Source organism: Candidatus Marimicrobium litorale (assembly GCF_026262645.1).
Classification (GTDB): Bacteria; Pseudomonadota; Gammaproteobacteria; order Pseudomonadales; family Halieaceae; genus Marimicrobium; species Marimicrobium litorale.
Genome location: NZ_SHNO01000001.1, coordinates 3,569,292 through 3,626,962 on the forward strand (window position 1 = coordinate 3,569,292; position 57,671 = coordinate 3,626,962).

General features: G+C 51.4%; 45 protein-coding genes and 9 pseudogenes (2 of these 54 cut by a window edge). 26 read left to right on the forward strand and 28 right to left on the reverse strand.

Going from position 1 to position 57,671, the window contains the following annotated elements:
* A protein-coding gene (locus EYC82_RS15945) for a PAS domain S-box protein (protein ID WP_279250539.1) crosses the window boundary here: on the forward strand, positions 1 to 2,276 show its 3' portion. 364 nt of this gene lie to the left of the window's left edge; 2,276 of the gene's 2,640 nt are visible here — the last part of the coding sequence; its start codon lies off the left edge, out of view; its stop codon occupies positions 2,274 to 2,276.
* A 422-nt stretch (positions 2,277 to 2,698) separates the two neighbouring features.
* Here the strand turns inward: EYC82_RS15945 and EYC82_RS15950 are convergent, their stop codons facing one another.
* From EYC82_RS15950 to EYC82_RS15960, 3 genes are all read right to left on the reverse strand, one after another.
* Positions 2,699 to 4,558, reverse strand: a complete 1,860-nt coding sequence (locus EYC82_RS15950) for a hypothetical protein (RefSeq protein ID WP_279250540.1) — start codon at positions 4,556 to 4,558, stop codon at positions 2,699 to 2,701.
* A gap of 377 nt (positions 4,559 to 4,935) precedes the next feature.
* Positions 4,936 to 8,034 (reverse strand): efflux RND transporter permease subunit, encoded by a 3,099-nt coding sequence (locus EYC82_RS15955; RefSeq protein ID WP_279250541.1) that lies wholly within the window; start codon positions 8,032 to 8,034, stop codon positions 4,936 to 4,938.
* A gap of 4 nt (positions 8,035 to 8,038) precedes the next feature.
* On the reverse strand, positions 8,039 to 9,118 hold the full coding sequence (locus EYC82_RS15960; protein ID WP_279250542.1) for an efflux RND transporter periplasmic adaptor subunit: 1,080 nt from the start codon (positions 9,116 to 9,118) through the stop codon (positions 8,039 to 8,041).
* A gap of 88 nt (positions 9,119 to 9,206) precedes the next feature.
* Here EYC82_RS15960 and EYC82_RS15965 point away from each other — a divergent pair, with 88 nt between their 5' ends.
* Positions 9,207 to 9,824, forward strand: a complete 618-nt coding sequence (locus EYC82_RS15965; RefSeq protein WP_279250543.1) for a TetR/AcrR family transcriptional regulator — start codon at positions 9,207 to 9,209, stop codon at positions 9,822 to 9,824.
* A gap of 19 nt (positions 9,825 to 9,843) precedes the next feature.
* Positions 9,844 to 10,137, forward strand: a pseudogene (locus EYC82_RS15970) (DDE-type integrase/transposase/recombinase); the annotation flags it as partial.
* 530 nt (positions 10,138 to 10,667) lie between these two features.
* On the opposite strand, the gene EYC82_RS15975 reads toward EYC82_RS15970, so the two are convergent.
* Complete coding sequence (locus EYC82_RS15975; RefSeq protein WP_279250544.1) at positions 10,668 to 12,566, reverse strand: LBP/BPI/CETP family protein; 1,899 nt, start codon at positions 12,564 to 12,566, stop codon at positions 10,668 to 10,670.
* A gap of 366 nt (positions 12,567 to 12,932) precedes the next feature.
* Here EYC82_RS15975 and EYC82_RS15980 point away from each other — a divergent pair, with 366 nt between their 5' ends.
* Positions 12,933 to 13,217: a hypothetical protein gene (locus EYC82_RS15980; protein ID WP_279250545.1), complete on the forward strand. Its 285-nt coding sequence runs from the start codon at positions 12,933 to 12,935 to the stop codon at positions 13,215 to 13,217.
* Positions 13,218 to 13,347: 130 nt separating this feature from the next.
* Here EYC82_RS15980 and EYC82_RS15985 read toward each other — a convergent pair whose 3' ends face one another.
* Entirely contained in the window at positions 13,348 to 14,244 is an 897-nt protein-coding gene (locus EYC82_RS15985) for a hypothetical protein (protein ID WP_279250546.1), read from the reverse strand.
* 54 nt (positions 14,245 to 14,298) lie between these two features.
* On the opposite strand from EYC82_RS15985, the pseudogene EYC82_RS18195 reads away from it, so the two are divergent.
* Positions 14,299 to 14,578, forward strand: a pseudogene (locus tag EYC82_RS18195) (IS6 family transposase); the annotation flags it as partial.
* Between the two features lie 441 nt (positions 14,579 to 15,019).
* On the opposite strand, the pseudogene EYC82_RS15990 reads toward EYC82_RS18195, so the two are convergent.
* A pseudogene (locus tag EYC82_RS15990) lies at positions 15,020 to 15,364 on the reverse strand (IS6 family transposase); the annotation flags it as partial.
* A gap of 313 nt (positions 15,365 to 15,677) precedes the next feature.
* On the opposite strand from EYC82_RS15990, the gene EYC82_RS15995 reads away from it, so the two are divergent.
* The 4 genes and pseudogenes from EYC82_RS15995 (at position 15,678) to EYC82_RS16010 (ending at position 19,663) form a co-directional block, all read left to right on the forward strand.
* A complete protein-coding gene (locus EYC82_RS15995) occupies positions 15,678 to 16,418 on the forward strand; it encodes a hypothetical protein (RefSeq protein WP_279250548.1) in 741 nt (246 codons plus the stop codon).
* A gap of 326 nt (positions 16,419 to 16,744) precedes the next feature.
* Positions 16,745 to 17,269 (forward strand): glycosyltransferase domain-containing protein, encoded by a 525-nt coding sequence (locus EYC82_RS16000; RefSeq protein ID WP_279250549.1) that lies wholly within the window; start codon positions 16,745 to 16,747, stop codon positions 17,267 to 17,269.
* A 226-nt stretch (positions 17,270 to 17,495) separates the two neighbouring features.
* Positions 17,496 to 17,896 (forward strand): annotated as a pseudogene (locus EYC82_RS18200) (RNA-binding protein).
* Between the two features lie 294 nt (positions 17,897 to 18,190).
* Positions 18,191 to 19,663, forward strand: coding sequence for an AMP-binding protein (locus EYC82_RS16010; RefSeq protein ID WP_279250550.1), 1,473 nt, complete (start codon positions 18,191 to 18,193; stop codon positions 19,661 to 19,663).
* 3 nt (positions 19,664 to 19,666) lie between these two features.
* Here EYC82_RS16010 and EYC82_RS16015 read toward each other — a convergent pair whose 3' ends face one another.
* The gene (locus EYC82_RS16015; RefSeq protein WP_279250551.1) at positions 19,667 to 20,989 is read right to left on the reverse strand and encodes a carotenoid oxygenase family protein; all 1,323 of its coding nucleotides are present in this window, start codon (positions 20,987 to 20,989) and stop codon (positions 19,667 to 19,669) included.
* A 380-nt stretch (positions 20,990 to 21,369) separates the two neighbouring features.
* Between EYC82_RS16015 and EYC82_RS18205 the strand changes: the two are divergent.
* The 4 genes and pseudogenes from EYC82_RS18205 (at position 21,370) to EYC82_RS16035 (ending at position 24,799) form a co-directional block, all read left to right on the forward strand.
* Positions 21,370 to 22,094: pseudogene (locus EYC82_RS18205) on the forward strand (IS6 family transposase).
* A gap of 331 nt (positions 22,095 to 22,425) precedes the next feature.
* A complete protein-coding gene (locus EYC82_RS16025) occupies positions 22,426 to 22,770 on the forward strand; it encodes an acyl carrier protein (RefSeq protein ID WP_279250553.1) in 345 nt (114 codons plus the stop codon).
* A complete protein-coding gene (locus tag EYC82_RS16030; protein WP_279250554.1) occupies positions 22,767 to 23,684 on the forward strand; it encodes a hypothetical protein in 918 nt (305 codons plus the stop codon). The genes EYC82_RS16025 and EYC82_RS16030 overlap by 4 nt, the downstream gene beginning before the upstream one ends.
* Positions 23,685 to 23,719: 35 nt before the next feature.
* Positions 23,720 to 24,799: a cytochrome P450 family protein gene (locus tag EYC82_RS16035; RefSeq protein ID WP_279250555.1), complete on the forward strand. Its 1,080-nt coding sequence runs from the start codon at positions 23,720 to 23,722 to the stop codon at positions 24,797 to 24,799.
* A gap of 65 nt (positions 24,800 to 24,864) precedes the next feature.
* Here the strand turns inward: EYC82_RS16035 and EYC82_RS16040 are convergent, their stop codons facing one another.
* From EYC82_RS16040 to EYC82_RS16085, 10 genes are all read right to left on the reverse strand, one after another.
* On the reverse strand, positions 24,865 to 25,437 hold the full coding sequence (locus tag EYC82_RS16040) for an arylesterase (RefSeq protein WP_279250556.1): 573 nt from the start codon (positions 25,435 to 25,437) through the stop codon (positions 24,865 to 24,867).
* A gap of 751 nt (positions 25,438 to 26,188) precedes the next feature.
* Positions 26,189 to 26,953, reverse strand: coding sequence for an SDR family NAD(P)-dependent oxidoreductase (locus tag EYC82_RS16045; protein WP_279250557.1), 765 nt, complete (start codon positions 26,951 to 26,953; stop codon positions 26,189 to 26,191).
* A 16-nt stretch (positions 26,954 to 26,969) separates the two neighbouring features.
* A complete protein-coding gene (locus EYC82_RS16050) occupies positions 26,970 to 27,719 on the reverse strand; it encodes an acetoacetate decarboxylase family protein (protein ID WP_279250558.1) in 750 nt (249 codons plus the stop codon).
* 66 nt (positions 27,720 to 27,785) lie between these two features.
* Positions 27,786 to 28,151 carry a nuclear transport factor 2 family protein gene (locus tag EYC82_RS16055; RefSeq protein ID WP_279250559.1) on the reverse strand — a complete coding sequence of 122 codons (366 nt, stop codon included), beginning with the start codon at positions 28,149 to 28,151 and terminating at the stop codon, positions 27,786 to 27,788.
* An 82-nt stretch (positions 28,152 to 28,233) separates the two neighbouring features.
* Positions 28,234 to 29,031 carry an SDR family NAD(P)-dependent oxidoreductase gene (locus EYC82_RS16060; RefSeq protein WP_279250560.1) on the reverse strand — a complete coding sequence of 266 codons (798 nt, stop codon included), beginning with the start codon at positions 29,029 to 29,031 and terminating at the stop codon, positions 28,234 to 28,236.
* Positions 29,032 to 29,062: 31 nt separating this feature from the next.
* Positions 29,063 to 29,731, reverse strand: a complete 669-nt coding sequence (locus EYC82_RS16065) for an HAD family hydrolase (protein ID WP_279250561.1) — start codon at positions 29,729 to 29,731, stop codon at positions 29,063 to 29,065.
* A gap of 8 nt (positions 29,732 to 29,739) precedes the next feature.
* The gene (locus EYC82_RS16070; RefSeq protein WP_279250562.1) at positions 29,740 to 30,582 is read right to left on the reverse strand and encodes a flavin-containing monooxygenase; all 843 of its coding nucleotides are present in this window, start codon (positions 30,580 to 30,582) and stop codon (positions 29,740 to 29,742) included.
* A 46-nt stretch (positions 30,583 to 30,628) separates the two neighbouring features.
* The gene (locus tag EYC82_RS16075; RefSeq protein ID WP_279250563.1) at positions 30,629 to 31,420 is read right to left on the reverse strand and encodes an SDR family NAD(P)-dependent oxidoreductase; all 792 of its coding nucleotides are present in this window, start codon (positions 31,418 to 31,420) and stop codon (positions 30,629 to 30,631) included.
* A gap of 48 nt (positions 31,421 to 31,468) precedes the next feature.
* Positions 31,469 to 32,395 carry an alpha/beta hydrolase gene (locus tag EYC82_RS16080; RefSeq protein ID WP_279250564.1) on the reverse strand — a complete coding sequence of 309 codons (927 nt, stop codon included), beginning with the start codon at positions 32,393 to 32,395 and terminating at the stop codon, positions 31,469 to 31,471.
* A gap of 39 nt (positions 32,396 to 32,434) precedes the next feature.
* On the reverse strand, positions 32,435 to 33,283 hold the full coding sequence (locus tag EYC82_RS16085; protein WP_279250565.1) for an SDR family NAD(P)-dependent oxidoreductase: 849 nt from the start codon (positions 33,281 to 33,283) through the stop codon (positions 32,435 to 32,437).
* Between the two features lie 247 nt (positions 33,284 to 33,530).
* Here EYC82_RS16085 and EYC82_RS16090 point away from each other — a divergent pair, with 247 nt between their 5' ends.
* From EYC82_RS16090 to EYC82_RS16105, 4 genes and pseudogenes are all read left to right on the forward strand, one after another.
* Entirely contained in the window at positions 33,531 to 34,112 is a 582-nt protein-coding gene (locus EYC82_RS16090; protein WP_279250566.1) for a TetR/AcrR family transcriptional regulator, read from the forward strand.
* A gap of 141 nt (positions 34,113 to 34,253) precedes the next feature.
* Positions 34,254 to 34,388 (forward strand): annotated as a pseudogene (locus EYC82_RS16095) (IS6 family transposase); the annotation flags it as partial.
* Between the two features lie 108 nt (positions 34,389 to 34,496).
* Positions 34,497 to 34,901 (forward strand): YchJ family protein, encoded by a 405-nt coding sequence (locus tag EYC82_RS16100; RefSeq protein WP_279250567.1) that lies wholly within the window; start codon positions 34,497 to 34,499, stop codon positions 34,899 to 34,901.
* A gap of 485 nt (positions 34,902 to 35,386) precedes the next feature.
* Positions 35,387 to 36,382, forward strand: a complete 996-nt coding sequence (locus tag EYC82_RS16105) for a nucleoside hydrolase (RefSeq protein WP_279250568.1) — start codon at positions 35,387 to 35,389, stop codon at positions 36,380 to 36,382.
* 259 nt (positions 36,383 to 36,641) lie between these two features.
* Here EYC82_RS16105 and EYC82_RS16110 read toward each other — a convergent pair whose 3' ends face one another.
* The gene (locus EYC82_RS16110; protein WP_279250569.1) at positions 36,642 to 37,328 is read right to left on the reverse strand and encodes a pseudouridine synthase; all 687 of its coding nucleotides are present in this window, start codon (positions 37,326 to 37,328) and stop codon (positions 36,642 to 36,644) included.
* Between the two features lie 493 nt (positions 37,329 to 37,821).
* Here EYC82_RS16110 and msrA point away from each other — a divergent pair, with 493 nt between their 5' ends.
* The 4 genes and pseudogenes from msrA (at position 37,822) to EYC82_RS16125 (ending at position 40,553) form a co-directional block, all read left to right on the forward strand.
* On the forward strand, positions 37,822 to 38,421 hold the full coding sequence (gene msrA, locus EYC82_RS16115; RefSeq protein ID WP_279250570.1) for a peptide-methionine (S)-S-oxide reductase MsrA: 600 nt from the start codon (positions 37,822 to 37,824) through the stop codon (positions 38,419 to 38,421).
* Between the two features lie 119 nt (positions 38,422 to 38,540).
* Positions 38,541 to 38,711: pseudogene (locus tag EYC82_RS18265) on the forward strand (IS6 family transposase); the annotation flags it as partial.
* A gap of 22 nt (positions 38,712 to 38,733) precedes the next feature.
* Complete coding sequence (locus EYC82_RS18270; protein ID WP_479723001.1) at positions 38,734 to 39,024, forward strand: DDE-type integrase/transposase/recombinase; 291 nt, start codon at positions 38,734 to 38,736, stop codon at positions 39,022 to 39,024.
* 548 nt (positions 39,025 to 39,572) lie between these two features.
* Complete coding sequence (locus EYC82_RS16125; RefSeq protein ID WP_279250571.1) at positions 39,573 to 40,553, forward strand: hypothetical protein; 981 nt, start codon at positions 39,573 to 39,575, stop codon at positions 40,551 to 40,553.
* A 239-nt stretch (positions 40,554 to 40,792) separates the two neighbouring features.
* Here the strand turns inward: EYC82_RS16125 and EYC82_RS16130 are convergent, their stop codons facing one another.
* The 4 genes from EYC82_RS16130 to EYC82_RS16145 are packed head-to-tail and all read right to left on the reverse strand — an operon-like array spanning position 40,793 to position 44,444.
* Positions 40,793 to 41,173 (reverse strand): sulfotransferase family 2 domain-containing protein, encoded by a 381-nt coding sequence (locus EYC82_RS16130; protein WP_279250572.1) that lies wholly within the window; start codon positions 41,171 to 41,173, stop codon positions 40,793 to 40,795.
* Positions 41,136 to 41,300, reverse strand: coding sequence for a hypothetical protein (locus tag EYC82_RS16135; RefSeq protein ID WP_279250573.1), 165 nt, complete (start codon positions 41,298 to 41,300; stop codon positions 41,136 to 41,138). The genes EYC82_RS16130 and EYC82_RS16135 overlap by 38 nt, the downstream gene beginning before the upstream one ends.
* Positions 41,301 to 41,352: 52 nt before the next feature.
* Positions 41,353 to 43,287, reverse strand: coding sequence for a sulfotransferase family protein (locus EYC82_RS16140; protein ID WP_279250574.1), 1,935 nt, complete (start codon positions 43,285 to 43,287; stop codon positions 41,353 to 41,355).
* A gap of 2 nt (positions 43,288 to 43,289) precedes the next feature.
* The gene (locus EYC82_RS16145) at positions 43,290 to 44,444 is read right to left on the reverse strand and encodes a hypothetical protein (RefSeq protein ID WP_279250575.1); all 1,155 of its coding nucleotides are present in this window, start codon (positions 44,442 to 44,444) and stop codon (positions 43,290 to 43,292) included.
* 101 nt (positions 44,445 to 44,545) lie between these two features.
* Here EYC82_RS16145 and EYC82_RS18210 point away from each other — a divergent pair.
* From EYC82_RS18210 to EYC82_RS16170, 5 genes and pseudogenes are all read left to right on the forward strand, one after another.
* A pseudogene (locus EYC82_RS18210) lies at positions 44,546 to 45,231 on the forward strand (IS6 family transposase).
* Positions 45,232 to 45,269: 38 nt separating this feature from the next.
* Positions 45,270 to 45,425: a hypothetical protein gene (locus EYC82_RS16155; protein WP_279250577.1), complete on the forward strand. Its 156-nt coding sequence runs from the start codon at positions 45,270 to 45,272 to the stop codon at positions 45,423 to 45,425.
* Between the two features lie 294 nt (positions 45,426 to 45,719).
* On the forward strand, positions 45,720 to 46,409 hold the full coding sequence (locus EYC82_RS16160; protein WP_279250578.1) for a sulfotransferase family 2 domain-containing protein: 690 nt from the start codon (positions 45,720 to 45,722) through the stop codon (positions 46,407 to 46,409).
* Between the two features lie 174 nt (positions 46,410 to 46,583).
* Positions 46,584 to 47,296 (forward strand): annotated as a pseudogene (locus EYC82_RS16165) (IS6 family transposase).
* Positions 47,297 to 47,734: 438 nt separating this feature from the next.
* Positions 47,735 to 49,312, forward strand: a complete 1,578-nt coding sequence (locus EYC82_RS16170) for a hypothetical protein (protein ID WP_279250579.1) — start codon at positions 47,735 to 47,737, stop codon at positions 49,310 to 49,312.
* A 357-nt stretch (positions 49,313 to 49,669) separates the two neighbouring features.
* Here the strand turns inward: EYC82_RS16170 and EYC82_RS16175 are convergent, their stop codons facing one another.
* From EYC82_RS16175 to EYC82_RS16200, 6 genes are all read right to left on the reverse strand, one after another.
* Complete coding sequence (locus tag EYC82_RS16175) at positions 49,670 to 49,879, reverse strand: hypothetical protein (protein ID WP_279250580.1); 210 nt, start codon at positions 49,877 to 49,879, stop codon at positions 49,670 to 49,672.
* A 30-nt stretch (positions 49,880 to 49,909) separates the two neighbouring features.
* Positions 49,910 to 50,650 carry a DUF2092 domain-containing protein gene (locus EYC82_RS16180; protein WP_279250581.1) on the reverse strand — a complete coding sequence of 247 codons (741 nt, stop codon included), beginning with the start codon at positions 50,648 to 50,650 and terminating at the stop codon, positions 49,910 to 49,912.
* 301 nt (positions 50,651 to 50,951) lie between these two features.
* A complete protein-coding gene (locus EYC82_RS16185) occupies positions 50,952 to 52,508 on the reverse strand; it encodes a phospholipase D family protein (RefSeq protein ID WP_279250582.1) in 1,557 nt (518 codons plus the stop codon).
* A gap of 46 nt (positions 52,509 to 52,554) precedes the next feature.
* Positions 52,555 to 54,465: a hypothetical protein gene (locus EYC82_RS16190; RefSeq protein WP_279250583.1), complete on the reverse strand. Its 1,911-nt coding sequence runs from the start codon at positions 54,463 to 54,465 to the stop codon at positions 52,555 to 52,557.
* A gap of 913 nt (positions 54,466 to 55,378) precedes the next feature.
* Positions 55,379 to 56,260 (reverse strand): LysR family transcriptional regulator, encoded by an 882-nt coding sequence (locus EYC82_RS16195; RefSeq protein WP_279250584.1) that lies wholly within the window; start codon positions 56,258 to 56,260, stop codon positions 55,379 to 55,381.
* A 397-nt stretch (positions 56,261 to 56,657) separates the two neighbouring features.
* Positions 56,658 to 57,671: the 3' portion of an alpha/beta hydrolase gene (locus EYC82_RS16200; RefSeq protein ID WP_341475065.1), read on the reverse strand. It continues 57 nt past the right edge of the window; 1,014 of the gene's 1,071 nt are visible here — the last part of the coding sequence; its start codon lies beyond the right edge, outside the window; it ends in the stop codon at positions 56,658 to 56,660.

A 57,671-nucleotide genomic window follows, 5' to 3' on the forward strand; every position in this document is an offset into this window, starting at 1 on the left:
AGTTAGGGACGTTGATAATAGATATGGACGTTTCTGAGCTGAATTCCGAATTATTCCGTCAAATGTGGATTGCTCTTACAGTGGTATTGATATCAGTGCTTGCCGCCGGGCTAGGCGTGTACTTTATGGTTCACGGAGCGACAAACGCTTTTCGAGATTTAAGTGGCGTTGCCGAAAATATTGTTAGTGAAAGCGATTACAGCCTGCGTGCAGCTAGTCTCAGCACAGGCGATGAGGTCGGCAGTTTGACGAGTGCTTTCAATGCCATGTTAGATCACATAGAAATCCAAAATTCTTCTCTGCGAGAGTCGCAGATAAGTTTACGTAATAAAGAGCAACGGCTCGTTATGGCGACGTCCGCTGCTGGGCTTGGTATATGGGATTATGATCTCATTGAAAATACGCTATTGGGTGATAAAAGGATGTCTGATATTTATGGCGTCGAGCACAACCCTGGCGGGCATAATGCAAGCGTATGGATTGATTGTATTCATCCAGATGATCGTGACAGAGTTGTTAATAGTTACCGCCGCGTCGTAGATGATAATGAGGATTTTTTTAGCGCCTTTCGCTTGTTGTGTCCCTCTGGCGCGATCAAATACGTGACGTGGAATGCGAAATTAGTGCGCGATGCTGATGATTTTGTGGTGCGTATGATAGGTGTTTGCCACGATGACACAAGACGCGAGCTCGCGCAGGTAGCATTGAAGAAAGCCGAGAGGCTGTCTCAGGAAAGATTAAATCAGGCCAATTTGGCAAACACGGAATTATCATTCCAGAAATATGCCCTTGACGAACATGCGATCGTCATTATTGCAAACGCGAATGGTGAAATCTCATACGTTAACGATAAGTTTTGTGACAGTAGTGGCTATTCGCAGGGTGAGTTGATTGGTGAAAACACTCGAGTGGTTGTAAGTGATGAATATTCATCGGAACATCTTAATGAGATACGGCTAGCAACCTTGGAGGGTAAAACCTGGTCGGGGGATATGGAAAATGTGAAAAAGAATGGGGATAGTTACTGGGTATCGGCCACCGTGGTCCCCTCGCTTAATCACGCCGGAGAGATGGAAAGTTACATTGTCATTGCCACTGATATCACTGCGGTTAGGACCGCTGAGGCCATGCTGCGTCGATCACAAAAGATGGAGTCTGTCGGTGAGTTAGCGGGTGGATTGGCGCATGATTTTAATAATCTTCTGGGTATTATCATCGGAAATCTTGATTTAATGAGCGCTCATGATGATCTCAACGAAGTACTGCGGCAGCAGCTTGGTGTCGCACAGACCGCAGCTCTGAGGGGTTCGATACTGACGCGCAGTCTCCTTGATTTTTCACGCCGCTCAGAGGGGGACTATAGTCCAGTAGATGTTGGCAAGGTGATTAGCGGGTTTGAGGAGTTAATACGAAAATCCATCACCGCGAGTATTTCACTCGAAACATGTTTTCCGGAGGGGCTTTTTCGTGTGGAGTTGAGTCCTGATGATTTGGAAGATGCTCTAATTAACTTGAGCCTCAACGCGCGCGATGCTATGCCAAACGGCGGCAGCCTAAAAATAAAAATACAGGAATCAGTAATAGGAAAAGCTGATGAAAATGTAGAGGTCGAGATGAAGCCAGGCGAATACCTGGAATTGTCGATTAGTGACACAGGGGGCGGTATTAGCAGCGAGGTTTGTGAAAGGATTTTTGATCCGTTTTTTACGACTAAAGGAAAAGCGGATGGCACTGGTCTGGGTTTGACCATGGTCTACGGCTTCGCCAAGCGCTGTAATGGCTATATATTTGTTCTCTCAGAATTAGGACAAGGCACTACATTCAAAATGTACTTCCCCCGTTCAAGGCAAGCAGTCAAGCCGCTAGAACCCTCTGCTGTCAGTGCGCCCATGACGCCCTCTGGCTTTGAGACTATTCTTATTGTTGATGATGAGGTAGAGCTTGCTGCCATTGCACAGACTATTTTAGAGAAACTTGGATATACGGTCGTTTGTGCCGATACTGGACCGGCTGCTCTGCAGGTGCTTGAAGAAAATATGAATATTGATCTTGTATTTTCCGACGTTGTTATGCCGGGAGGAATGAGTGGTCTAGAACTGGCTACTACGATCACCCGTGAGTATCCGCACGTCAAAATACTGCTTACGACCGGTTTTTCGGTTGAAGCTGACCATTCAATGGCCGCAACTGACTCGGAATATGAGGTGCTGCGGAAGCCTTACAGGCGCATGGATCTGGCCAAGCGGATACGAATGGTGCTGGATGATGCTACTTGAAGCGTAAGCACCTCGGCTCTGGCGACAGGTTCTATATCGATGAAATATTTGCCGGTGTGCCGAACCATTCAGATTAATGGCAAGCCGCATTAACTGTGGCGGGCTATATTTGATACCTCGGTCCCGGCAAGGAATTCGCCGTCAGAGACCGTAGGTCTCTTCTGCACTGCTGCGTGGAACCGCCTCATAAACGCCTGCCGTTGCATTTTTGGGGAAAGTTCTTTGACAATCTGCATCATGCCTATTTCTCTTGTAGCCCGATACCGGGCTTATGCCGAACCTGAGTGGGTGCGGGTGCGGGTGCGGAGGCGGAGGCGGTTGGAGTAAGTTGAGGAATCGTAAGCGGTTCCCCGGACCCAACTTCCGAACCAGGGCCGAATTGCTGCCACCGCGTATTCTTCACATGAACCAGCATCTGTCATTTATCGCTTCTCCCAAGTCGAAAATGGGATACTGCCCCGAAAGACAAGCACTGATGCTACGCCGGTTGAGTCCAGCACCAGTTCGCGCTCCAGAATGCGGGTGGAGTAGCTCCAGTTTGTTGGTCTAGGATAGTCATTCAGGAGGTCTGCATGACTAAAGTCAGAGATATCGACATCCATAGAATCTACGCCATAGGCGAACATCACATACACATCTCCGTCGGGACTGGTCAGTTCGTGTATTCGGCGTCCAGCTGGGAAACGGAGCTCAGTATCGCGCTCGACATTCGTTATTGCTATTAGACCCTGTGGTGTGAACTCCACTAGTCTGCCACTTTGGGGTCGGGCAATAATCTGGTATTCGTTGCCTGGCACCTCGGGCAAAAAATCTACGGTGCTGGGAATGGCACATGGCGTGCTGCGAAGCTCACCTCCTTCGGCGAAGATGATTTGAGTGGGCCCCTTTACCCAACCCATAGGTGAATTTATAGACGCCAATTGCTCAAATGTGCAATGAGGGCACTCATATGCCCTCTGGGAAAAGGGGTTTTCGCCAGTAGGCATGATCATTTTATGTGTGAAAATTTGAGCGGGTGTTGGTGGCGTTATTTCACCCGGGAGCAATACAGGCCCCTGATAGTATTGTGAGCCATCAACGATTTCGACGGTTTTAATGACATTTTCAAATACCACCCGCCAGTCATCAGACAACTGCACTTCTCCATGGCGCCACCCCGGTGGCAGATTATTGTGAAAGTCTTCGCCGCCGGGGGCGTGAGATACAAGCACAAATCGCTCCTCCAGATGGTTCACGATGTACGGAACAGTGCGTCCCGTCCTGAAGGTAAGTTCCTGAAACCGGCGACTTTGATTGGTATTGATCAGGCCCGAGGAGTGTAGCTCTGGCGCGCATAGATTGGTTGCACTGTGATAGAAGACACTGTTGCCCAGTGTCATTTCTTCAAAACGGCCATTGAGCTCGGCGTCCGGCGATTGCGCGTACACACTTTTGTCAGCGACTGCGATGTGATCACTAATTCGCCACGGTGGGTTCACTTCCAGTAGGCGGGCTTCCTGCTTGCTCATTTGCGCAGTCCAGTACTCCATCGTACTGTTGTTATACAGTCCAACGACAACCTGGTTCTCAGTGAGGTACTCCAGTATTTCAGCGCGCTGATAAGTATTTTCGAGTGGATCACGTAGGACTGTCGCCAAACCTTGAAAGTCTTCAACTTCAAGGTCTTCAGCTAGTGCGCGCGCGCGGTATTGCCATCCAACAGGCAGTGAAATGCGCGGCCCAAGCGAATCAAGAGCCGCCATGGACAATTCTGGATCGACATATTGCGCGTAGGATTGCATAACGTAGCGCTTGCCGAGTGGGGCTACCAATTCGTAACTAGGTGCGTCTTCATAGAATAGAAGAAACGAGTCTCGTTTGACCTTTGCTTCTACGAAGTGCTCTCCCGGCGTCGGCGTTGAGGGCCCCAACTGTATATTTGCGACGACCCTGAACTCCAGGTTGCCAAAAAAACGTCGTTCCGCTTGTTCGCTGCCTTCCAGCTGTGCTGCATCCATGACCCAGCGTCGCGGTCCGTTTGGCCTTACGAAGACCGCGCCAAGTTCCTGCGCTACTGCACTGAAGTCGATGGACTCCCAGTCTTGCTGGGGACAATCATTGATTCTGAAACTGTTGAATGTTTCCGATGTAATGCCATCGAGACTCAAATAAAAAAAGGCGATCTCACAGTAGCGCAAGTCGCGTATGGACTCGCGCGATTCAACTGAAGTGCCGGTGCTATCACTGCAGCCTGCGGTCAGCAGCGCGTATAGCAGTAAGCCGATGATTCCAGCGCGTTGCACTTTTACTCCCAATGCCACTAGGTGCTTCGAACAGTTAGCTTATACATGTTTGCTCAGAGCGACCACTCTATCAGGGCTGGCCATCGATTTCCTCGGACTGAACCGGTGACTTGAATCGGACGCTCTTTTCTCAGCATTGCCAAGCGAGATGGACTAGCAGCAAATCGCTTCTTTAGGCGTTTACTACGCTGCCATGGCGGTAAACCTATGGATAGCGTAACCGATGAGCTACGTAGGTACTTGGTTGCCCACCGGGAAGTGATGCCTGATGCACTCTGCAGTACCCAACAGTGTGAGAATAATCAGTGAGAGCAGTCGCAGGGTATGGCCAGAGTCAGGGGGGGAGGGATGAGACGATCCAAATCGATGACGCGGGCTCAAAGATTCGCGAAGCCGGACGAAGGCATAGATACCTCAAAGGGCTTCTTTTCCACCATAAGCAGAAATACACACGGTACAAATATCAATGACAACAGCGTTACCAACACAGTTCCTCCGACGATGGCCGTGGCAAAAGGAGGCCAAAATAAACCGCCACCGAGCAACAGGGGGAGAAAACCTGCAACAGTAGTGATCGTTGTCGAGGTGATATGTCGAGTGCAGTGCAGGATGGCGTCTACAATCCCGTCGTAGTCTCCGGAAAGCGCTGTCGGAGAGGCGCGAAGCTCAGCCAGAATTACGATTGCCCCGTTGATGGCAAGCCCCATTAAGCCCAATAGACCGACAATCACCTGAAAGCCAAACGCCTGCCGAGAAAGCGCAAGGCTGAGCATGCCAAGTCCTACTGCTAAAAAAGCCACGCTGAGAATTAAAAAGCATAAACGCCAGGAATTGAAAGATACGACCAGCACAACAATCAACATGACAAAAATAAGCGGTACCTGCGCGGCGAGACCGGCGACAGACTCACTGCGTTTGGCGAGTTCACCGCCAAATTCCATCCGATAGCCGGGCGGCAGTCGGTAGTCATTGTCCTCGATCAGGGCCTGCAGGTCGTTGGCAACCTCGTCGGGCAGAACGCCAGAGCGAAGATAGGCGCCCACCGTATTGATACGCTGACCATCACGGTGGGCGATACTAATGATCCGTGGCTCAATCGACATCTCGGCGACACTTTGCAGCGAGGTCGCATTGAATCTGGAACTATCAGGGGCGAATACAACGTTGAGATTCTGTAAATCTCGCGCAGTGCGTCGCTCGTCGGCTGCCAATCTCACCCGCACAGGGACCTCTTCGGTGCCTTCAAGCAGTGCGCCCACCACAATTCCGTCGAGATTTTCACGCAGCACGTCAGCGGAGGCGAGCGGATTCAGCGGTGTCCCGGCTAAAATTTCCTCTTTCAACTGCAGATTGATCGTCGGGATGGTCTCGCCTAGAGAAGCCACCGTGTTTGTAACGCTCGGCAGATTACTGAGCATCAGCCGAATATCATTGCCGATGTCTTCCAGAACTGCCAGGTCTGGCCCGAAAACGCGCAGCTCCACGGGCGTATCCACCGGTGGTCCCTGCTCAAGCTTGCGGGTGACTATGCGTGCCTCAGTCACCAGCGAAGGCAGGCGCTGTTGTAAATCAGCAACAAGTTGTTCGCTGCGCTGGGCACTGGACGCCAGCACCATTGCCTGGGCGTAGTTCTGCGCACCGAATCTGTTTTCAATCAGATTGTAATAGAACGGCGCGGCACTTTTTCCGATAAACCAGTCAACCGCCTCAATGCCATCAGTGACCGCCAGAATGGCGTCAATTTCGCGCACTACCGCTTCCGTATTGTCGAAACTGGCGCGAGTGGGCAGCATGACTTCAATGGTGAACATGTCGCGATCTACCGGCGGGAAAAAGCGCTCGGGCAAGGTCGAGACGCCGTAAAAACCGAGTCCCGGCAGAATCATAATCAGCGCTATCGCACTTTTCGGGCGGCTAAGAGCGACGCGCAAAATGGACTCAAAGCGGTCCGAAAATCCAGGCAGGACTATTCCCTGTTGCCACCACCCCCCCAAGTGTTGACGGGGAACAATCTTGCCAGCGGTGATTGCGACGAGAGTGAACGAGATCAGGTATGAGCCCACCAGCGAGAAAACAACGCAGAGCGCGAGTGCACCGACGAATTCGCCGGCAGCACCGGGTTGTAAAATAATCGGCATGAACGCAAGTATTGTGGTCGCTGTCGAGCCTAAAAGCGGTAGCCACAAATGCGCGACAGCCGCCTGTACGGCGGCGAGTCTGCTAATGTTCTGGCGAAGGCGCTGAGCAATGTCATCGACAACGACAATGGCGTTATCAACAGTAATGCCCAGTGCGACCACAAGCCCGGTCACAGACATTTGGTTAATGGGCACGCCGGTCACGTTCATCAAAAAGAAGGTAAATAACATCATCAGCGGCAGTGCCGCAGCGACCAGCAGCGCTGAACGCCAACCCAGTGTGACCAGAAGAATTAACAGGATTAGCAAAAAGCCAATGGCGATATTTCCAGTCAGGTGGAACATACGATCGTTGGTATAGTTCAGCTGATCGAAAATTACATCGAGCTCGATGTTGGAGGGTAGGGCTGTATCGAAATCCTCAACGTCACGCATCAGTCTCTCGTGCCAGCGCCCGATTCGCTCCGTATGGAGCATTCGCACGGCTACAACAAGCTGCTCTTGTCCACCGCGCAGAACTTTCTCTTCTTCGGGCTGACGGATCACGCGCTGTACATCGGCGATATCTCCAACTCGCAGCATGTGCGCAGGGTCTCCGACATCAAGTGGCACTCGCGCAACGCGCTCGACGCTATCGAGGTCCCCGGTAATCTCAACTTGCATGCGACCGAGATTACTCTCCAGAAGTCCTGCAGAAGATTTTGTATCGTAACGACCCAATACGGAGGCGATGCTGCGGACGGTCTGTCCGGCTGCGGCGGCACGCGCCGAGCTCACACGAACCTCGACTTCCTCCGAGACAACTCCGTCAATATTTACAACATCGGTGCCCGGCACTGCCCGCAAGCGACTCTGTAGTTCACGCGCATAGCGCTGCAGTACTTGGCGAGGCACTGTGAAGCCGTCTGCTGCGCGCAGGGCAATCATTAAGGTGAATGCATAGCCTCGCTTGTCCAATAGCTGCGAAGGTCGGGCGCCAGCGGGCAAATCCGGTTGAACGTCAGCAATGAAGTCACGAGCGCGGCTCCACACCGGGTCAGGGTCCGTAATGCTGTCGATAAGCGACAGGGTTATACTAGACATCCCATTGCCCGAACGCGAAGAGATCTCCTTGATTTCGGGCATCTCACGCAGTGTCTGCTCAAGCTTTTCTGTCACTAGGGCTTCGACCCGGGTAGCGCTCGCACCTGGAAAAGGAGTCAGGATCAGCGCAAAACGGTTTGCCATGCGCGGATCTTCAGCAATAGGAAGGGTGTAGAGTGCACCGAGTCCTGCAACAATCAGCAACGCCGTGAGCAACCCCAAAAGCCGGCGGTTTTGAAACAGTAGTTGAATCACCGCGCTAACCTGCCTCTACTGGGCGCACTCGCTGCCCTGGTACTACTTTATGTAAACCGTCGGCGACAATCTTTTCGCCATCGTGCAAGCCGCCGGTAACGAACGCACGCGACTCACCGCTATAGCGCAGTTGCAGGTCACGAGCCTCAATCCGGAAAAAACCATCCCCGTCTGGCTGCAACACATAAACTCGCCAAAGGCCGCGCATACTGGCGGTCAGTGACGATGTGGGAATCACAAAACCAGGCTCGTGAATCAGGTCAGCAAGCTGCAATTCAACGACAGCGCCCGCCAAAACATTGATGTCGGCAAGTGCAACACGAATTACAACGGCATGGGACCTGGCTTTCAATTCGGCGCCAACAGCTAGCACCTCGCCTGAAGTCTCAGTTCCCGCTACAGTGAGCGCTACGAGATCACCTGGAGAGAGTGAAGCGGATAGCTCTCCGGGCACCCCGATGTGTGCTTCCATTCGTCCGATTCCCAGCAGTTTCAATACGGGCACACCCGGCGCTGCGGCGCTGCCTACCTCCATGAATCGTTCAGAAACCACACCGTCAAACGTGGCAATGAGGGTTGCCTTTTGCATACGCACGTCATTGCCGTCCAAGGCCGCCTCGAGCCTTCGCAGCTCGGCTTCTGTTGCATCGCGACTCGCGACTAGTTCATCACGCCGCTGCCGCGACGCGTAGCCCTCACTTTCCAGTGAGGCCTGCCGCTCCAGATTAGCCAGGATGAGTCGTCGTGTCGCTGTTGCCTCGACAACCTGTGCCTCCAGTTGCCGTCGTTCAACCTTGAGAAGTGACTTATCCAGGCTCGCCAGATGATCGCCCGCGGTCACACGGTCGCCCTCGTCAACCGGAAACACCTTTATAGTGCCACCCAGTTCGAATCCGACCTCGGCGGACTGGGCAGGCTGAACGACGCCGGTAAAGCTGCGCAGGATTTCAAAGCTGGGTTGTTCCAGTACTTGCTGCGCTGTAACAGGTTGATAAACAACCGTCCGATCTGCTGTGCTGTCGTTGAAGCACGCTGTTTGAATGAGGACAAGCGCCGTCGCGAAGGCGCAGTAAATCGTTCGCATGGCGCGGACCACCCAGGTATGTGGACTTACGAGAAAACTAGACAGATGATATACTAGACTTATGAGTCCAGAATATCAATAAGGTCCAATGAAAACACGTGGCAGACCCAAATCAGATCAGAAACGGCGACAGATACTGGGGGCCGCAGTAGAGCACTTTCTCACTGAGGGTTACGGAGCAACGAGCCTGGACGCAATAGCGAAAACCGCGGGTGTCTCCAAACAGACGATCTACAGCCACTTCGAAGGAAAGTCGGCCTTGCTGGAGGAATGCATTCAAGATCGCTGCCGCAAGGGTATTCTCGCCGCTGAGGCACTCGATTTTAATGAGTCGCCCGAGCAGTTTCTGCATAGCTTTGCTGCGCGCTTTATCGAGATTCTTTGCGACAGCGACCCTATTAATTTGTGGCGCCTTTGCGCTGCAGAGTGCGAGCGCAATAGGGAGATCGGTGAGGCCTACTTCAATTCAGGGCCTCGCGTTGTGATGGAAGCGGTGGCACATTATCTTACGTTGGCTGATGAACGTGGCGAGCTTGTGGTACCCGACCCGACACTGGCGGCAGCGCAGTTTCTCTTTATCGTAAAGGGTTTGCCGGTGGACACTCAGATGCTCAATTTGAAACGATGGCCCTACAGCTTTTCAGCTCAGGAATATACAGAGGCTTCGGTAAAGCTTTTTTTAAACGCACATCGGGTCTGTGGCTAAACGGGGTCAAGATAGCGTTAGCCACGCGCAGCCACCACGCGTGACAGACAAGTTACGCAGCTATAGCGTTACACACAGAGATCTGATTGCTGGGGCAATCCACAGTACAAAGCAGTATGAAAATAATGGGGCCGAACAATCACATGAGGCGACGAGGGTGAGAGAGCGGGGGATGTGGCGATTCAAATCGATAAGGCAGGCTCAGGGGTTTGTCACTGCGCATGCGGCCGTGGTCAATCTATTCATTCTTGGAAGATATTTGGTCGGGGCAGAGCATTATTATGATCTTAGGGTGAGTGCGTTCAATGAGTGATGAAATCCACCGGGCGATCACGCTATCGTGTAACGGCCAACTAAAGTTAACAATCAGGCTGAAGCTCAGGCAGGAGTTGGTACGTTCAGAAAGCAATGCCGAACGCTGTAAACCCGGTTATTTTCACAGGCCCCTGAAATGAACCCTCACTGTTTGTGCGGATAACCACGTTACCATTAAACAACTGGAGAATCACAGGCTCCTCGGTGGTGTACTCCAAGATCAATATTGGCTTAATGAGTGACGCATTTCTACCTTCCACTACACGATAGTGTAGGTTTGCCCAGCGACGCCAGTCCAGCCGGGGCTCGATTCAAACGTGCTTTTTCACTGTTGCAGTCGTTGTTACACACACAACGCTATTCCCGCACTGCAACGCTCAGCGTACGCAATGGCCTGTACACTGCCTTTTGTGGAGAGCTACCTTGTTCAGCGGTACCAAACAGACCACCAGCGGTTCACCGTTGAGTTTGACTGACGCCGCGGCTGTATGGGAAGCCTCACCATCACCCGCAGGATTCACAGAGGACTCAGGGAGCACCCGCCTGGAGGTTTGCGTATACAGTGAGCATCTCACCGTTGCGGGACACCTCCACCACATCCAGAGTCAATCCAAGGAAGGAAGGAATCGGGAAGCTGCCCAGGCCCCCGGCCAGATCTGGCAAGAAGGAGCCTACAACCGACGGAAGCAGCGCTTCTACCGAGGACAGATCCGCGCCCAAGGGACTCTCTACCGCCTTCACCGAGATATCGAGAGGATCCGGCTCTGCCAAAGCGAATACGAGAGAACCTGTATTCGCGTCTACCGTTAAGTCAATGCCCACATCTGCGTCCAGCATCATCTCGGCTGCCGGGTAATCGACGCTACCGCCCTCTCCGTCATCCAGTTCGATCATCACGCCCATGTGCACCTGCGCTATCTTGAGCAGCGCCAGTTCACCGCCCGGCCCGGGAGCGCCGGTGATAAGCGGCCCGATGGTGGGCTTGATATCGATACGGGCGGGCGAAGTCGCAGGCAGACCGCCCAGCCCCGGTACAAACGCACTGAGCAGTCCAGCGGTTAGCGGTATGGGCGTACCGGTACCGAGTATATCCAGCTCAGTGATGCTGGTTACCAGCAGCCCACACTCGATCATGGAGCGCAGTAGTTGATTGAAGCCCGAGCTGGATATGCCCATGGCGATCTCATAGGGAAAACCACCCGGCGTAGTGCTGCCGAACGTGGGGAAGGGCTGGGCCATGTGGTAGGAAGCGGTCAGATCGGGCGCACCCTCAGGCGGGCTGCACTCTCCGGGATTGGTACCGAAGTTGGTCAGGAAGCGCGCGTTGGAACCCAGGGTGATGCCGCCGGCGGTTTCCTGTACCTGAAAAAACGGCGCGTCCAGCTCCGCGTTCAGAGCCTGACCCACAGGTCCGGAGATGTCCACGCCTGCCAAGGCGCTCTCGATGGCGGCGGCGATGGGTGTGTTGTTATTGCCGTCGGCGCCGTTCAGGAAACCTTCAAGGCCCGCGATGACCAGGGGCTCCACATCGCCGACAATCAGTTGGATGATATCGCCAATCAGGAAGTCATCGCAGGCACCACTGGTAAAGGTCTGGTCGAAGTTCGCTACAGTGGTTGAGACGCTGCCGATCTGGGCGACATCCACCCTGGTGGGCGTGAGGCCGTCGGGCTCGAGCCCGAAGTTGCCGGTCAGCGTGACCGAGCTGGCCATCAGGTTGAGGTCACAGTTGGGCACCAGTATCCAGGCACCGCCGTCGATGTACACGTTGAGGTCGAAGTGGTTCAGGATGATGTTCGTGTTAACGCTGTTCTGCTGTGAATCAAAGTTCACATCAAAGCTGGAGATAGTCGGCTGTGGATTTGCCACCGTTATGGTCGCCCGGCCCAGGCAACCGAACAGGCCGTCGATCACACAGATATTGTTCGCCACGACCGTGCTCACCGGAAGCAGGCTAGGCAGATCCAGATCCACCAGGCCGGCCACCACTGGTTCGAGTGAATTCAGGCCCGAGTCGTTGATCTGCAGTGCAATGGCTTCGGGAGAGAAGTCTCCATCGAGAATCGAATCACCGACGATCACCACCACCCGATCGCTGTCGACAAAGCCTTTTGAAACTTCAAGGACTTCCGCCTCGATCGCGTTGAACACTTGCAGCGGGTCCAGGAGTATCTCGGTGCTGTAGCTGCCGTCCGGTGCAATCGCAACGGGAGCGCCGTTGATTTTCAGCACCATATCGTCGACGTCTAGCGGGAAATCTTCAGGGGTAGTACTGAACAGGTTGCCGCTGACGGTCACGGTGGTCTGCTCAATGAACTCGCCATTCTCGGGGTTCTCAACATCGACTCGCATACATCCGGTGGTGAGTGCGATTGCGAAAAAAGCGGCAGGCGCGAGTAATTTTATAAGGCTGTTCATTGCTATCATTATTGTTCTCCTGCACCGGGCAAGTGTAACTGAAGCATTTTTATAGATCTAAGATTGGTCAGACTGGCGCAAAAGTCAACATGGTTAACTTTGATTTTCGACGTAAGATAGCAATCGCTCGCTTCCTGCGGTGCGCGCCAGTAGCCTCAGCATACCTCTATTGTTTGTAGACCAAAGGTTAAAGTCTAGGACAAACAATGGGTTGGGATTACATTTATTAGATAGGACTTTAATCGTAAGCCTATCTGTAGGCTACTAGGAATACGCGTCCGACTTTATAGGATCTGCAGGATCGAGCTTAAGTCCATTATTGGCACAAAGCGGCCGCTCATAAACGGTGATGAAGTCGGTATTCGTGCAAATATCATGAGAAATTTCTGGAGTTTGCATCTCAGTCCTATTTGTAACAGGCGTAAAAGAAACAAGAGTTTAGAATTTTCCTATGTTTCATTTAGCGTGAGATTCAACAGCGATACCATCAAGGTCGAAATATATGATGATGGTGCAGATGGCTGGGTATTAGAAGTTGTAGATAAACAACGAACCTCAACTGTTTGGGATGATCCGTTTCCTGCGGATGCAGTCGCACTGGCTGAGGATAAAAAGACCCTGATGAAAAAGAGTGTCCAGTCGTTGATCGGCGAAAAGTAACGCTACCTCACACCGCAGCCCCCCCCCCCGCCACACGATACTAGAGTAATTACGAGAATGAGGGCAGCGGATCGACTGACTGTCTGAGAGATGAGCTTTCGAAAATGTATAAGAATCAACTACATCTACATCAGCTGCTTTCCGTATCTTTTTTTTCTGCTTCAATCAAACAAGCGGGACATATGCCGTGGGTTATATCTGTTTTGCTGTGTTCGGATAAGTACCGTTCGAAGCTTGCCCAGGACCCATCGTCATTTTTGATTTGTTTGCACCAGGCACAAATGGGCAATAGCGATTTCAGTTGATTAGTTTCCAATAATGCCGCGTCAAGGAGGCTTTCCTTTTTAAGCTTCTCAATCTCAAGGGCGAGTGTCAGGTCTCGTTCCTGCCGATACGCATAGGTAACAAAAAGGGTCAGCGAAAAGCAGATAATAGTCGATAGAAAGAGGACGGCGCTGGTATCGAATAACTGCGCTTCTGAAGATCCGTAAACTACCATCCCTTGCGGTAAGCGCCATTCCAGGAAGATAGATATCACGATCATCAAGGTTAGGTAGGTTCCCACGATTGCTAATAAACGGCCCCGTAACATGGCGGCGGTGATAATAAACAAGGGTGCAAACCAGAGCGGCAGGCTACCTTGGCTTCCCTGGTTAGTCAGCCAATTCAGACCTATAAGCGCTGCCACGCAAGTGATAAGCACAGCGCCTGCTTTCTCTGGATGCTTGTAGCGACTACCAACATAGTGAAAGGCCACTCCTGTCACGATTAAGAATATGCAGGAGAAAATTGCTTTTATGTCATGTACGTTTAGAAAATAATATTGATAAAGGTTGATGGCGAGAGAAACCAGGCCTGCGATAACGATCATACTGCAGGAGAAAAAGTATATTTGGAATTCTAACCTGTCGTTATGACTTCTACCGATTAACGGGCTTAACCAGGTCGATACTGATATGGCTTTGAAGTGATCGAGCATACAAATTATGCCGATGGAGACGAAAGAAAGACTTAACCACATTTTCATAGGGTCTGCTAGGGTGCCGCCACGTTAAGTCACCGAAATTGCTGGAATCGGCCGATGAACAAATACAAACGGCATCGATTCCGGCTAGGCGCCCCTACCTGATATCATCTTCTACGCCGTCTGGCTCTACTACCGATTCAACCTAAGCCATCGTGACATCGAAAATCTCCTAGCTGAGCGAGGCATCATCGTCACGCGAGAAGCAGTCTGTCTCTGGTGCATCAAGTTCGGAGCCATTTATACACGTCCTTTGAAATGAAAGCACCGAGGCTACAGAGATACCTTTTATATTGATGAAGTCTTCGTCAAGATCAACGCCAGGCGGCACTATCTTTGAAGAGCCGTCGACCAAAATGGAAAGGTGGTAGCTAATCGCGAGATACCAATTCGATATTGGCCACTGAGATACGCAGGTTGAATGCAGGTATCGACTACGACGTGCTCACGGTGGCTGGCTTAGTGGCGCTGGATGGGATGCTGGATATTTATTTGGATTACGCCGATCTCGCGTAGGGCGATAGTTTCAATATCCTCGTCGCTGATACCATAATCGATACATTTTCAAGCATCGAAAATCTACGAATTAGTGAGGGGTCGATGTGAAAGATTGACTACAGTACAAACGACTCTGGCAAAGATATTGTGACAGCGAGTGTTTTGCCTGCTCTATCCTTTCCCGGACGACGCCTGAAACGTGCCCAGGAAAACGGTTTGAAGCTTGTCGTCGTCGATCCGCGGCGCACCGAGACTGCCAGGCAGGCTGCGCGGCATATCCAGCCGCGTCACGCTTAGCGTGTAAATACACATCAACCCCCTCGCCATCGGATCGACAGCAAGCCAAAGGTTATGTGGCTTGCCGCTGATCTGAATGCTCCGGCACACCGGCGAACACTTCCTCGATGTAGAAGGTCTCGCCGTAGCCGCGGTGCTTTCGCTTTAATCTGCGTGAGTAAATGGTTCCGAACTTGATGCACCATAGGCGGATCGACTCACGAGTAACGATGACCCGTTCGGCAAGTAGATCTTCAATATCACGATGGCGCAAGTTAAGGGGGTAGTAGAGCCACACAGCGTAACTGATGATGTCAGGTGGGAATCGGTGACGCTTGTAAGTATTCATCCGCCGATTCTATCAATTCCGGATAGTTAAGTTGGCGATACCGTTTCTGATAATTCGAGTGAGAAAGCGATTGGGGATCCGATCAACCGTGCTTGTTTGAACAGGTCTAATTCTCCCTGTCACGTTTTTGGGTGGAAAGTTACAAAAACCACATGATCATCGGTACAATACTCGCAGGCTCTCAAGTTCTGTTACTCCCGTTGAGATGTGACTTTGGGCCTCTGAGTGGATCTCAATGTAAATAATATGTAAGAGCACTCATATTGGATTTGCAGGCTAGAGGAATATACCAACGACTCCGGTATTGACTTTAATGAATACAAAAAATGACACTGACCACTCGTTTTCCCAGAAAGCGATGCGATTGATAGCCAAGACTGGGTTTTCTCGACTAGCGCGGCTGATGCGCAGGTCGCACCCTGAATGGAACCCCAGGCGATGGTCGAACCAGGAGTTACGACGTTTTGGCGCTCTCTTCTGTGGAGATTTGATCAACGTCTCTGGCTGGAACGATGAAGATAAGCAAGGGGATGTCTATGCGAACTACTTTCCCAATAAGGGAAGTTATTCGATATCAAATTTCGGCGGCGTACGTGGAGCATCGGATGGTGGTCGGGAAGTCAGCCTTGACCTTTCCTTGCCTCCTGACGGGGAGTTCTCAAGCAGATATGACGTCGTTTTCAATCACACCACATTAGAACACGTGTTTGATGTAAGCACAGCGTTCGATGTCCTGTGCGATCTAACCAGAGATATTGTGATTCTGGTCGTACCTTTTATGCAGATCGAGCACTGGGCGAAGGATTCATATCGGGACTATCACAGGTTCACCGAGTTCGGAATTATTTCATACTTTGAGGAGCGGGGGTTCAGGGTGCTGTATATCAGCAGCAACCATAACCCTGTGTTCCCTATTTACTTTTTTTGTGTTGCCAGCAGGCAGCCAGAAAGATGGGGCGGAAAATTTCCTACCGGCGAACTGGTGTGGCAGAAATACAGTGACAATGGTGACTATAAGAGATCTACTGGTCAGCACTATAAAATTATGGAGTGAAAGCGATCGATGGTCTGGCGTCCGATTGTGTTTTCACAGGCGACAGACACTGTGGCGCTAGGTATGGCTGTGGTCAAACCTTGGTCGGGAAATAGACATTGAGTGTAATTGAACCTATACAATCCTCGGCAATGACTTCGGATCAGGTGGTGGTGTACACAGCTGTTACTGCTGGATACGACGTCGTTCTCAGGCCTGCTAAGCAGACAATTCCCATGCGTTTCGTCTTGTTCACCGATAGGGGGGAGTGCGTATCGGGATGGGAGAGTATGCCGTTGAGGGAGTCATTTCCCTGCAGTGTTTCGATCAACCGGTATCATAAGTTCATGGCACATCAGATCTTCCCGGAATTTGAATACTCCATATATGTCGATGGAAATATCGGTCTCATTGGTGATCTGGCAACCTTGTTTGAAGAGTTCGTGGCAAGCGGTGCGGCGATCGGGCTATTTCTTCATCAGGGTCGACGTGATGTGGAGGAGGAGGTGTCGGCCTGTTTGGATTTGGGGCGGTTTGACGAACTGGATTCTCAAGTTTATCAAGCGCAGCTGCAACATATGTTTGATCAGGGTATGCCTCGGAATCAGGTATTGACTGCGAACGGTGTGATTTTTCGTTGGCATCGGCACCCTGAGCTTGCTGCCGCAATGGAAGAGTGGTGGCACCAGTTTCAGCAATATACGAAACGCGACCAGTTGAGCCTTCCCTACATACTGTGGAACACGGAAATACCAGCCATGTATTGGGATGCCAGTTTTCGAAGGCCAAGTCCTTTTTTCCGAAGATATCCACACAGGGGGAGCAGACTAAAAACTCTTCAAACTAGGCTTAGACACGCTTTGTTAAGCTAAAGGTTTTCGACAATGAATCACAATTTTTTTAGGCTCCAGTTACGGCTATGAGGATAGCGTGAAAGAAGACTCGACTCTAAATAAGCCGTGCATTGGAGCACGGCGTGATCTGCTAGAATTTATGCCGTCGGGCATATCGAATCTTGTTGATGTCGGGTGCAGTATTGGGAGGTTTGGTCGAAATGGGTGCCGCCAACTTAACTCGCGGAAATGAGATAATCTGGCGATGAATAAATACAAGTGCCACCGATTCCCACCAGATATCATTTTTATGCGGTTTGGCTCTACTATCGCTCCAATCTCAGCCATCGTGACATCGAAAATCTCCTAGCTGAGCGAGGGGTTATCTTCACCCGGGAATCAATCCTCCTATGGTGCATCAAGTTCGGACCCATTTACTCATGCAGATTGAAGCGAAAGCACTGAGGATTCGGCGATACTCTCTACATCGATGAAGGTGGAATCCGGAAGTTCAAATCGGCAAGGCAGGCGCAGCGATTTGTTACAGCCCATGCTGCTGGCTGCAATTTATTCAATCTTGGCAGGCAAATGATGAGGGCCCAGCATTATCGTGATGTCAGAGTCAGTGCGGTTACAGAATGGGGAAAGGCGGTAGCCTGGGATTAGGTGGCTGGATTTTATCGGTCTTTGCGAGTAAGTTGTCAATGACTCACTTTGAGGTGTCAGGCACCTTGGCTATCAATTCCAGTGCATCGTCGCGGCGATTTTAAATCGGTTTATTAGGGCAGTCGTGTTGCGTTAAATTTGGATAGTGCTATTAAATTCAAAGCCCTCGCTCTGCGAGCGAATATTTTTTGGAATGATGATCCCAAAGTGAAGCAGAAACTTTAAACCCCTCTCACTTTACATTCTCAGTGAGTTGGGATTCACTGCGCCGGTTGCTGTTCGTGGAGTCTTTTGATGAGTTACCTGATGATTGATGCTCTCGCAAGTGAGCACCCATCCAAGCCAGTCATCATACACAACAGCACTAGTATTCAATTTTCCCAGTTTGCCAATGCCATAGGCACTACGGCAGATTTTATTGCCACACGTGACCTCACTGAGGGTCACACTGCTGTGATTGTCATAGACGACCGACTGGATTGTTGGACTGCTATTCTCGCGCTCCAATCCCTTGGTCTGAACACAATATGCGTGCACCGGGTTGAAGTTCTGAAAATACTGGCGATCAAGAATATTGCAGCATTCGTAACAACGGAAAAAGAGCTCTCGCAGTACCAAGTCAAATTTGGCGCTCTTGCAGGAAGCAGGACTGTTAGAATCCCCAATCCTGAGTACAACGGCAACCCCCCAACTAGTATGACTAGAGTCAGTAAAGTAGCTGGAGGCCACATCCTCTACACATCGGGTACCACCGGCTACTACAAGAAACTGCTTATTTCGGCAGGCCAGCAGGAGAAACGTGATACAGAGCGAATCCAACAGATGGGCCTTGATGGAGAAACATATTTTCACTGTATCAGTTACGGCCAATGGACATCAGTAGGATATCTGTTGCCCCTGTCGACCTGGCGGGCAGGGGGATGTGTGATCATCGATCAACGCCCTGAATGGCCTCACTATTTCCTTAACAGTGGTGTGACCAGGTCTGTTCTGCTTCCGGATTACCTCAATCAATTGCTCAAGGTCGTAGCCGAAAGGGGGAACAAGACGCCTCTTGAAAATCTTATTTTATACGCATCCGGCGGCTTCATCTCGCGTCAGGTGGCTGAACAGGTCCTCGCTGATTTGACACAGAATTTGGCCGTCAGCTATGGCTCCACCGAGGTTGCGATCGCGTCACTGGAATCCATGGTAAATGACCTTGATAATTTACACTGGCTGGCCCCAACTCACATTCGCCGAGTTGAAATTGTCGATATTAACGACTCTATATGCCCAGTTGACCAGGAAGGTCAGCTTCGCATAAAACTGGAAGAGCAGGACTGCGAGTCGTATCTGGACGACGCTGAGGTCAGCGAAATCATGTTCCGGAACGGATGCTTCTACCCGGGCGATATTGCAGTTCGTCGTGCTGATGGCCGAATCCGTATACTCGGCCGCAACGTCGATGTGGTGAATTTCCGTGGACAGAAGTTCCCGGCCTCCCCATTTGAAAACTATGTACAGGATTTTCTCGGCGTGAGTAACGCCTGCTTGTTTTCCGGTGTTAGTGAGGGCGACCAGGCTGAGGTGATTGTCGTTATCGAATGTGAGCAGTGGCCCGATAAACGGCGTATGAATAATCTGTCACGCAAGTTCCAGGAATTTGATCAGATAAGGTTTGCAAAGATGCACCCCTTCCCGCGCACGCAGACTGGCATGGAGAAAATTGACCGGGAAAAATTGCGAAACCTGGTATTTGCTGGGAAGCCGCAGAAAACTGCCTGACAATCAGGCCGGGTCGGGTATCCAGCTGCCATGAAAGCCGGCTGGCACACGTGCCGGGAGATGTATGCGTGCAAGCGGATCGTCACTTAGCTGGCTGGCGTTGAAAATAACCAGTTCGCTTTTGGCCTCCGTAGGATCGTAGACATAACTGATAAGGTAACCGTCGTCTTCCGACACCGCATTCTCTGCTGCGACAAATGACGGTTCGCTGCCAAGCCTGTGATTATTCAACATGTGAGAGCTTCTGGAGCCCGTTTGAAAGTCATACTTGTGAAAGCCCAGAACGAGGGGAACCCCATCCTGTGCCAGTTGTGCAGCGTAACCATAGCGATGGTCGCGCCCTATATGAGCATCTGGAACAGTCGGAAAATCGACACCCAGGTCGTCCAATTGGTGCTCTGTGCATGTCTGACTGTCTAGGTTAAGCGTCCACTCATGAAGCCGCGGAACGGGCGGGTGATCCATGCCAACGGAGGCGTATCCAACCATGCGCGGCGCTCTCACAATGATTTTGCTACCTATTTCATAGGCATTCAGGGTGTGATAGATATAACAGGGGTCAATATCGAACCACTTGATGTCCTTGTTTGAACCGTTTCTCGGCATTACGCCCAGGCGCGCGCCATAGCTCTCATCAAAGCTTACCGGGATGTCAGTCCCTGATAGCTTTTCGAGGTCCCACAGCATGGGCAAATCCATAAATACCACGTGGTTGCGTGTAATTAAGAAATCGTGGACCATCGTGGCCGCCTGCACGTCCACTACCTCCGACTGGACCAGCTCCCCCTCAGCTGAGACACGGTGATAAGTAAGGAATGGAGGCAGTAGCCCGTAACCAAAAAACATCATCTCACCGGTGACAGGACATATCTTCGGATGTGCCGTCATATTGCTCTGCAGTCTTCCCCTGAAGGTATACATTCCGACCGTTTCCAGATTTTTTGTCACCTCTATCGGGGGCTGCATTTCCTGCAAGGCCAGAATTTTTCCGGCATGGCTAATAACATGGGTGTTGGCGAGGGAGTTGCCCGGCACGACGATGTGTTCAGCCACTATCTCATCTTTCTCGAGCAGTGGTGTTCTGACATAGCGATTGCGATACCAGGTGGCCTTGCCGTTCTTCAGTTCTACGCCGTGGATCATGCCTTCCCCAAGAAACCAGTCTGAGCTAGCTCGCACTCTTGGATTGGCGCCATTGCGGAAGTAGCGGCCATTCAGCTCAACAGGGAGAGTGCCTGTTATCCGCAGGTCAGTCTCGGTGATTTCCTCCGCGACCGGGGCAAAAACGCCTGTCATCCAGAAGAGTTTTGGTTCAGGTCGGCTCACAGTTTGACCCTGTCTCCGATGGCGATGGCGATAACGATTTTAGCGGCCTCCTCGACTGCAGTATTTTTCTTCCAGCAAGCAGGGCGTTCACAAAGCTCGATAATGGTAGGGGGCTGGGCTATCAGACGTCGACCAGGAGGCCCAATCTGGATGCCCAGATAAGGACACCTTTTATTTGCTGGGCGATAACATACAAAGTATAGAACAAATAAGCGGCCTGCTGGGAGTAGATTTTCTCCATCATACTGCCAAGTGAACTGGAACATTCTCGAAATATCCACCTGTGGGGTACCGTGAAATGAAGTGATCGAGATCGATGCAATCGGCGCATGAACACATATAAACGTCACCGATTCTGGCTAGGCGCCCAACCCGATATCATCTCTTACGCCGTCTACCTCTATTACAGATTCAACGTAAGCCATCGATTCCCGCCAGATATCATCTCCTATGCTGTCCCGCTTTACTACAGATTCAATCGCAGCTTCCGAAATAGTGAAGACCTCCTCGCCAAGCAAGGCATCAATGTTAGTCGAGAGGCGATCCGCCTCTGGTCCGTCAAATTTCAGTGCTCTCTACGGCAGAAGACTCAAGCGATAACATCGAGGCTACGACGATACTTTTCACATCGATGAAGTGTTCGCCGGTGTGCCGGACTATTCAGATTAGCAGCAAGAAACATAACGTTTGGCGGGCGGTCGATTAAGATGGATCGGTCGTTGATGTGTATCTACAGGCAAAGCGAGATGAGGCCACTGCAAAGCGTTTCTTCACGCGCTTGCTGCGAAGCCATGGGGTCGAGCTCAGAAAGATCGTCACAGATAAATTGCGGAGCTATGGTGTTGCTCATCGCGAACTGCTGCCCGAGGTGATCGACAGTACCAAGCAACATGAGAGCAATAGGGCCGAACAATCTCACGAGGCGACCAGGGTGAGATAGCGAGTGATGCGAATGTTCAAATTCATGAGACAAGCTCAGGGATTCGTGACTGCCCATACCGCTGTTAGGAATTTGTTCAATCTGGGAAGGCTTTTAGTTCGAGCTGAACATCAACGGAATCTGAGGATCAGTGCGTTCGCTGAATGGAGTAAGGCAGTTGCATGAGACCGAGGGTGCGATTTTACAGGCCTTGATGAGTTAGCTTGTCAGTACCCGTTTGCTGATTGGAATGCGGCTGTAGCCTGAGGTCAGGTGGCAGATTCCTGCCGCCTCAATGAATTAAGTTGCCATAACCCCGTCCAGAGCTACCTCACGACGCTTATTGGCCGCCAGTTTTCACTGTCAGCTTTATTTACAGAACAAGAGGTTTACTCCCTTTTCACCGCGGAAACAGGGGGCTCAAATAGGTTGGCATATTTATTGCTTATTGCTAAAGCGGAACCTTTTTACTGAAGGTTCCGATAGCGCGTTTGCGTCCGTTACCAGATTGGGGGCAATGTTTAGCGGCCTGGCAAAATGGGTACCTTGCATATCCATTTCTTGGCTATCAGTGGTTTTCGCCAGTGTGGCCGCCGCAACTGAAATGGCAACGGCGGGCGCATACTTTCAACGGGGAAATGTTTTGAAAAATGCAGAATACATAATACGAAAAGAACTTCTAAATTTGTTACGCGATGATATCGGGACGGATATTGATAACACCCCAATCGCTGAACTTGGCATTGACTCTCTCGATTTCTTTGAAATGTTGCTTCAAATTGAAGAAGACTATGGTATTGAAATTGAAATCGACAAGCTCGATGAAAAAATTACGCTACAAACCCTGGTAGCGCTTGTATGAACTACGAATACCTCAAGTTGCATGAGCCGGGCTCTCTCTGCAAAAGACGGTTCGCTGCTTCTGAGTCTCTCGAAGAAATTGTCGTAAAACCCGATCTTCTGCGGGACGCAGCGCGCTTTGCGCAGAACAAAATGGTACAAATGGTAGCGCAAGGCTTTCTAAATTTAGAATCGGGTAGTCAAACCAAAATCGATCGCAATGCGCTCAATTGGGTAATGAGTTACGGCCGCGCGGCCTCGGTTAAAAAATTATTGACGCTTATGGAGGCCTCGGAGGTTGACCATCCCACCTACGAATTGCTTAAACAATCCAATCCTGACGAATGTCTGACGATGGAACATATTACGCCCGATTTTCAAATGGTTACTAAAAAACCAGAGGTTAATAATGTCCTGATTTGCTTTGCAGGAAACTCTCTGCGTATCAATATCCCGGTCCAGATTTTTCATCTTGCGGTGAAAGACCACTTCGATCAAATCATCTATTTGCGTGACCCGATGAAGCAGTACTTCACGCTGGGCATGAATTCGATTGCGGACGATTTTGATGACCTCGCGAAACTACTTTGTGAGAAGCTGCCGGCAAAATCGCATCTCACAGTTTTGGGTACGTCTAGTGGGGGCTTTGCGGCGATGAATTTCGCCAACTACGCACAGCCCGAGCGACTGCTTTTGTTTTCCCCTCCCTATGAATTCAGAGGGAATTGCGTACCTACTGATCAACTTCAAATGAGTAAGAATGACATTCGCATTTTCTTTGCTGAAAACAGCAAATTTGATGTTGATCTGGTAGAGCAGTGGAAAGCATCTTCTCTGGCAGCCTGTGTCGAACTTGTAGGAGGAGACTCGCACTCTACGCTAGAGTATCTTTGGGAAACCAAAAATTTTTACCCGATAATCCACTGGTGTAAATAGGCTTTGTATAGGCCAGAAATGGAGTTATTTCGTTAATGAAGCTAAAAACACAGTTTGACTTGGTGCGGACGTTAGATCGAGCGACCCGCCGACGAACTTTGTACGGATCCAGTGGAGATTGCTCCATCAAGGTGATTGGAGACGAAGAGGATCGTGCGGTTATCGTATTCGATACCAGCATTTCGTCTCAAGTATTAACGTCAAAGAACTTTCAAAACTCAAACTATTTTAAGGCTGGTTTGGAACACTTGGCTAGCGGAGGAAAATCTGTTGAGCTGATTGATCAATTTTATGAAAATATACCGCTGTTTAAAGAGGGCGACGAGCACCGTCAGCTAAAAAAAGAGTTCAATGTCATATTGGAGGAGGCAAACTATGAGCTAGAAAACAAAGAGAGAATTATCGGAGATTATTTTCGAAAGAGAAAAGATAGAATCGTAAGTCCAGTAGAATTTGCCGACAAGTTTACCCGAGTCTGTAGCGCCTTAGTAATTGCGAAACTAACCAATTTTTCATTGTTAAGAATTATGCGCGCTCTGGATATGCGCTGTAATATTTTTTGTGTTCATTTTCACCCCGCCCGACAACTAGCAATGAACACAACCTTGGAATATTTGTACCAAGACAGGAACATTCCAGGTAGAGAAGAGACAGATCATGTGAGCCATCTTGTAGCTCAGGCGTTCATCGCGATGGGAATAGACCCTGTTTCAGGCGCAATATGTGCGAATCTGATTGAAGATAATAAATCAAAATTTGTTGAACACACCCATCGCTATCGCCCTACGTCATTTGTTCCTCGAGAGTGTGTCGCCGAAACCGAGATTGCTGGCGTCAATTTTATGGTCGGTGATACGGTTTACGTGTACCTGGTGCCTACTGAGAGCGAACTCACGGTCGATGGGTCGGCAAGCGGCACAAGTGCGCATGACATCGGCTTCGGGAAGGGAGTACATACCTGCATTGGAAAACAACTTTCGATCGGCATTATTAATCTAGCGGAAAGGCTTGTCGCCGAACTCTATCCAAATGGCTTTTCTCACAAAGCGGATATTGAACCCGATGGCGTTTTTCTGGCGTTCTCGGATTCTAAAAGTGCTTGCGTACCAGCCTAGGTACTCGTTTATCTATACCGAAAAATTCGTTTCTCTGTTGGGCCTTAAAGAGTGCTGCAACGTCGCTATGTGCGACCATCCATAGCGCTAAAAATTGATGGTAGCATCGTCTGAACCATCTGTGCTTGGGCTGCTGCGTTTGGGTGTATACCGTCGTCCTGCATTAAATCCGGCTCTCGGTAAACATTCTCGAGAATAAACGGCGCCAAAACGCAACTGAAACTCTCTGCAATCTCCCGAAAGACCTTTCGAACACCCGCAGCATATCGCCCGCCGTGTTCGCCTAGCGCTTCTGCTGGAGCCAGGACGACGAGGGCACCACCCTGTTGAGATGTGTCTACCAGTCTGCTCAGATTCTCTTTTAAAGATGGCAAGGGTGAGGCCCTAAGCACATCGTTTCCGCCTAGCTCGACTACAATGAGGTTGGGTCGATATTTTTCAAGGAGCTCGGGTAAAAGTTTAAGCCCATCGGCTGTGGTCGCGCCGAATACACTCGCATTAATGACGGTACAGTCGGAGTACGTTTCCCGCAGAGCTCGTTCTAGCCCGGCAACCCATCCTTGAGTCAACTCCAATCCATATGAGGCACTAATGCTGTCACCCAAAACGAGCAGCGTCCACCTATCGATATGCTCCATGTTGTCGCTGTCCTTACAATTTTATACCACCGTTGTCTTCACTGGATAGCAAGCCATCCGGGCTTCGTGGAAACTCTAGTTTAGTTCCAGGTCATTTAATAGCCTGAACCGCGATAAATGATTGTCCGCAATCCGTTGTTTGTAATAATTTGATGGTATCGCCAAGTTAACGCGCCTAAATGAGATAATCTGGTGATGAATACATATAAATGACACAGATTCCGGCTAGGCGCCCCCCATCGGACATTATCAGCTACGCCGTCTGGCTCTACTATCGATTTACTCTCAGCGACCGGGATTATGAGTCGGGTGGTCTACAGAGAAGCAGGGCAGCAAGCCAAAGAAAGCTAACTAGGTTACCTAGGTTGTCAGGTGAGGGTGACCGAGATTGAACATATGCTGAGCCTGGGTTGGGTCTGTTCGCTGGTTTGGTTGCTGTAAGTGGAAGAATGCTAGGTGGTTTCCTGGACCGAACTTCCGAGCTGGGGCCGAACGGTACGGTACATATTCACAGAGTGAAATAGCAATTCGCCATGCACAGGCTCAGCGCGTTCGGTGAGTGAGTAGGGCCGTGGCGTGAGACCTGAGGCAAGAATTCCTGAGCCTGAAGGAGTTAACTTGTCGAAACCCGTTCAATGAATTGATAGGGCGGTTGCTTATGTTTCAGGTGCTCACTTCCGTCGCCTTCCGAAGTTAATATGTCAGTACTTTCTGGCGGGATTGAAGATCTTCAGTGGAAACGAAATAAGACTTAGTTCGCGGCGTGCATAACTTTCCACAGCAGTCGCGGTGAAAAGCGCCTCAGCCACTGAAGTATCTTGGCCTCCATGCCAGGCCAAAGTATCGGTACCTTCTTCTTTAGGCCTCGCTCAACCGCATCGACCACCTGATTCGGTGTCATATAACGCTGCTTTTCTATGGAGTAACTTACGGTTTTTGGCTGGGCGGTAGCCATCGCTTGTTGCAGAAGTGGAGTGTTGACTAGGGGTGGACACACCAGCATGAAATGCAATCCTGTATCGCGGTTCTCTTCGGCCAGTATTTCTAAATAGAAGTTTGTTGCCGCCTTGGTGGCACAGTAGGCGCCGCAGTCCAGTACCGGTATGGCACCTCCCGTCGAGCCAAAGACAATGATCTCTCCAGCATCGCGGATCAGCATCTCCAGCATCACAGTGTGTACTACGTTCACCGTACCTCCGTAATTCACAGACATGAGAAGATTGGTGGTTTTGGGGTCCATCGTCGCCAATTTCCCTGCAGGCATGATGGCGGCGCAATGAACCAGACGATCGATGGCTCCTTGCTGCGTAAGTATAGCCTGTATGGTCGCCTGTACCTGCTCAAGGTTTGCTACGTCGCATATGAATGTGCTGACTCGTTCAGAAGCCAGCTCGCCAAGGGCAGTCTCGTTCATGTCCAGCACGCAAACGTGCCAGCCCCGCGATGCCCAACGCTCGACAAAAGCTCGTCCAATACCGCTGGCACCGCCTGTTATCACTACTGTTCCAGGTTTCATTGACACAAAGCTCGTCCTAAGTCAGTGGTTCAGGTGCGCTCATACTGAAACGCAACTTGCCCATGTGCCCAGACATCAGCGGTTTTTTTGGCAGGCCCAGCCGGCGCAGAGGCGCTACGAGATCATGGTCTGACAGTGCCAGTTCACCATCACGACCGTAGGCTGCATCGGAAAATTGTTGTGACAGGTAACCCAGATGCGGTTTGCCTTCAAAAATAGAATAGACCGGTGAATTTAGCGGCTTGAGAGTCCCGGAACCTGTGTTGCTAACGCTATAACGCAATATTTCCTGCCCATCACGGTGCAGTGTCGTTACGCTACGGTCAGAAGATTTACTGTGGCGAATGTCTTCGATTGTCTTGGGATAGCCCCACATCTGAATGCCGCACTCCAGGGCTGACTTTTCCGTTACCGGTAAAAACCAAGTGAATGATGGCTGATTACCGCGCAGAATATTGATCCAGGTACCGAGGTAGGGAAGTAGGGGCTTACCAGAGACTTTGTTCACAAAGAAGGCGCAGCCAATTTCTTCATAGGTGCCACATTCGGTATCGGTATAGTGTACGCCCGCGAAGCTCAATACGGCCTTGCCGGGCGCCACCTCCGCGACGGTGAAGCCACTGTCGGCAATCAGTTCGTTCGCGACCCTGCTCGGTACAATGAACATACCCACTGACGTACTGCCGTTGTGAAACAGGGTGGGATAGCCAAGGTCCTCGCCTTCAATATTGAATCTGCGATCTGCATGGGGGCTCATTGACGACATGACATGCTAGCTCCTGAAATAGTTAGGTTGCGGAATTGCTTTTTACAAGAGAAAATTCCAAGCGCCTTATCCCCATTTTCCGTTGCCGTAGGGCGTGTTCCAGCAATGCGCTAGCTTTCCATCTTCAACCTTAAATACCTCAATACCACAGAGTTGTAGTGACTCGTCTTTCTCGGATGTGATTTCCCAAATTGAGGTTACATATGTATCGTCGGCGTGAGTAATAATTCGTTCGATATGAATGCCAACGTCCTCACGCACCATCCTTACACGATCAATCTGCTCCTGATGGCTGAGGGCTGTGGTTTTACCCTCGGGGTCATGACGAATAATGGGGTCTGCGCAAACCTCGCGTACTAACTCGTAGTTGCCTTGGTTGCTGGCTTCTTCCCAGTACCGCTCCAGTAATACTTGTGCCTTTGATTTTGCCATTTTTAGTTACTCTCTTGTTTATTTGAATAGGGTCGCCGGTCTGTTTTCGGTCCTAGCCAGAGTGTTCTGCCCTAGCGAGGCGTTATCTAAAGAAAAATCCTATAAAGCGCTGAAACGAAACGGGGAAAATCCGTTTCAGGAACTCCGCGATATGCGCATCGGCACCAACAATAACGCGTAATTTTTTTCGTTCGACGGCTCTAACAATTTTTTCGGCGGCTTTGTCCGTCGGCATCCCATACTTTTCCTGCAGCTCGGAGGCCTTTGCCTGTGCGTCGGCATCCAGCATGCGTGAAGTGCGAATGACATTGCTTCGAATGGTGCCAGGGTGCACGGTGGTTACACGCACGGTGGTTGAGGCCAGCTCAGTCCACAGTGCTTCGGAGAAACCGCGAACACCTGCTTTGGAGGCTGAGTACATCGCCTGTCCGGGCATACTAAAGAAACCAAACATGCTGGATAGATTCACAATGTGGGCTTCGGGCGATTGTTTCAAATAGGGCAGAAAAAATTTACAGCCGTAAATGAGGCCCTTCAGATTTATATCCAACAACCACTCGGCGTCTTCAATCGAATGATCGTCAAACATCGCGCCGACGCTTACGCCTGCATTGTTGATCAGCACATCGATCGATCCATGCGCCGTGACGATAGCCGAAGGGAGTTGTTCCATGCTGGCTCGGTCGCTGACGTCGGCTCTGTGGGATGACACTGTAGAGCCAGTTTTTGACAGTTCCTCGCTAATAGCTTGAAGTCCGGATTCATCGATATCCACCAGGGCCAGCACGGCACCTCTGGCGGCGATGGCGCGAGCAAGCGCCTGACCAATACCGCTGGCCGCACCGGTTATCACAACAACCTTTTGATGGAGTGTTTTCATCGATTGACGCTCAGTAGAGGCACTGCAATATCTAGTTCAGACCTAATGCGGCATCAAGGTCGGCGACGGTCTTCGCACCATCGCCATCCACCAGTATTGAGCGAATGTTAAGCTCTCGTGCAGCAATAACATTGCCTTCAAAGTCGTCTAGAAAGATCACTTCTTCTGCAGCGAGGCCGCCTATCTCCAATGCTTTTACAAAAATGGCGGGGTTTGGCTTGCGCATACCGACTTCGCTGCTATCGATGACAAAGTCGAACAAATCATCCACGGGCAACATGCCTCGCCAGTGCTCTTTGAGCTCTAAAACATTGTTAGTGATTATGCCGGTGCCTAAACCTGAGGCACGAATTTTTGCAACGTATTCAACCAGTTCGGTGCGCAGCCCGCCCCCGTTTTCGGCCATGGCCATGAATACCTCCCAAATGTCGACATTCAGCCCCTGCGCTTGCCCTAGCGCCAGAATGCTGTCGCGTGCGCTTTCAAGTGAAATCTCACCACGTTCTACCTGGTGCCAAGGGTGGCTGCCATCATGTCCGTAACCGCCGAAGGCAATGTCGGTGACCTGTTTGTCGGATGCGCCGATCTTTTCTGCGTAGGCGGTAAAGGCGTGAAAGGGCGAGTCTGTAAAGACGCCGCCGAAATCGAAGATCACTGCTTTCAGTTTTGCTGTCGTGTCATTGCTCGTGTCATTGCTCATGTCATTGATCACTCCGTTAGCAGGGTCACACAACCCGTGTCACCTTGATTTACTTGATAGACGAGGGTGCGCTCGGTAGTGCCGGATGCTACGCAGTGATCTATAGCGCTGCGTAGATGCACTTCTCCAACAACATTGAGAACGGAGTCATACTGCCCCGCGAATGAAGCCTCTGCGCCGTCCTCTCCTTGTGCAGAGGAGCGCACGGCTACTTTGTTACCACCCAAGCCAAGATAATCTTGATCCAGATCTTGTGGATAAGCACCCGATTGAGCGCCGCGTATTACAAAGGCAGCGGGCACAATTTGCACTGCGCTTGCTGCTGAGCCCACTACGATGACGCGCTTCCCTGCCAGATCTGCATCGTGGTTCCAGTGTGTTCCGTGCCAGCTGTCTCCCTCAAAAGAGTCCATCCCGGGGACATCGGGAAACTGCGGCGTGTGCTGATTGCCCATGGCATTGATGACAACGTCGAACTCATGCTCATCACCCTGGCTGGTTTGTAGTTTCCAGTTGCCACCTTCCTGATAGTGCGCACTGCTGATTTTGGTGTTCAGCGTCATGTGTGAGTCCAGTCCGAATTCCGTCGCACAACGCGCCAGATAGGGCTGAATCTCGGGCTGCTCGACAAAGCTCGCTGTCCAGTCGGGGTTCGGGGCATAGGAAAATGAGTAGGAGTGAGCCCAGACATCGCAAGCCAGACCGGGGTAGGTGTTTAGGCTCCAGGTGCCACCTGGGGCGTCAAGTGCATCAAAAATCGTGAACTCAGTGAAGACTTTTTGAAAAAGCTCAAGACCCGCTGCTATTCCTGTGCCAATGATGGCGACGCGCAATGTGGGTGTATCTTGCATAGCTATATTCCCTGAGTTCGCCAAGGCTGTAGCATCGGTGTGGAGCTCATGTTAGGCCCATCATCTCCACGATGCCGTGGCTATGACCGGCAATGTAACCGCCATCGGCTACGATGGCTTGGCCAGTAACGAATGACGCTTCTTCTGACGCCAGGAACAGGGCAACATTTGCCATTTCCACCGGCTCACCAAAGCGTCCCAGTTTGGTTTGCGCCATGATGTCGGCCTTCACTTCTTTCATGAAATCCTGATTGAGTACGCTGTCGAACATTGGAGTTTCAATAAACCCAGGGCACAAAGCGTTGCACCGTATGCCCATACGGCCGTAGTCGATGGCAATGTTCTTACTTAGATTTACCACGCCTGCTTTAGATGCGTTGTATGAACTACCACCCTCGGTGGCAACGACGCCTTCGCAACTGGCAATGGTGACGATACTGCCACTGCGCTGCTCCATCATCTGGGGCAATACGGCTTTGGTTGAGAAAAAGGTGCCATTGAGATTGATGTTGATCACGTGTCGCCAGGCGTCTTCGTCAACCATGTGTACAGGCCCGGCATCGCCAATTCCTGCAGACGTAACCAGAGCATCCAGAGAACCAAAGGTTTCTACTGCCTGAGCGACCACCGCCTGCTGTGCTGCAAGGCTGGTGACGTCGGCTTCAATGAAGAGATTGTTGTTCGTTAACGATGCGATTTCATCCCAGTGCTCAGACGCCTTAAGATCGAGGCCAACTACGGCAGCACCCTCTTCGGCAAAGCGTTTGGCGCAGGCGAAACCAATGCCGGAGGCAGCGCCAGTAACCAGCGCTACTTTGTTTTGTAAGCGTTTACTCATGATTGCGTCCTGTTTCTATCGCTTCTTCCTGCGACGGTACTGCTCTATTCAGGCGAAAACCGTCTTTAAGAAGTCAATCCTTTTTTGCATTGAGGCAACGACAATTTCATTTTTTCCATAACCATCGTAACCATGAATTGTGCCGCTCGTTTCATTGAGCAGTAGTATATTTTTCTTCGCTGTCAGTAGCGCAGCATAATTGAGTCCCTCATCGCGAAGGGGGTCGAACTCAGCAGTTTCGATATATGTAGCGGGTAAGTTGCTCACTTCGCCATGGCCTGGTGTTGCGTAGAGTGGAGGCGCTGACGAATTGAAATTCTTCAGATACATGTCCCACATGCGCTTGTTCGATATGGCATTCCACAAAGGAACATCCACAAAGTCTGTGGCCGAGGTGGTGCCGCAGCGATGGTCCAGGACAGGATAAATCAGCATCTGGCCGCAGAGCTGAATCAGATCTTTATCTCTGCACTTCTGCGCAACGCCTGCAGCCAATGCGCCCCCTGCGCTATCACCGCCCACAGCGATGCGCGATTGATCGACACCGAGTCTTCTTGCGTTCGCAACAACCCAGCTCAGCGCTGTATAAGAATCGTCAAACCCATCGGGGAATGGGTTTTTCATGGCCAGTCGATAACAGACGAATACGACTATGCAGCCTGTTGCTCTTGCATAGCGTGCGGAATTTTCGATATGCATGCTGGAAAACGTCATGGCGAAAGCGCCACCGTGGTAATAGATCAAGCAAGGCGCGTCGGACTGTACATTGTCTGGTGTTATCACTCTAACCTTGATCGGCTCTCCGTCATCGGCCGTAACGCTGCGGGGGACGATGGTGACGCCCTCTGGCCGCTTTGCCAGTACTCGAGTCAATCGCAATAGAAAGTTCAAAGGTGCGATGATCAGTGGGCTGAATTTGACATTCAGTACCGGGACCTTTTTGAAGTCGTTATGTAGACTGTATTTATCAGCCACTACGATGCTCTCCTGAAATGCGAATACACCACTTGACGCCTATATGGCAGGCGGAGCGAAGGTTGGATTCCGCACTTCGCGCAAATCGTCAAGCCGGGTATTCGCTGTCTCGCGCCAGGGGTTTTCGGCAGGTGGTAATACATAGAACAGCTGATCTTTGATAGCCTGCAGTACACGCTCTGCCAATACTCGCGGTGCCAAAGAGCCGGCAGTGGCATCGGTAATCGCCGTCATCGACATTTTTTGCATGTCAGTGATGTTCTCTTCTGCCAAATCAGCAGGGCGATTGCGTGAAGACGTCGCAATACTCGTGTTCACTAGTTCCGGACAAAGCACGGATACGCTAATTTGTGGTGCTGTCATAGCCAGTTCGTGAAACAGGCACTCGCTCAGCGCCAGAGCCGCATGTTTGGTCATGTGGTAAATACCGGCAAAGGGCAGGGTGCACATCGATGCCATGGAAGAGGTGTTCACAATATGGCATTCATCTCCCTGTGCAATCATTTGCGGGACGAAATGACGCATGCCGTGGATGATCCCCCACTGGTTCACCTTCATTAGCCATTCGTAGTCGTCTTCAGTTTGTTCCCAGAGCAGACCACCAGTGTACACGCCAGCGTTGTTGCACAGGATCTGCACACTGCCAAAGCGTTCAACCGTGGCCCGACACAATGCCGCTACAGACTCACCAGAACCGACATCCGTCAGTACGCCGATCGCTTTCACGCCAATAGCGGTTACCTCAACAACGGCATCATCCAGTTTATTCTGTTCTATATCCGCCAGGACCACGTTCATGCCCTGCTCGGCGAATACCTTGGCCAGTTGTAGGCCGATGCCGCTAGCCGCGCCCGTGACAACTGCAGTCTTGCTCCCAAACTCATTCATTGTTTTGTCCTGATTTTGTCCCGGTTCTACTTCATTCGAGTCGTTATGCGCTGATCTACGCTTCTCTGAACGACTACCACGAAGCATTCGTATCGGAGACCTACGACCTTGACGCCTTGCCATAAAAGCGCCGCTATAGCGTGGGGCTGGAGTTATAGGTTACTAACCTGTAACCTAATCGAGTAGAGGCAGTACGTCAACCATTGGCGGTTTAGCCTTGCAGCCTTAACGAACCAGGAACAGCTCGATGATCAGCTCCTCCAAAACCCGTATTCTGGACGCCGCGGAGACGCTGTTCGCAAACACCGGTTATGAGGCGACCTCAATCGTGGATATCGCCGATACAGTGGGGGTTCGCGGGCCTGCCATCTATAAACACTACAGTAGCAAAGCTGCCATCTACGATGCAGTGATAGATCGCCTGTTCACGCCGATGAAAGCGGTTACGGAGCTCCCCGCCAGCGTGGTAGAGCCGCAGTCATTTGAGCTATTGGAGCAGTTGGTAAAACACCATATCGACAATCCCAATATTCCGCGTCTCATCCAGCAGGCGACACTCAGTTCGGGCGAACACCTGGAGAAGCTTGTGACGGAATGGTACAGACCGTTCTTCTCGAAGGTCCTGGAACAGTCCTCGGCTATTACACCCGTCATCATGGCTTTTCATAGCATGCTGCTGGGTTATATAACGCTCGCCCCCCTGCACCAGAAAATATTTCAGCTGGACCCTTTAGACGAGCACCACGTTGCGGAGCAATTGAAACTGCAGAACCAAATGGCAGCGTTGTTACTGACGGCTACAGACTCAGAGGTGGAAGAGACTGACTGAATATTTATTGGGGTACTGACAAGTCAACCTGACCAAATTGATAGAATCGGTGCATGAATACATATAAACGCCACCGATTCCCATCGGACCTGGTAGTGCCAGATTAAGTCGCGGTAATGGGTAGAATCTGTCAATGAATACCTGCAAGCGTCGCCGATTCCAGCTAGGCGCCCCCCATCTGATATCATCAGCTGCGCTGTCTGGCTTTACTGCAAATTCAATTTAAGCCATCGAGATATTGAAGATCTACTCGCTGAACGAGGTATCACTGTCAGTAGCCCGCCAGCTGACTCCATGGCCCTATCTGTACTCTGCCCAAGATTTGCCGAAAGGTGGGCAGTCTGGCGCAGAGGAGGGCGCCTAGCATGTGATAGCCTCACTGGTATGACGATCAAAAAACCTCAAGTTGATTCAGCGGTATGCCCCTGTGGCAGCGAAGCGAATTATTCCAGGTGCTGTGGTCGCTATTTAGTGTGCGGAGAAACTCCCCAAACCGCTGAACAGTTGATGCGCTCTCGGTACTGCGCGTTTGTAGCATGTGACGAGCCCTATTTGCTGGCGACTTGGCACCCAGGTACGCGCCCAAGTAAAGTAAGCTTGGAAGGGAAGCACCGCTGGCTGGGTCTCAGCGTAAGAACTGCTGAATTGGGGGGAGCGAGTGATTTGACCGGTACTGTGGAGTTTGTTGCTCGATTCAAGGTCGATGGCAAGGGCCATCGTCTACATGAAATCAGTCAATTCGAAAAAATAGATGGCCGTTGGTACTACCTTGAAGGGCAGCATCTATAGCTGGGAATGTTAGCACCAGGGTCAGATTACACCCATCGACTCCAGCTTATGGGCCATCCCCCAGAGTCGGGCGCTCGCACTTTTCCGATCATAAAAAAACGTAGTGTTTAGGTGTAGGACAAATGAGCGTCCTGTTGGGAGTAGGTTTTTTCACAGCTCTTGTCGTATCGAGTTCAAGCCCCGCATCCCTCATTCTCGAATCGTTGCTTGAGAAAAGACAAGATTTCAGCTGTCCCACAGTGCTAGTTGGCTGATACCCGATTACCTATTCACTCTGCATTAGTGGGGTAGTGTAGACTGTCGCCAGATAATCAACGCTATCAATCAAAAAAGGGCGGCTGACTTTGCCCATACCTGAGGCCATCGTGGTAAAACTGTGCGTTCTCAAATTAGTATTATTATCACTGGTGTCTATCGTAATTGGTTGCAGCTCTTCGAATAGCGCAAACCCTGCCAGCGTTTTAATATTTTCTACGGACTATGGCTTGGGTGTCATAAATGGCGCAACCAACGGTCCAGATCGACATGCCGCGGATACTGACGACGCCTATGCGGTAACGCTGGCGCTGCAGGCCAATCTTGATATCCAAGGTATTATTACTAGCTTCGGTAATAATAAAGCCCAGCCCTCGTTCGAATCTGCCCGCAGAGGGTTGGCTATACTCGGCTTCGACAAGGATATTTTGAGAATCGGTGCGGAGGGATTTCTCGATGCCCTGCCAGTGCGTTTCGAGCCGCTAGGCGGTGAGCCCGCAGTTTTTTGCGTTAACGATGGAGTCCGACTCATGCGGGACGTTCTAGATACCAATGCGAGTGGAATGGTTACGCTGATCGCGCTGGGCCCATTTACTGACATTGCCTGCTTGCAACGTGCCTTCCCTGATAGTTTTAATAAGCTCAGAGAGATTGTCGGTTTGGTGGGATCGAGAGACGGCAAGCCTGTACTGCAGGGCATTGACGTTGTAGATTTCAATTTCGCCATGGATCCGACTGCACTTGGGCTTGTCCTCCAGCAGACTGAAGTGGCGTTTACAGCAATCATGTTTGAAGTATCACAATTTGGCATTTTACCCACTGGGGTCATCGATTACTGGGCTGCCGGAGGTGCAAGCCTGGAACAACAATTCTATGGCCAGGCTTCACAGGCACATGCGCAATATTGGAGCGCGATCTTCTCGCAAACTGACGGACAGGCACTATTTGATGCGCACACGATTTTCTATTTACTAAATCCTCAACTGTATATGTGCACAGACAACATGCACGGTGCCGCTGTAGTGGGGGGCTACCCCGACACAAGTGCCGCAACAACGAAGAACTTTTTTACGGTTACGCCAGAACCGGTGCAGCGCCCCCAAGACGCTACCGTCTATACTGGCACAGTTCGCGGCTGCACTAGCTTCGTAGATCCGGACAGCGTCACGCTTCTGGAAGAATCCGTGCAAGCAAGTGTAAAGCGTTATCAGGGTGCTGATAGCTGAGCGTATTAAATTCGATAAAATCAGTGAATAAGATACTTTAAAATATCCCGAGTTAGAGAGTGCAGGATGATAGATGCTCCACAAAAGAGGATAAATAAACAGCCTGTTGGGACTGGAGTGCCCCGCTGATCTTGTTAACCAAGCTGCAGAAATTAGCGAAATATCGGCCTATGGTACCGAACAGTTGTTCGCTGCGGTGGTCGCGCAATTACCCGAAGCCGTCCCGGTTACCACACTACCCTGTTTTCATAGTCGATAATCAATTCAGCTCCTGCGCTGTCAGCTCCCGGCTTTGCCCCGGTGCCAGGCTCTTATCCAGAAGGATTTTACCCACCGCAAAGCGGTGAATACTCAATACCTTGTTGTCGAAGTGACCAAACATGCGTTTGATTTGGTGATAACGCCCTTCGGTCAATACTACCTCGGCCTCATAGTCGCTGCGTATATTTAACGTAGCGGGTCGGGTGGTGATATTTTCGTAGGCGAAGTACACACCATTTTCAAATGCGTCCACGTATTGTTGGGTGATGGGCTGTTCCACGGTTACCCGGTAGCGTTTTTCCAGTTTGCTTGTGGGTAGAGACAGCTGACGGGACCACTGGCCATTGTTGGTGAGCAGTATCAGCCCGGTGGAATTTAAGTCCAGTCGGCCCACTATGTGCAGTTGATCCCGGTAGGGCTGATGCAGCAGATCGATCACAGTGCGATGTTGCTCATGGCGGGTCGCACTGACCACACCAGTGGGTTTATGGAGCATCAGGTAGCGCGCTTTGTTAGCCTGGGCCGTCTGGCCGTCGCAGCACACCTGGCTAAAGGCGGTGATTACCTGGCCGATATTCGTGGCTTTAGCACCATCAACTTCAACCCGACCCTGAGCCAGCATTAGCCGCACGTCCTTGCGGTTGATGTCTAACAAGCTGCTGAGATAGCGGTCGAGGCGGGGCATGTACGCAGTATATAGCGGTTTCCAGCAATTGTATGGCCTGCTCCAATTCTTTGTGTAGCGCGGGATTGGTGACAGTACAAGCAGGACAAGTGCGACGGTTACTAAAAATTTATTATAAACAAAGAACTGCAAACAACCATTTATCTCGGTTCAGGCTATTAGGAAAAAGCGAAGGAAGCTGTGGCACCAGCAGCAATGTAATCAGCAATATCAACATAAACGTGTTCATTTGTCCCCGGCCCCGGCCCCGGCCCCGGCCCCGGCTTCCGGTGTCTATACAATGTCCCAGTTTCTGCCAGCTTGGATGAGAGCAGCCGGATAACGCGATGGAAACTGTCGATTTCTTGAGTTAATCGAAAAAAAACAGGTTTATACAACATGCGTTACACACAGCCGGTTTTCTTTATTTTGTCGAGCGAATTGCCTAGTATTGGACGACTAAGACAACGTTGTGTTCATTAGATACAGTTCAAGGGTCGCGGAGACTCACGCTATGCGTTTCTCAGTTTTGCTCACAATTCTCCTTCTTGTTGGCATCGCGCCGGTAAGCTCAGCCACTGCCACTGCCACAGCAGTATTTGCTGGCGGCTGCTTCTGGTGCATGGAATCTGACTTCGAAAAACGCGCAGGTGTCACCAGCGTTACCTCTGGCTTTACCGGGGGCGCGCTGAAAAATCCCACTTACTCAGGCAGTCATCAGGGCCATTTTGAAGCCGTTGAGGTCACCTATGATCCAGCCATCGTGAGCTACCAAGACTTGCTTGACCTGTTCTGGGTCAACGTGGACCCTTTCGATGATAAAGGCCAATTTTGCGATAAGGGGTTTAGTTACCGCAGTGCCATTTTTCCAAACAGCGCTGAGGAGAGAGCCTTAGCACAACAATCGAAAGCGAAGGTTGAGGCACGGTTTGCCGGTCAACATGTCTATACCGAAATCAGGGATGGGAGTACTTTTTGGCCCGTCGAGGAATACCATCAGGATTACTATCTGAAAAATCCGGTACGCTACAAATACTATCGATGGAATTGCGGACGTGATCAACGTCTTCGGCAGCTATGGGGAAGTGATTCGTCTCCCCTGCACACAGACTAAGATCGCCTATTTAGCTCGGCGCTGCTCGTCTGCCACACTGGCAATTAATGGGTATCGGCAAGTTAAAGGATACTGTCAAGTAAAGTCGCGGATTTGGGCTAGAATCAGCGCATGAACACATACAAACGACATCGTTTCCGGCTAGGCGCGCCCCACCGGATATCATCAGCTATGCAGTCTGGCTCTACTATCGTTTCAACCTGAGTCACCGCGATATTGAAGATCTTCTGGCTGAGCGGGGTATCATCGTCACTCGCGAATCGAGTCGGCTCTGGTGTATTAAATTCGGGAGCCTGTGCGCCTAAGAAAATTGTGACTGATAAGCTGCGAAGTGACGTTGTCGCTCATAGGGAGTTGATGGCGGAGACGATCCATAGTGCTGAGCAGTATGAGAATAATCGAGCAGAGCAATCTCACGAGGCCACTAGGGAGAGAGAGCGGGGGATGCGAGGGTTCAAGTCAGTGAGGCAGGCTCAACGTTTTCTGGGCGCGCATGCTGCCGTCAGTAATTTGTTCAATCTGGGAAGGCACTTGGTAAAAGCTCAACATTATCGTGACCTCAGGACCAGTGCGTTTAGCGGATGGGAAAAAGCGGTAGCCTGAGTGTTGGGTGATGATTTCAGTCGCCTGCTGAAGTTAATTTTTAAGTACCGCGTTGGAAAGCCGGGGCGTTTGCAATGACTCCGAGAGACCAGTTTAAACACGATGTCTCAGAATAATAAGGCCGATTCCATTAATTACAGTCCTGGAGTGACTTGTCGCCGGCCCACAACCGCGCCTTCGGGGCACGCAATAGGCACAACTCAACGCATTGCATAGTTCGTAAGCTCTTGTTATCTTTAGCAATATCCTAAGCGCTCAATTGAGCGCTTAGACAAGAACATCAATCACTTAGACGCTCTGGAAAACCGTGCAGTCGAGTATACGGTTCCGGTACCAATCTCGAGGTAGAACCACTGGGCCAAAGCCAGGGCATTGCCAAATACAGACTGCACCGCGCCGCTGCAGCGACTCGCCGGTACACTCGTCTCGTTTATGAACTCGGTGCGGATCTTTTCGGGCATTTTCCCGCCGATACGACTAAAGTGCTTACAGCCAGCGCCGCCAGTCTGGGTTGTCAGGTGCTGTCCTTGGCGGTTTTGTTTGCTTATATGAGAGCCCTAGAAGGCAATGAGCTCTTGTACGGCTACGCCCCAAGAACCTCCCTGGCCCTGTTTGCGCTGGTCGCGGTGGCAACCGCGGTTCTTTTTTTCGGCTTTGCCCTGCTCGAGTACCGGTCAAATATGGCTATAATCGACACCTGCCGCCGCTATCAGGCGTCGGGAGCACAGCAAGCCCTGTCGCTCTCGAGCAGGCTGCCTCACTGGTTTTCCCCCGAAAAAAGTCCGCGACGGGTTTCCTTCAGGCACCTTCAGCAAATCCTGTCTACTGACGTTAGTCATCGCAGTCGCATGGCCCGCTTACTCTTGCGATCCGTTATCCCCGCCGTGCGCGTGATGCTGAGTGCAGGTGCCATCCTCTACATCAATCTACAATTCTCCCTTCTCATTTTCGTCATAATAGGGATTCCTATCGCAGGGCTTTACTGGGTCAGCAAGAAAATTGCGGACACGATTACTTCCCGTGAAAGAGGTTCACAGCCCGTATTCGCCCAACAGCTAGAGCTTCTGTCCACGAGTTGGGAAAACAAAGCTCATCTTTTGCCCGGAGCGATCGATCAGGAACTCGCCCTGGGCCAAGCTGGTTCCCGTCACAGACTTTATTTCAAGAGATTAAAGGCAAAGACATTCGGGCAACTGTTGATGAACACGGCAAATACCCTAGGCCTGATGGTACTGGTCCTGTCACTGGGTTTCTGGGTTTTACAGGAAGAACAGGGGAACTGGAGTCTCTGGGTAACCTATCTGATTGCCTTGCGGTATTTTTTTACCAGCCTGAACAGGGTTGTCCAAGCCGTTGTCAAGTCGGCACGTTTTAACCGACAGGTCCGGCGTTTCATGGAATTCCTGGCGGCGGCGACGCTGGCGGCAAACAGCCCGAACCCGGAGAACACGCCCTGCCCTGATCGCGTGCTGCATGCCTACCAGGGTGGCGATACTTATTCGGATGATGATGACTTCGATGAAGATTAGGAAGCGTCATACCCGTAGGGGATAACAACCGCAATACAGTCGCGTCACACCAAGATTCTATTCTTCGAATTGATAACCGAAGTACTCAATATTCTGTCTACACATTTCTGTAACCATATCCCGCGTATGTTGATTGTAGTGTGGCGCACAGTGGCCTTGTTGCGTGCGATTTTTATGGGGCATTTCGAGGCGACTGATACCGACTTCCCGGCTGACCCTGTCCAAGGTGTCCTAAACACTTACCAGACGGCCCACATGATCCACCAGGAGATGACCATCAAGGTCCGTGATTTTTTCAACTGGATGGTCGCCCGCTTGCCAGATTGATGATACTTCCATCGCTTGCCAAGCCAGGCATCAAAATCCAGATCATGGAAGTCTCTTGTGGTACCCCAGCGGAGCTTTTCAAGCAGGCGCGGTTCTGCTTCAACATGGGTATAAAAATATCTCGAAATCATTCTCGCCCAAGGGTTGCGGACAAGGGTAAATTTGAAGCAGCGGTTGAATTCAGCCTCGCCCAGAATGTACTTGATCTGAACCGCAGACAGGTGCTTCGCCCTGCCCGGCTTGGAATCACCAATCTCAATCAAGCCGATACTTTCTTCGATAGGCTGCGTCAACCCTTTCCTTGACCAGTTGCAGGCTTCCCGCGGCATTATCGAGGGACCGCAAGGCATGGGTCACACTGGTGGTCCCCGTCTTGGGGATCGCTACGAAGATGAGTCCCATTGATTTGGAATAGGACATTGTGAAAAGTCGTTTCAGTAAAACAATGTACAGGGTATCAGTGCCAGCTTGATCACACATCCTCCCGACGCGACAGAAAGTACGCCTCGACTTCCCGCCGCAGCTGCTCCTTCCCCGGCGACCACTCAAGACAATGTGAATGCTCGCCGGTCAAGTCCGTGGCCGGATCGTACTTATTGCGGTACAGAATGTCGTGACGTGTCAAATAACCCCGGTCACTGCGCTGACCGTGGTACATATCACTAATATGGAGGCGGGCGTAATCGACCGCCCCGCCCACTGCGCTTGACCATTGCCCCGCCCATTCATGAAAGTTGTTCTCATAAGCTTCAGACTTGTTACGATAACCGCAGGCGTCACATTTAAATTTGGAATGGGTCAACGACTGGAAACGCTTGTCTGACATATCTTGAGCCAAGCTGGCAAGAAAAATTAACTTGTCGCCACCACCGACGATCGCACTCTCAAATAATAAGGCCTTTTCCAGGACTTCGGCCCTGGCCGCCCAGCCAAAACCCGACTGCCCCCCTTTGGCGATCCCGCTCAACAGATTCCAGCCCCTTCTCGGAGCTTGCGCATAAAGTTCGCCACTGTCTTGAAAGTGCTTCACCGCGGAGGCCGCCACTATGGGATGGCCGCTACTGTGCGTATGAATGCCGATCGTCTCGAACACCTGGCATAAATTGGATTTCTCCAGTCGACTGGCGATCTCCAGCGCCCACTCGGGGTCGTCAAATACAATATCCCCATCCAGCCAAGCGATCTTGCGAACGCCATCAGACAACAGTCTCCTTATGCCGATATTCAGCAATCTTTCTTTATGCCATAACACATCGTTGGTCCGCAGCTGTATCACATCATCATGATCAACGATATCGAACAGATTTGAGCCAAAAGCGAGTTCAACAACAAGGCACCTGACGCCACTTTGTTTAATGGATGAGAGAAACGCCTTGAAATTACTGACCCGTCGGGATGACCCGCCGGGATTGAAAAAGCAGGATACGACCGCCAGTTCATCCGCCGGCAGTGCAGATTCGAACCGTCTATTGCCAGCGTTAAATCTGTTACGCGTTGGGGATTTCATAAACTGCACTGCACGATGTGCGCCATAAAGTATCTTTCTAGCGGTGTGAGAATTCTGCAATCTTTCCGCTCTGGTACTCCTGAGCCGCCGCGCGATGCCAGCGGGCATCACAGCCTGGTGGAACGCCTTTATTCGCCCTGATTTTCTGCCCGCACCACCCAGGTCGGCCTTTTTCACCAGGGTAAGATTATGGCAGGCTTGGCATTCCAGTCCGTGCTTCAAAAGCTTTTTCTTTTTCAGCATCTGAGCGTCTTCGGGCGAATACTTCTGTCGATTTGCGTGGGGAAACTCTTCCTCGGGAATCGGGACATCGAGAAAACCACACAACTTTTCCCAGCCGTCGCCCTGCTCTATATCCATGAGTAGCAGTTGGCCAGTATCGGCGAAATATGCCTCGACTTCGCGATTGTAACGGAGGTAGCTGTCCGTCATTGATTCCTTGCTTGGTTGGTGAACTCGCAGATGTAGCTGGTAGCGCGCCAAAACTTCTGGCTTGGTCACCGTTATCCACCGCTCCGTTGAGCGCCACCAGGACTCCGGATCACGTATTGTCAATATAAACAGACTGTCGGGGAATCGTGTATGTAGATGGCGATACATGGTCCACATATTCCAGGGCCGGTCTTCGAAGGCTTTATAATTCTCGGCCAGATCCAGCATTTGATTGTAATTTTTGTGCTTGTAAAAATGATGAATCTGCTTCCTCACCTCCGGGCTATAGGATGTGGGCGCGGCGACAGGCGCCAGATTCAACAACTTAAAGCAGTGATTCATGGTCGAGGTACCGGTTTTGTTCATGCCGATACAAAATACGCGCCGTGTAATGGTATCGGCTGCGCTGTCCCCATCATTCTGAGCGCGTGGTGTATCTTCGCTGAAAAAGCCCAATTTTTTTTTCACGGTCAATCCCGGGTCAATGTTAACTGTGCGAGGCCAATGGCGCTTTCCCCGCCGCCAGCGTAAAAAAGATACAATTTGTTTTCATCCTCCAGTATAAACGGATCTCGGAGAGCATTTGCCAAATGCATCTCCGGCCCCCTTCGCGAGGGCATGGGCTTTACAGCGCTACCCTCCCACAGTTTTTCCGCCCGTAAGATCTCAGCAGGCACTACCCGGGGTGCGGCACAAAACCAGCTATCAGGGTGTAAGTCCACACTCGTCACCAGAATCCGTTCTGGCGAATGACCCGTCATGGTAAAAAATACATGCAGTCTGGAACCTGCCCGATACAGGCTCAGGTGTCTGACGCGAGTTTTTCCCGGGGCAAATATCTCATCGCTATCATACCTGATGTTTGAAAAATTCAGGCAGTCCGCCTTATTCCTTTGCCATAGTAAACTGCGACCAAAGTCGAATTTTTCAGGAACAGACCAGGGGGCCTCACTGTTACGGGGGACAAAGTGATATCCTTTGGCCAGGCTCTGTAACGTGCCCGCGTACTCAAAAACTCTCAGATAAGCGTCGGCCAAGGGGACTGATTCAATCCCTGAAGAAAAATCCAGTCCCCAGGGAGAAATCGCCACAAAAGTTCTCTGCCCGGAGAGCTTCTGACCTGCATGAGCGGCCTTGCCGTGAAAGTACATGACAATTCGCTTGGTATCATTATCGACGTGAACATCGGGGGATGCTACGTGCTCGATAATTGTAAGGGAGTTATCCAATGCCAACATACGGTCACGGCCCAGATCCAGCACACCGCGCTCGCCATCCGCGATACCTTTGCCGGTATGGTACAAGCGCCAGGGCCCCTCGATGTTTTCTGCCCAGGCCAGCCTGATATAACTCCCCCTGTGGTGGCCAAAGTACATATAGTACCGGGCCTCTAATGAGGCTCTTTTTTCTTTGGGTATCCACTCAGGTATGCGCATTACCGAGGGGCCATTAATATTTTCACCCTCAGCGGCAACGTCAAGCTGTTCAAAATGCTGTCTGGAGAGAATGGGCTCAGCATTGTTAAGGCGTTTCGCATGAAATTGCTCTGCGCCGACACCGCAGGAAGATACCGACAGCAGGAAAACCAACCCCCTGAGCATTCTGGAAAAATAATTATTCGCCATAGTAACTCCGAAAACGCCCGGACTAGGCAGCAAGTATAGAATAAATAAACGGCCTGTTGGCTATCGGCAACTTAAACGGCCAGGATTGCTAGAATCGGTGGATGAATACTTACAAACGACACCGATTCCCGCCCGACATCATCAGCTACGCAGTCTGGTCCCACTTCAGGTTCAATCTAAGCCATCGCGACATCGAAGATCTCCTGGCAGAGCGCGGGATTATCGTCAGCCGAGAGTCGATCCGATTATGGTGCATCCAAATTTGACGCACTATATGCACGTTGGCTGAAGCGAAAGCACCGAGGCTATGGCGACACGTTCTGCATTGATGATGTGTTTGTGAAGATCAAGGGCAAGCAGCACTATCTTTGGCGAGCCGCAGATCAGGATGGCGAAGTCGTTGATGTGTATCTACAGGCTAGGCGTGATGGTGCAGCTGCCAAGCGGTTTTTCAGGCGTCTACTACGCTCTCATGGCGATGAGCCCGGAGAGATCGTGACGGACAAGCTACGGAGTTACCCCGTTTGCACATCGAGATGTGACCCCTGAGTCTATCCATCCTACCGAGCAGTACAAAAACAATCAGGCAGAAAAAAGCCACGAAACGCCGAGAGTCAGAGAGCGAGGGATGAGACGATTTAACTCGATGATACAGGCTCAGCGATTCGTTACGGCACATGCCGCTGTCAGCAATTTGTTCAATCTTGGAAGACATCTGGTCAGGGCTCAGCATTATCGAGATCTAAGGGTAAGTGCGTTCGGAGAATGGAGTAGGGCAGTAGCCTGAGATCAGAAGCTGGATTGCTATCGAATCAGGGACTTAACTTGTCAGTACCCACTCTTGTGCAAGGTGGTGACAAGAATGCTGCTAACTACCTGGATATTTTTGAGGGTTGGGGTGCAGTGCTGAGGCTATACGAGCCAACTGAGGCGTTGTTCAATGGCGATTGGGTAATGCCGGATTTTGTGATCACGGACTAGTTTAAAAGAGTCTTGCGTAATTAATGAGCTTTCCATTTTTTATAAGCTCAGGTCTAATATCCATCAGAAGCTTTGCAAAATAATGAAAGTATAAGCAGGATAAACGCTACTTTCGAAAGCCAATCTCCTCATCCCCAGCTATTGAACATCCGCCACGGCAGACTAACGCTATCCTTTGTTCTATCCATTGCATTGTCCCCCTATCTGGACGCTGCAACAAAGTTCTCTCCGCGATATAATACTCCGCTAAATAGACACAGCCCTTACACCAACTGATCGACGGACGTCCAATCCATGCCCTACTTACCCGAACTTGGCATTGTCTTTGTGGCAATTCCGAAAACCGGAACCACCAGTATCACTCGAGCTCTGCAGACCATCAGCAAAGAGTATGGTGGCCTGCAGTTGCTGAATGACTACATCGACAAACCCTTCCGAAAAAAGTACAAGCTGGACAAAATTGGCGACAACAAGCCCGGGCGGGCCAAGCACCTGAGCGCTATCCAGCTTAAATTTATTCTCGGTGACGAAGAATTTGAGCGGTGCACCACATTCTCAGTAGTGCGCAACCCTTGGGCACGCATGGCTTCACGCTACTTCTATACACGCGAAGACAATGAGCCCGCCGAAAAAGACAAAGTCCAGCGAGGTACCACACGGCGCTTTCACGATATGGAGTTTGAGGCCTGGCTGACGCGCAAATACAAGCGGCACCGTATTGGAACGCATAAGAACAGCCAGATAATCAAACTACAAGATCTGAAAGGGAACCTCATAGTAGACCGGGTAGGCAAGCTGGAAGACGTACAAAGCACCCTGGATTGGGTGTCCGAAACAACGGGCTCCCCACGCATGGAAATGCCCCACGTGAATGGCACTCGCAAAGGCCACTACGCCCAGTACTACAACAATGTCACACGAGAAATGGTGGCCGAAATCTGCCGTGAGGATATCGAGAGGTTTGGCTACATCTTCGACGAATGAGAGCCCACAGGCTTAGCGGTACTGGATTTTGAACGAGGGAAGTATAAGCAGGATAAACGCTACTTTCGAAGAGGATTTTCCGATCGCCTTCGTCTAGGACGATTGCTTTCGTGGCACCATTGGCGGCACTGGGGTACTGCCAAGTTAAATCGCCGATATTGATAGAATCCGCGAATGAACACTTATAAGCGACATCGATTCCGGCTAGGCGCCCCCACCTGATATCATTGCCTGTGTCGTCTGGCTCTACTACAGATTTAACCTGAGCCACCGTGATATCGAGGACCTCCTGGCCGAACGAGGCATCACCGTCAGCTGTGAAGCAATCCGTCTCTGGTGTATAAAATTCGGAGCGATTTATACCCGCCGCTTGAAGCGCAAGCACCGGGGTTACGGCGATACCTTCTACATCGACGAGGTCTTCGCCGGTGTGCCGGACCATTCAGATCAACGGCGAACAGCATTACTTGTGGCGGGCTGTTGATCAGGATGGCGACGTAGTTGATGTGTTTCTTCAGGCGAAGCGTGATGGCGCAGCAGCTAAAGACTTCTTCAAGCGTCTATCGAGGAGCCACGGCGCTGAACCCAGGAAGATCGTAACCGACAAATTACGAAGCTATGGAGTCGCTCACCGAGAGCTTATTCCTGAGGCAATCCACAGTACGAAGCAGTATGAGAATAATCGGGCTGAGCAATCGCATGAGGCTACACGGGTGAGGGAGCGAGTGATGCGTAAATTCAACTCTGTCAGGCAGACTCAACGGTTCCTAGGTGCGCATGCTGCGGTGAATAATCTATTCAATCTTGGTAGGCACTTGGTCAGAGCTGAGCACTACAGGAGTCTGAGGGTGAGTGCATTTTCAGAATGGGAAAGTGCGGTAGCTTGATTGTCACAGGCTATATTTTCCTCACCTCACCTCACCTCACCTCACCTCACCTCACCTCACGTACTTCAGTTGCCAGAACCGTTCGGAGAATGGAGTAGGGCAGTAGCCTAAGATCAGAAGTTGGGTTTCTATCGAATCATGGACTTAACTTGTCAGTACCTTCGAAACTCATGCAGTACAAACAACGAACTGCAGACAACCACCTATTGCGGAGCTCTACATTCGATTACGCTTTAAAAAGGCCCCGGGCAGGCTTAAAGACCCGACCGAGGCCCACAAGGTCTCTTGGGGAAAGAAACATGCTAGGAGTGATCCGGAAACCGAACCACTCAGCGACGCAGCTTTCACTACACATGTTAAGATTGGTGTTTCCTGAAAAAGTTTAACTGATACCTGTCTGCCCTTAATACAAACTTTACGTCTTGGAGAGAATTTACATTGAGCGTACACCCGGGAGCACTCCGCACTATCGCTGCGGGCAGGCCAATTTCACGCATAATAGCGTCCCGCGATACAGTCGTAACGCAACGGGAGGGCGCTGGTTTTTCGATGTGGCTTGCTAGTTTTTTGATTACCTTAACGGCAATTGTGTCCTTGCCGGCGCTCGCCACCGGCAAAGGGTCAATCGGCCTATGGCCGGCCTCTGAGCGCCATGTTTTGGTCATCGACAAAACCATTCCGGGACTCGTGCTGGTTGACCTTACCGAGGGGGTAGCTGTTGAACGGGTGATAATACCCAGTGAAGTTGTCGTCGGTGTCACGTCCTGCCAGGAATGCGACTTCGCCCTGGTCGGTAGCTCCCGCGGAGACTTTTGGCGCGTGCAGTTCTCTGGCAAAGTCGCCGACCTGCTATCGAGTACCGGTCGACTGGGCCTTGCGGATGCTGAAATTAAACGGATTCACTTCAAGAGTTCTCGCACCCCGCCCAAAGACTCAAGAATGATGCTGCTGGACGAAGGCGGCAAAACCGCCTATATCGCCTCGCTGAAAGACGATGAGGTGTTCCGCGCGTCGCTGGGCCCGGAGCCCCGAATTGAAACTTTCTACCGGGGAAAACGCCTGGAGCCATTTGGTCTCAACTGGGGCCGCGAGGATACCCTGCTGCTTACATTGCACAAAAAAACGGTGATGCGACTGAATCGCGAGGGAGAAGTATTGGCCGTCTACAATACGCGCCGGGCAGGCTGCCCAGGTACGGATCAATTTAAGCCCAACATGCGCGCTGCCTTTGACGACCCACTCAATGAAAACAGCATCCTGATCCTGGCGAGCAACCCCAAGAGTTACGATGCGGTGGTATGGCGTCTTACCTATGAAGACAATGGTAAGGAACGCTGCGAAAGTGTCGTGAGCAAGATCGGTCGCGATACGGGATGGGTTGATGGTGCCGGTGATGCAGTTTTTCTTGGTCGCTCCCACCACTTTGTCTTGCGCCCGGGCCGAGCGGAGGCAATTATCTCCGATACTGACAATCGCGCCCTGCGTACGCTGGATCTCGCAACGGAGACAACCCGGACGGTTATGTACGACCGCGACCGGTTGCTTGCGAAGCAGCGACCAGAGCGCACTCTCAGCTCAAAGGACTGCAAATCACTCGGTTGGGCTCTTTTGCCAGCAGGCGGCCTGCCCGATGGCTCCTGTATACAAAACGACGGCGCGGAAAGTGAGCCGCGCTTGCTAGAGGCGGCCGAAAAGCATTGTCAAAATATTGGGGGCCGCCTGTGCGAGCCTAACGAACTGGTGCGCTCCGGGCGAGTCAGCGCGCCAATCTGGACGCGAGCGAGGTGTGCCAGTTGCTGGATGCGCAAGGCCCACAATTTGTGTGAGCTGGATATCAAGACCTATAAATCGCCGGGACTTTCGCATAGAGACAAGGCCTTCGCCCAGAGCTGGGATTCTGGCCACGCGCAACAGGTCTCTTCAAAAAATGGAGGAAGTACAACCTTTTGTGAGGCCGATACGCTGAGCGCGAAAGCCCTGGTACACTGCTGCGCTGACAGTCAGGCTGGGAACTGACTGCTTACGACTGAGTCGGCCTACTGACCAAATTCATAGCCGAAGTGTTCTATGTCCGGCTGCTACTGCCAAGTTAACTTAGATTCGTTCCAAATGTGGCAACCACACACCAAAATCTCGGTAAATTACAGCCCAATGTGGGGGCCAATGACATATTTCTGGTCAGTCTAGGCTCGATTTTGTAGCGCCAGCCCGTGACCTCGAGTTAACTTGTCAGTAACCCCCACAGCTCACCCCGGCGTGTAGAGATAATCCGTTGGACTTGGCGACGCTTTCCAGTCCGGCATCAGGCCGGTCCAGTGGCCGAAAAACGTGTGAGAGGTGTCCCGCTCGACAGAGCGGGACATACTAGCGGGATCAGTTTCGCCTGGAGGTTCTGCGCGCGGTACGTCGTGCCACACGACGACCGTCGTCGGCTTTGGCCTCAGTGAGTGAAAGACTTACTGGCAAAGTTGCAAGACTTAGCCCCGTAAGTCCCATCGACATGGGTGTTCGAAACTCAACAGAGCCTACAAGCATGGTGATCGCAAAAATCGTCACCACCACTGCGGTTTTCACTAATTTCATGGTCGTATCCTCTTCATTTAAAATCGTCAATTACTCTGGCTGTGACTGCATGGCGTCGAATGTGACTTCGGTATAGCCATCGGGCTTTTCGAGTGTGAAGCTGTCTCGATTTAGTTCAGGAGACAGGTTCCAGCTTGAAAAAGTCATCTCAAACTCTGGCTGCCCAGATATCCACCGTGAGGTGATCATATATTTGCAGGGCAAACCATCCGTTTCTCCAATCCACAAATGCCAATCGATATCTTCTGAGCGAAACGCAGTATAGTGGCAGCTCCGACCGTTGACTGGCATGAGCCCCAGATACTGTCCGCTGGTGACACCATCGAACATGCCTGCAGCGGCATCTTTATAGAACAAGTCACGGCCAGGCAGGTACGCGCCCATTTTTTCCGTCAACGCGTCCATCGCCGATTCAACGCTGGTGTCGTCCGGCATTTCAGCGATTGCAAAAACCTCGAGGTTTTTGCCTATGCCGTAAACATTTTCGCCGTCAAATGCAATTTTTTGGTCAACTATGGCACCGCTTCGGGAAAACACAAATCCATCTTCCCTGTTCAGAAGAATCTCTCCCTCGCGAAAGGCTCGAACTTTAAAACCGTCGTGAAGAACCGCTTCGTCGGCGATTGAAATATCAACTGCCATTGCATCTGCGGCAGACAATTTATCCAGTGATTCCTCTGCCATTGCTCTGGGGTCAGGCTGGGCATTCACAGCCATCACTGTCACCGAAGTACTCAACATGATCAGGGCTTGTTTTAGTTTGCGTCGCATGAGCATTTCCTCTTCTTTTTCCAACATTTAAGGTTATTACATGGTAGTCATTTTCGTCAGTCGTGCAGAAACTACATTGTGGGCGAATAATTACACGCTTACGCACCCTTGTGCTACAGCTCCCTTAAATTAGCCGCCAATTAAAATTTTGAGGAGCTGAGCGGCAGTGACAAGTTACCTTTTTTAGAACGAAGAATATACACGCCCGGTAGCTCGTTCCATTCGCCTACTGAAGTTAATTTGTCAGAACCGGTCAAGCCGTATGTCCTTTACCTTGCGGGGAGCGCAGCAGGCGTTGTGGTCAATATAGGCGCTTCGGAAAGAGCTTAAAAAACATATCCTGAAACCGCTGCCAAACGCTGAGACTGGGCTGCTTCGTGCGAATCTCATTGCCATTGCTCCAATAAATGGTACCTTCTTGATTGCGCTCCACACGCCAGCTATTGGCCGGCGTGACATCCCGCTCGATTACTTTGGCCAGTTGATTAGCAAGGCCCTCGCTGTCGATGACAGCGAACATTTCAGAATTAATAAGCGCCGAGCGTGGGTCGAAATTCGCCGACCCGATGACGGACAGGCGTCGGTCAATGACCATGGATTTAGAGTGGAGCCCCATCACGGCGGCGCTAACGGGCGCTGTGTCCACAATAGTGGGTTTTATCGCCGCGTCGTGGCGGGCCTCGTACAGCTTGACTCCCGCATCCAGCAGGGGCCCCCGCCACACTTTGTAATGACTGTTCACTGCGACCACATCCTGAGAAGCCAGGGAGTTGGTATGGACGGTTACGTCAACACCCCGCTCGTTGAGGTCTTCGAGCATTGCGATACCAGGGTAGTCAGGAATGAAATAGGCATTGGTAATCAGGAGCTCATTGTCGGTTTGTGGCAGAAGTTCGAACAAGGCCGTGAGCAAATCTGTGCTGATCCCATTAGTTGTCGGCTGATCGGTAATGACCTCGCTGCTCCCAAGGTGGAGCGAGGTCTCAAGCTGTCGCAGGGCGAGATCCCAATCCTTTGGCGCCAGGGAAAACGCTTCCAACTGGGTGGATTGCTCCAGGTTGGTCGCTAGCGCCTTGCGTAGAGCCGGATATTCAGCCCGCGCTTGGTTTCTTTTCGCTTCGCTAACAGGAATGGCCCAGCCGCTGTTCCAAAAAAGATCGAAGACAGCGCTGGTTTGGCGCGAAACGGGCCCGACACCTAACACGTCGATATCGCGGAAGTTCAGGTCTTCGCCCAGACCCATGTACTCATCGCCGATATTGCGTCCGCCCAAAATGACCGCGCGGTTATCGGCAATCAGTGACTTATTGTGCATCCGGTGGTTGAGCTGTGCGAAATTGGTAGCAAACTCTATACCCCAACCCACTGATTTCCGGTTCGCCGCGCTGTTAAACAAGCGAAAGCTAATATTTGGGTGCGCGCCCATGAGCTTGCCTAGGGTGTCACGAATCTCGCGCTGGCGTTTGCCAGAGGCCAGTGTGCCCATGTCGTCGATAATAATCCGGATGCGCACGCCACGGTCGGCGGCAGCGACTAGTCGGCTGGTCAGCAGCATGCCGGTATTGTCACTGTGATAGAGGTAGTACTGCAGATCGATCGTTTCGGTGGCCGAGTCGACCAAAGCCAGTCGCCAGCGCAGTGCCTCTTCGCTTCGATCTAGCAAGTAAAAACCCGAGATGTCGGTAGAAGAGACGCTGGCAAGACCAACCGGTGCGGTGTTTTGGACAATGCGCTTTTGAAAAGCCAGCTCGAGGTCGGCTAAGGGTCCTTCTTGAGCGGCGGGCAAGGCGGTTTCGGTTTCAGAGACCTCGAAGGGCGTTCGCACCTGAGTGCTGCAGCCCGCGAAGATCACAAGCATCAGCCAGACAGTGATACCGCGACAAGCGCACAGTCTTGCATGGGGTTTAGTCGGGCAGCTGATAGGCATCGAATTTTTCGCGAGACTTGATCAGATCCACATTGCGCTTGCCGTCCACGCGCTTCAGCAGTGCATCGATCCTTTTAAATCGGGCATACACCACGCCGTTTCGGTCACCGCGATAAAACTCACCTTTGACGGCCACTTCGGCCTTTTCACTGTCTACAAAGGCCATGGGTATGGTGAGTCGTCCCTCGGATAGCTGTATTTCGGCTTCACCCGTGAGGTCTTTCACAGTGATTAAATTGGAAACCCACTTTGGCGGGTCGTTTCGGTTTTCGATAAATGCCACGAGGGGGCGGGTATCACTTACGGTGAGCTCTGCTGTGGCAGCGAGGTCGATGGTCCGGGGAAATGACCCTTGAGCCGAGGTGAACTTGAGCGCCGCGGACCAATAGTTTCCGTCAAATTTTGATTGGTCGCCGTCGACCCTGAGATTAAACAAGCGGAGTGTTGAGTCACTGAAGTCGGCTTTAAGCTCGCTTGGTACGCCGCCGGCTATGTTGATATCGGCGTCAAGGTCGCCCTGAAAAGCCTGCTCATCAACTTCAATTGTTAGGTCGGTAGAGTCAAGTTGGATGGTGCCATCCATGTCTTGTGCACTAAAGACGATATCGGCATCAAGGCGTGTTGTGCCGCCGGCGAAGGAGAACGCGGTCTCGGCCGGCAAGTAGTAGTTGAACGTGGACATATCAATAAGCGTTGCGTCATCAATCACCAGTTTGAAGGTGCTGCCGGCGCGCCGCTGCCGTGCTTCTTCATCAGTCCATAGGTCTTTGAAGCTAAGGTCGGGGTCTGGAATGATGGAATTTGACCCGCTGTAGTTGAGCTGCAACATGTTGCCTCTTAGAAAAGGGTTGCTTGCACCGGTTCGCGAGGCGGTCAGGGTGTCGTAGCGAATGTCGAGCCCCATGGGTGTGTCGGCATCAGGCGGCGTGTGAATGAGAACCGTGCCCTGCCCGGCAACGCCAAGGTCGCGGATTGCTACCTCAAGATTGGCAGCTGTCGCTGTGAGCTGCGTGCCCGCTCTAACATGGCTATCTCGTATTGCAATGCGGCCGGTTACCTCCCCAGCGCCTGAGATATCGAGGTCTCCAAGGCCTGCGGTGAAGACCTTCATAAAGTCAAAACTGTCCACGTCGAGGTCGAGCTGCGCATCGATATAGCCATAGGGCAACATGCGACGGCCCTGGTTTTCTCGGAGGAGCAGCGGGGCAAAACCCAAAGCGCCAGTGGCCGTGCCACCGCTGAAGATCTCTGCATTGGAGTTGAAGTAGGCTGGACCGAGATTCAGATCGACGTTGTCCACGTTCAGCCAAAAATTGCCGCGCCGGGTCTCTATGTACATATCCCCCATCGCCGAACCGCTTCCTGCGCCTTGAAGGTTAAAAATCCAGAAGCGGTGGTCGCCGCTGGCCTGCATATTGCTGAGGTGAATTTTCCAGGGGCGCTTTTTTTTCAGGGGCTGTGTGTCAACCGGAACAATGTCTCGCCCTGTGATGGGGGGGAAATAGGCAATCTGTTTGCTGTAGTCGCGCTCGGCTTTGAGTCGGGGGCGCTGTCGATAGTCGACGTTTTCGACTTCGATGTCTGACAGGTAAACATGCTTCAGTACAAGAGGCAGCAGAGCGATCGAGCCTGATCCTGATTCCGCGTGGACCTCCCACTGCTGGCTGCGGGTCTGACCGTTGGCAGCGATTCCTTGTGCGTGAACCCGGAAAGGGTAAAAGCTCCAGGCACGCTCCCAGGAAACCTGAAATTTCTCGGGACGAATTTTATTGACCAGGGTTTGCGTTACGGTGAGCTGCAAAGCGCCATTGATGATCAGCAAGTACGCAAGCTGGGCAACAACAACAAGGGTCAATAGTCGCGTGATAATAAGTTTTGCGGTACTCAATGTTTACCTCTCCCAGAGTGTAGCTAAGAGTTGCTGACCTTCAGATTTTCTCCGGGTGCCAACTACAGGCATTTAACCTCATTGCGCCCCACTTGAATAGCTCAATTAGTGTCAGTGTAAGTACAGGAAAAATAAAAAGGCTGTTGTGAGCAGATGCCCTAATGAATGCGAGTTACGCGGCCTTAAAATACCGCGGGTGGTCGGTCTATCTCATCAAATGTCTGCCTATATCGGTCATTCTGCACTTCATATTCGTTCATCTTAGAAGGAGCGTTCAAAGTAGTCCTAGCCATGAGGTTCTTAGTGGCTTCCCTGCTGATTGAATGCTGTTGAACTGGACTCCTTCCCGGCGAAAAGAGGCAGCGTGGCGGGTGGCGCCTTGGTTGGAGGTACCAGGCAGGGGCTTCCTGTTCCCCCTTGACTCCCGCCTATGACTCTTGCCAAAAAATCGGATGCACTAACCTATAGAAAGCCTATAAGAATCAATAATATGGTGGGCCCAGAGGGACTCGAACGGCAGCGGCCGCCGAGTCGTCGGACCGCCGTCTTCGGCCTGCCGATTATGAGTAGAGGGTAGAGTCGAGAAGTACTCCAGTAAGCCGAAGAAAAGTAAACGGTTTTTTTTAGTCGGGCAGGACATCATTGCTAAAACCGAGGCTATGCCGAACCTGAAGTGAGCCCGCTGGCGGGATTCATTGACGTAAGCTGAAGAGTTTTAGGCAATTTTCCAGACCGAACTTCCGAAACGTGGCCGAACGATTGATTCGGTCTAGATCAGCATCTGGTTAGGGCTGGGCACTATCGTTATCAATGGATAAGCGCGTCTGGAGAACGGGGTAGGGTGGCGGCTTGATACGCCTAGCCTCAATTGCTGTGGATTCCATGACCTACCTTGTCAATACTTATGTAAGAGCTATCTCAGGCGCTTTTCTATCAGAAAATCAAGTAACGCACGGGCCTTGGCTGGCACATGCCGTGAAGTGGTAACCGCGTAGAACTCCCAGGGTTCCAACGACCACTCAGGTAGTACACGTTGAAGTTGTCGTTTCTCCACGAAATCGTTGACGACCCAGTTGTGCCACACGGCAATCCCCATATCCTCCAAGCACAGCTTTTGCAGGGACATGAAATTGGCCACGCTGAAGCGTGCGCTGGGCAGAACCGTTTCAACCTTTCCACTTGCCGTATGTACAAGATTCCATTCGGGAATTCTGAGGTGTCGCAATGCTTCATGGTTACTTAAATCAGCCGGAGTATTGGGCTCGCCGCAGTCTTTAAGGTATGCAGGCGTTGCATACAGGGCGAGTTCCTCAAGTCGAATGATTCGCCGAGCGACAAGGTCTTCCTGCGGAATTGGTCCCATAACGAAAGCGATGTCTACATCTTTTTCCAGTGGGCTGGGCACGTCTGAAACGATATCCAGTTCAATCGTAATATCGGGAAAGCGTAGGCTGAAAGCGGGCAAAAGGGGAATAATCCACTCGTTTGCGGGAACGACATTTGCAACGAGGCGCAGTAAGCCGCTGGGCGAAGTTCGTAAGTCGGTCAGCTGTTCACGGGCGAGCCTGGCATACTCTATAATACGTTCGCAGTTATCGAAGTAGAGCTTACCGGCATCAGTCAAGCTCACGCTACGCGTGCTACGTTCAAACAGGCGAAGCCCCACGTCCTTCTCCAACTCGGCGATACGTCTGGACACGGTGGAGTTGGGAATCTCGAGGTTCTCCGCAGCCCCGCGGAAGCTCTTTTTCCGCGCTACCTCCACGAATATTTGCATACTTCGGAATAGATCCATCCCTCTATTATCCTGTTTATGAAGCAATTGACTAGCAGTGGCGCGCGCTAATTGATTGTTATAGTCCACGAGCGTTCTTCTCTCTAAGCAGATTCGGATGACCAGAATATTCTTTAATCACATCAAACACGCCGAGATATTGGACCCAGAGCAGGACGTTGTCGATTGCTCCTCTGGTTATCAAACTAGCCGCTAATGTAGGTGCTTGTTAGCCCCAATATGGGTAGTGAGCCGAAAAGGTTCAGCGCTACTCTCAGCTATCTGCGCAAGGGGTACCGTGATCGAGCAGTAAAAAGCGTGAGTAGGCGGGTGAGTGGTTTGACGGAAAATCAATGAGCCCAGTTGTAGCGCTACGATGAAACTACTGTGCGCATTCTGGGTGCGAAGCCATTGTGCGCTAACAACCCGGTGGCAGATCCTCACATGCCTGCCCCTGCCCCGGTGAGATGGTGCTGGGGGTTTGATCGGGGTTTGCCACCAGGGGGCAGTTATCTATGGAGTCACCGACACGGTCGCCGTCGGTGTCGTGCTCGAAATCCAGCGTGCTTACAAGTGATTCCATGGCTTCGAGACTTTCCGTGGAGCCGTTCTTGAGGTAGGCGTCAAAGAACGACCCGATGTAGTGAGACATCTGGCTATGGAAGCCTTCACCCAGAATACCGTCACGCCAGGCAAAATGGCCCGCCCCGTCGAATACCTGAACGTATCTGGCGGGCCAGGTCTGGTCGTAAGTGCCATTCGACTGTATCAACTGAGGTGTGATTGCGATGTCCCGCGTGCCCCCCTGGTAAAGCGTCTGGTCGTTTGTCATGCCTCCGACACGGTCTTGTACCAGATAGGGTCTGTGCCATGGTGAGAGAGCTGCCACGGTGCGGATCTCATCGCGAGTCCATGTGCTCCAGGCGCCCGCGAGACCCATGCAGGTGTAACCGCCCATCGAGTACCCCATGCAACCGACTCGCTCGAAGTCTTCTACATACTGCGCATAGTTACTATAGGGCAGTGCATCGAGCACTGCGTGGATGTCGTCGCGGCGATCGCTATTTGTCAGGTCGGTCCAGTTACTGGGATCACTCCACGCGACATCTGGTGTCGTGCTGCCTGAGATACAGTCTTCATGTTTCGGGGCGACGACGATAAAACCTCTGTCAGCTAGGGCACTCAAAATGCCGTCGTTGCTCCCAGGGCAGCCGCCCATGCCGTGTGAGAATATGACTAACGGGTAAGTTCCCTCTCCTGCCCGTCGGATCTCGACCTCCACGCTACCGATGGTATCTGTCGTGAGAACGTCTGCTAAGACGGTTACTGCGGGGCATAGCGCGAGGAACAGGGCCAAGCCAGCTGTTCTCGATCTTGCTAACCTGGCAGTTCGCTTACGTGCAGCTGCTAGAGCAGCCGGGACAATGCCCTG

Bases quoted from the DNA above. Each gene is read 5' to 3' on its own strand.
- EYC82_RS16050 (WP_279250558.1), bottom strand. From the start codon at position 27,719: ATGTCGTCAATGAGCCCCCATGCAGATCGCAGATTCAATATTGAAGGC.
- EYC82_RS15975 (WP_279250544.1), bottom strand. From the start codon at position 12,566: ATGATAGCAATGAACAGCCTTATAAAATTACTCGCGCCTGCCGCTTTT.
- EYC82_RS16040 (WP_279250556.1), bottom strand. From the start codon at position 25,437: ATGGAGCATATCGATAGGTGGACGCTGCTCGTTTTGGGTGACAGCATT.
- EYC82_RS16145 (WP_279250575.1), bottom strand. From the start codon at position 44,444: ATGGCGAATAATTATTTTTCCAGAATGCTCAGGGGGTTGGTTTTCCTG.
- EYC82_RS15980 (WP_279250545.1), top strand. From the start codon at position 12,933: ATGAGAAATTTCTGGAGTTTGCATCTCAGTCCTATTTGTAACAGGCGT.
- EYC82_RS16000 (WP_279250549.1), top strand. From the start codon at position 16,745: ATGGCACATCAGATCTTCCCGGAATTTGAATACTCCATATATGTCGAT.
- EYC82_RS16010 (WP_279250550.1), top strand. From the start codon at position 18,191: ATGAGTTACCTGATGATTGATGCTCTCGCAAGTGAGCACCCATCCAAG.
- EYC82_RS16060 (WP_279250560.1), bottom strand. From the start codon at position 29,031: ATGAAAACACTCCATCAAAAGGTTGTTGTGATAACCGGTGCGGCCAGC.
- EYC82_RS16030 (WP_279250554.1), top strand. From the start codon at position 22,767: ATGAACTACGAATACCTCAAGTTGCATGAGCCGGGCTCTCTCTGCAAA.
- EYC82_RS16035 (WP_279250555.1), top strand. From the start codon at position 23,720: ATGAAGCTAAAAACACAGTTTGACTTGGTGCGGACGTTAGATCGAGCG.
- EYC82_RS16045 (WP_279250557.1), bottom strand. From the start codon at position 26,953: ATGAAACCTGGAACAGTAGTGATAACAGGCGGTGCCAGCGGTATTGGA.
- EYC82_RS15995 (WP_279250548.1), top strand. From the start codon at position 15,678: ATGAATACAAAAAATGACACTGACCACTCGTTTTCCCAGAAAGCGATG.
- EYC82_RS16135 (WP_279250573.1), bottom strand. From the start codon at position 41,300: ATGTCCTATTCCAAATCAATGGGACTCATCTTCGTAGCGATCCCCAAG.
- EYC82_RS16110 (WP_279250569.1), bottom strand. From the start codon at position 37,328: ATGCCCCGCCTCGACCGCTATCTCAGCAGCTTGTTAGACATCAACCGC.
- msrA (WP_279250570.1), top strand. From the start codon at position 37,822: ATGCGTTTCTCAGTTTTGCTCACAATTCTCCTTCTTGTTGGCATCGCG.
- EYC82_RS16175 (WP_279250580.1), bottom strand. From the start codon at position 49,879: ATGAAATTAGTGAAAACCGCAGTGGTGGTGACGATTTTTGCGATCACC.
- EYC82_RS15965 (WP_279250543.1), top strand. From the start codon at position 9,207: ATGAAAACACGTGGCAGACCCAAATCAGATCAGAAACGGCGACAGATA.
- EYC82_RS16125 (WP_279250571.1), top strand. From the start codon at position 39,573: ATGAGAGCCCTAGAAGGCAATGAGCTCTTGTACGGCTACGCCCCAAGA.
- EYC82_RS16055 (WP_279250559.1), bottom strand. From the start codon at position 28,151: ATGGCAAAATCAAAGGCACAAGTATTACTGGAGCGGTACTGGGAAGAA.
- EYC82_RS16075 (WP_279250563.1), bottom strand. From the start codon at position 31,420: ATGAGTAAACGCTTACAAAACAAAGTAGCGCTGGTTACTGGCGCTGCC.
- EYC82_RS16090 (WP_279250566.1), top strand. From the start codon at position 33,531: ATGATCAGCTCCTCCAAAACCCGTATTCTGGACGCCGCGGAGACGCTG.
- EYC82_RS16195 (WP_279250584.1), bottom strand. From the start codon at position 56,260: ATGGATCTATTCCGAAGTATGCAAATATTCGTGGAGGTAGCGCGGAAA.
- EYC82_RS15985 (WP_279250546.1), bottom strand. From the start codon at position 14,244: ATGAAAATGTGGTTAAGTCTTTCTTTCGTCTCCATCGGCATAATTTGT.
- EYC82_RS16070 (WP_279250562.1), bottom strand. From the start codon at position 30,582: ATGCAAGATACACCCACATTGCGCGTCGCCATCATTGGCACAGGAATA.
- EYC82_RS16100 (WP_279250567.1), top strand. From the start codon at position 34,497: ATGACGATCAAAAAACCTCAAGTTGATTCAGCGGTATGCCCCTGTGGC.
- EYC82_RS16160 (WP_279250578.1), top strand. From the start codon at position 45,720: ATGCCCTACTTACCCGAACTTGGCATTGTCTTTGTGGCAATTCCGAAA.
- EYC82_RS16065 (WP_279250561.1), bottom strand. From the start codon at position 29,731: ATGAGCAATGACACGAGCAATGACACGACAGCAAAACTGAAAGCAGTG.
- EYC82_RS15960 (WP_279250542.1), bottom strand. From the start codon at position 9,118: ATGCGAACGATTTACTGCGCCTTCGCGACGGCGCTTGTCCTCATTCAA.
- EYC82_RS16180 (WP_279250581.1), bottom strand. From the start codon at position 50,650: ATGCGACGCAAACTAAAACAAGCCCTGATCATGTTGAGTACTTCGGTG.
- EYC82_RS16025 (WP_279250553.1), top strand. From the start codon at position 22,426: ATGTTTAGCGGCCTGGCAAAATGGGTACCTTGCATATCCATTTCTTGG.
- EYC82_RS16185 (WP_279250582.1), bottom strand. From the start codon at position 52,508: ATGCTTGTGATCTTCGCGGGCTGCAGCACTCAGGTGCGAACGCCCTTC.
- EYC82_RS16085 (WP_279250565.1), bottom strand. From the start codon at position 33,283: ATGAATGAGTTTGGGAGCAAGACTGCAGTTGTCACGGGCGCGGCTAGC.